Origin of the sequence: Mycolicibacter minnesotensis (assembly GCF_010731755.1) — a bacterium.
Lineage (GTDB): Bacteria > Actinomycetota > Actinomycetes > Mycobacteriales > Mycobacteriaceae > Mycobacterium > Mycobacterium minnesotense.
The window spans coordinates 1483624-1539878 of sequence record NZ_AP022589.1; the positions used below are offsets into that span (position 1 = coordinate 1483624).

53 protein-coding genes, 2 tRNA genes, 1 other RNA gene and 1 pseudogene (2 of these 57 only partly in view) are annotated in these 56255 nt (G+C 67.8%); 25 read left to right on the forward strand and 32 right to left on the reverse strand.

The features are described from left to right. Positions 1–332: the 5' portion of an aspartate kinase gene (locus G6N09_RS07085; RefSeq protein WP_083025468.1), read on the reverse strand. It extends 934 nt beyond the left edge of the window; the window shows 332 of its 1266 coding nt (coding positions 1–332); the start codon lies at positions 330–332; the stop codon falls past the left edge of the window. 288 nt (positions 333–620) lie between these two features. Here G6N09_RS07085 and leuA point away from each other — a divergent pair, with 288 nt between their 5' ends. Both leuA and G6N09_RS07095 read left to right on the forward strand, forming a co-directional pair. Next, the gene (leuA, locus tag G6N09_RS07090; protein ID WP_083025465.1) at positions 621–2444 is read left to right on the forward strand and encodes a 2-isopropylmalate synthase; all 1824 of its coding nucleotides are present in this window, start codon (positions 621–623) and stop codon (positions 2442–2444) included. 33 nt (positions 2445–2477) lie between these two features. Continuing rightward, positions 2478–4298: a sigma-54-dependent Fis family transcriptional regulator gene (locus G6N09_RS07095; protein ID WP_083025463.1), complete on the forward strand. Its 1821-nt coding sequence runs from the start codon at positions 2478–2480 to the stop codon at positions 4296–4298. Here the strand turns inward: G6N09_RS07095 and G6N09_RS07100 are convergent. Both G6N09_RS07100 and G6N09_RS07105 read right to left on the reverse strand, forming a co-directional pair. Beyond that, positions 4280–5281 carry an alpha/beta hydrolase fold domain-containing protein gene (locus G6N09_RS07100; protein ID WP_234806998.1) on the reverse strand — a complete coding sequence of 334 codons (1002 nt, stop codon included), beginning with the start codon at positions 5279–5281 and terminating at the stop codon, positions 4280–4282. The two genes, G6N09_RS07095 and G6N09_RS07100, sit on opposite strands and share 19 nt — an antisense overlap. 212 nt (positions 5282–5493) lie before the next feature. Continuing rightward, entirely contained in the window at positions 5494–6492 is a 999-nt protein-coding gene (locus tag G6N09_RS07105) for a DEDDh family exonuclease (RefSeq protein WP_083025459.1), read from the reverse strand. A gap of 143 nt (positions 6493–6635) precedes the next feature. Here G6N09_RS07105 and G6N09_RS07110 point away from each other — a divergent pair, with 143 nt between their 5' ends. The 7 genes from G6N09_RS07110 to G6N09_RS07140 all read left to right on the forward strand — a co-directional run bounded on the left by G6N09_RS07110 (position 6636) and on the right by G6N09_RS07140 (position 12702). Continuing rightward, entirely contained in the window at positions 6636–7862 is a 1227-nt protein-coding gene (locus G6N09_RS07110) for a Mur ligase family protein (RefSeq protein WP_083025457.1), read from the forward strand. Then, a complete protein-coding gene (locus tag G6N09_RS07115) occupies positions 7855–8568 on the forward strand; it encodes a type 1 glutamine amidotransferase (RefSeq protein WP_083025455.1) in 714 nt (237 codons plus the stop codon). The genes G6N09_RS07110 and G6N09_RS07115 overlap by 8 nt, the downstream gene beginning before the upstream one ends. A 13-nt stretch (positions 8569–8581) precedes the next feature. Next, positions 8582–9850 (forward strand): PucR family transcriptional regulator, encoded by a 1269-nt coding sequence (locus tag G6N09_RS07120; protein WP_083025453.1) that lies wholly within the window; start codon positions 8582–8584, stop codon positions 9848–9850. A gap of 107 nt (positions 9851–9957) precedes the next feature. After that, positions 9958–11181 (forward strand): alkane 1-monooxygenase, encoded by a 1224-nt coding sequence (locus G6N09_RS07125; protein ID WP_083025450.1) that lies wholly within the window; start codon positions 9958–9960, stop codon positions 11179–11181. Then, the gene (locus G6N09_RS07130) at positions 11181–11351 is read left to right on the forward strand and encodes a rubredoxin (RefSeq protein ID WP_083025448.1); all 171 of its coding nucleotides are present in this window, start codon (positions 11181–11183) and stop codon (positions 11349–11351) included. The genes G6N09_RS07125 and G6N09_RS07130 overlap by 1 nt, the downstream gene beginning before the upstream one ends. Then, positions 11351–11533, forward strand: a complete 183-nt coding sequence (locus G6N09_RS07135) for a rubredoxin (protein ID WP_083025445.1) — start codon at positions 11351–11353, stop codon at positions 11531–11533. The genes G6N09_RS07130 and G6N09_RS07135 overlap by 1 nt, the downstream gene beginning before the upstream one ends. Next, positions 11530–12702: an NAD(P)/FAD-dependent oxidoreductase gene (locus tag G6N09_RS07140; protein WP_083025442.1), complete on the forward strand. Its 1173-nt coding sequence runs from the start codon at positions 11530–11532 to the stop codon at positions 12700–12702. Before G6N09_RS07135 ends, G6N09_RS07140 begins: the two co-directional genes overlap by 4 nt. Positions 12703–12717: 15 nt before the next feature. Here the strand turns inward: G6N09_RS07140 and G6N09_RS07145 are convergent. From G6N09_RS07145 to G6N09_RS07155, 3 genes and pseudogenes are all read right to left on the reverse strand, one after another. Next, a pseudogene (locus tag G6N09_RS07145) lies at positions 12718–13563 on the reverse strand (hypothetical protein); the annotation flags it as partial. 99 nt (positions 13564–13662) lie between these two features. Then, a complete protein-coding gene (gene recR, locus G6N09_RS07150; RefSeq protein WP_083025440.1) occupies positions 13663–14274 on the reverse strand; it encodes a recombination mediator RecR in 612 nt (203 codons plus the stop codon). Further along, positions 14275–14610, reverse strand: coding sequence for a YbaB/EbfC family nucleoid-associated protein (locus G6N09_RS07155; protein WP_083025437.1), 336 nt, complete (start codon positions 14608–14610; stop codon positions 14275–14277). 172 nt (positions 14611–14782) lie between these two features. Between G6N09_RS07155 and G6N09_RS07160 the strand changes: the two genes are divergently transcribed. The 3 genes from G6N09_RS07160 (at position 14783) to G6N09_RS07170 (ending at position 18262) form a co-directional block, all read left to right on the forward strand. Beyond that, the gene (locus G6N09_RS07160; RefSeq protein WP_083025609.1) at positions 14783–15490 is read left to right on the forward strand and encodes an Rv3717 family N-acetylmuramoyl-L-alanine amidase; all 708 of its coding nucleotides are present in this window, start codon (positions 14783–14785) and stop codon (positions 15488–15490) included. 94 nt (positions 15491–15584) lie between these two features. After that, positions 15585–16964 carry an FAD-binding oxidoreductase gene (locus tag G6N09_RS07165; RefSeq protein WP_083025435.1) on the forward strand — a complete coding sequence of 460 codons (1380 nt, stop codon included), beginning with the start codon at positions 15585–15587 and terminating at the stop codon, positions 16962–16964. Then, a complete protein-coding gene (locus G6N09_RS07170; protein WP_083025433.1) occupies positions 16961–18262 on the forward strand; it encodes a class I SAM-dependent methyltransferase in 1302 nt (433 codons plus the stop codon). The genes G6N09_RS07165 and G6N09_RS07170 overlap by 4 nt, the downstream gene beginning before the upstream one ends. A 3-nt stretch (positions 18263–18265) precedes the next feature. On the opposite strand, the gene G6N09_RS07175 is transcribed toward G6N09_RS07170, so the two are convergent. Next, positions 18266–19483, reverse strand: a complete 1218-nt coding sequence (locus G6N09_RS07175; RefSeq protein WP_083025607.1) for an FAD-dependent oxidoreductase — start codon at positions 19481–19483, stop codon at positions 18266–18268. Positions 19484–19564: 81 nt separating this feature from the next. Between G6N09_RS07175 and G6N09_RS07180 the strand changes: the two genes are divergently transcribed. Then, positions 19565–20881, forward strand: a complete 1317-nt coding sequence (locus tag G6N09_RS07180) for a class I SAM-dependent methyltransferase (protein WP_083025430.1) — start codon at positions 19565–19567, stop codon at positions 20879–20881. A 14-nt stretch (positions 20882–20895) separates the two neighbouring features. Here the strand turns inward: G6N09_RS07180 and G6N09_RS07185 are convergent, their stop codons facing one another. From G6N09_RS07185 to ffs, 4 genes are all read right to left on the reverse strand, one after another. Next, a complete protein-coding gene (locus G6N09_RS07185) occupies positions 20896–22830 on the reverse strand; it encodes a DNA polymerase III subunits gamma/tau (protein ID WP_083025428.1) in 1935 nt (644 codons plus the stop codon). A 55-nt stretch (positions 22831–22885) separates the two neighbouring features. Then, on the reverse strand, positions 22886–23491 hold the full coding sequence (locus G6N09_RS07190) for a CHAP domain-containing protein (RefSeq protein WP_083025425.1): 606 nt from the start codon (positions 23489–23491) through the stop codon (positions 22886–22888). A gap of 2 nt (positions 23492–23493) precedes the next feature. Beyond that, positions 23494–24768: an aspartate aminotransferase type Ic gene (locus G6N09_RS07195; RefSeq protein WP_083025423.1), complete on the reverse strand. Its 1275-nt coding sequence runs from the start codon at positions 24766–24768 to the stop codon at positions 23494–23496. Between the two features lie 32 nt (positions 24769–24800). After that, positions 24801–24895: signal recognition particle sRNA small type (ffs, locus tag G6N09_RS07200), an RNA gene on the reverse strand. 147 nt (positions 24896–25042) lie between these two features. On the opposite strand from ffs, the gene G6N09_RS07205 reads away from it, so the two are divergent. The 3 genes from G6N09_RS07205 (at position 25043) to G6N09_RS07215 (ending at position 27286) form a co-directional block, all read left to right on the forward strand. After that, a tRNA-Ser gene (locus G6N09_RS07205) sits at positions 25043–25128 on the forward strand. Between the two features lie 81 nt (positions 25129–25209). Then, positions 25210–25926: a lipid uptake coordinator LucA gene (locus G6N09_RS07210; RefSeq protein WP_083025604.1), complete on the forward strand. Its 717-nt coding sequence runs from the start codon at positions 25210–25212 to the stop codon at positions 25924–25926. Between the two features lie 28 nt (positions 25927–25954). Beyond that, positions 25955–27286 (forward strand): DUF4226 domain-containing protein, encoded by a 1332-nt coding sequence (locus tag G6N09_RS07215; RefSeq protein WP_083025421.1) that lies wholly within the window; start codon positions 25955–25957, stop codon positions 27284–27286. Between the two features lie 14 nt (positions 27287–27300). On the opposite strand, the gene G6N09_RS07220 is transcribed toward G6N09_RS07215, so the two are convergent. From G6N09_RS07220 to G6N09_RS07235, 4 genes are all read right to left on the reverse strand, one after another. Beyond that, the gene (locus G6N09_RS07220; RefSeq protein WP_083025418.1) at positions 27301–27864 is read right to left on the reverse strand and encodes a hypothetical protein; all 564 of its coding nucleotides are present in this window, start codon (positions 27862–27864) and stop codon (positions 27301–27303) included. 10 nt (positions 27865–27874) lie between these two features. After that, positions 27875–28348, reverse strand: a complete 474-nt coding sequence (locus tag G6N09_RS07225; protein ID WP_407662674.1) for a DUF5078 domain-containing protein — start codon at positions 28346–28348, stop codon at positions 27875–27877. A gap of 218 nt (positions 28349–28566) precedes the next feature. Further along, on the reverse strand, positions 28567–31476 hold the full coding sequence (locus tag G6N09_RS07230; protein WP_083025413.1) for an MMPL/RND family transporter: 2910 nt from the start codon (positions 31474–31476) through the stop codon (positions 28567–28569). Continuing rightward, positions 31473–31922, reverse strand: a complete 450-nt coding sequence (locus G6N09_RS07235) for an MmpS family transport accessory protein (RefSeq protein WP_234806994.1) — start codon at positions 31920–31922, stop codon at positions 31473–31475. The genes G6N09_RS07230 and G6N09_RS07235 overlap by 4 nt, the downstream gene beginning before the upstream one ends. Before the next feature lie 101 nt (positions 31923–32023). Between G6N09_RS07235 and G6N09_RS07240 the strand changes: the two genes are divergently transcribed. Beyond that, positions 32024–32707, forward strand: coding sequence for a TetR/AcrR family transcriptional regulator (locus tag G6N09_RS07240; protein ID WP_083025409.1), 684 nt, complete (start codon positions 32024–32026; stop codon positions 32705–32707). Here G6N09_RS07240 and G6N09_RS07245 read toward each other — a convergent pair. The 3 genes from G6N09_RS07245 to G6N09_RS07255 form a co-directional block, all read right to left on the reverse strand. Then, positions 32699–33718 carry a DNA polymerase domain-containing protein gene (locus G6N09_RS07245; protein ID WP_083025408.1) on the reverse strand — a complete coding sequence of 340 codons (1020 nt, stop codon included), beginning with the start codon at positions 33716–33718 and terminating at the stop codon, positions 32699–32701. The two genes, G6N09_RS07240 and G6N09_RS07245, sit on opposite strands and share 9 nt — an antisense overlap. Position 33719: 1 nt before the next feature. Further along, positions 33720–34760, reverse strand: a complete 1041-nt coding sequence (locus tag G6N09_RS07250) for an ATP-dependent DNA ligase (RefSeq protein WP_083025599.1) — start codon at positions 34758–34760, stop codon at positions 33720–33722. Positions 34761–34919: 159 nt separating this feature from the next. Beyond that, positions 34920–35825, reverse strand: a complete 906-nt coding sequence (locus tag G6N09_RS07255; RefSeq protein WP_083025407.1) for a haloalkane dehalogenase — start codon at positions 35823–35825, stop codon at positions 34920–34922. Between the two features lie 77 nt (positions 35826–35902). On the opposite strand from G6N09_RS07255, the gene G6N09_RS07260 reads away from it, so the two are divergent. From G6N09_RS07260 to G6N09_RS07265, 3 genes are read left to right on the forward strand one after another with little or no spacing between them, the layout of a single operon-like run. After that, positions 35903–36319, forward strand: a complete 417-nt coding sequence (locus tag G6N09_RS07260; RefSeq protein ID WP_083025406.1) for a DUF302 domain-containing protein — start codon at positions 35903–35905, stop codon at positions 36317–36319. 12 nt (positions 36320–36331) lie between these two features. Continuing rightward, the gene (locus G6N09_RS20260; protein WP_264073433.1) at positions 36332–36466 is read left to right on the forward strand and encodes a DUF8730 family Cys-rich protein; all 135 of its coding nucleotides are present in this window, start codon (positions 36332–36334) and stop codon (positions 36464–36466) included. 34 nt (positions 36467–36500) lie between these two features. Then, a complete protein-coding gene (locus G6N09_RS07265) occupies positions 36501–38366 on the forward strand; it encodes a fatty acyl-AMP ligase (protein WP_234806993.1) in 1866 nt (621 codons plus the stop codon). Here the strand turns inward: G6N09_RS07265 and G6N09_RS07270 are convergent. Together G6N09_RS07270 and G6N09_RS07275 are read right to left on the reverse strand one after the other, a co-directional pair. Next, entirely contained in the window at positions 38363–38836 is a 474-nt protein-coding gene (locus G6N09_RS07270; RefSeq protein WP_083025405.1) for an NUDIX hydrolase, read from the reverse strand. The two genes, G6N09_RS07265 and G6N09_RS07270, sit on opposite strands and share 4 nt — an antisense overlap. 3 nt (positions 38837–38839) lie before the next feature. Next, complete coding sequence (locus tag G6N09_RS07275; RefSeq protein WP_083025404.1) at positions 38840–40198, reverse strand: WS/DGAT/MGAT family O-acyltransferase; 1359 nt, start codon at positions 40196–40198, stop codon at positions 38840–38842. 50 nt (positions 40199–40248) lie between these two features. Between G6N09_RS07275 and G6N09_RS07280 the strand changes: the two genes are divergently transcribed. The 3 genes from G6N09_RS07280 to G6N09_RS19660 are packed head-to-tail and all read left to right on the forward strand — an operon-like array spanning position 40249 to position 43107. Next, positions 40249–40989 carry an Rv3717 family N-acetylmuramoyl-L-alanine amidase gene (locus G6N09_RS07280; RefSeq protein WP_083025401.1) on the forward strand — a complete coding sequence of 247 codons (741 nt, stop codon included), beginning with the start codon at positions 40249–40251 and terminating at the stop codon, positions 40987–40989. Positions 40990–40991: 2 nt separating this feature from the next. Beyond that, entirely contained in the window at positions 40992–42455 is a 1464-nt protein-coding gene (locus G6N09_RS07285) for a neutral zinc metallopeptidase (RefSeq protein ID WP_083025399.1), read from the forward strand. Positions 42456–42468: 13 nt separating this feature from the next. Further along, positions 42469–43107 (forward strand): DUF4333 domain-containing protein, encoded by a 639-nt coding sequence (locus tag G6N09_RS19660; RefSeq protein WP_197745911.1) that lies wholly within the window; start codon positions 42469–42471, stop codon positions 43105–43107. Between the two features lie 75 nt (positions 43108–43182). Here the strand turns inward: G6N09_RS19660 and G6N09_RS07295 are convergent. The 3 genes from G6N09_RS07295 to G6N09_RS07305 form a co-directional block, all read right to left on the reverse strand. Continuing rightward, a tRNA-Ser gene (locus tag G6N09_RS07295) sits at positions 43183–43273 on the reverse strand. Between the two features lie 29 nt (positions 43274–43302). Next, entirely contained in the window at positions 43303–43770 is a 468-nt protein-coding gene (locus tag G6N09_RS07300) for a nucleoside deaminase (protein ID WP_083025396.1), read from the reverse strand. Further along, positions 43767–44288, reverse strand: coding sequence for a tRNA adenosine deaminase-associated protein (locus tag G6N09_RS07305; RefSeq protein WP_083025394.1), 522 nt, complete (start codon positions 44286–44288; stop codon positions 43767–43769). The genes G6N09_RS07300 and G6N09_RS07305 overlap by 4 nt, the downstream gene beginning before the upstream one ends. Before the next feature lie 84 nt (positions 44289–44372). Between G6N09_RS07305 and G6N09_RS07310 the strand changes: the two genes are divergently transcribed. Further along, complete coding sequence (locus G6N09_RS07310; RefSeq protein WP_234806997.1) at positions 44373–45314, forward strand: prephenate dehydrogenase; 942 nt, start codon at positions 44373–44375, stop codon at positions 45312–45314. Here the strand turns inward: G6N09_RS07310 and G6N09_RS07315 are convergent. Next, positions 45280–45810 carry a putative glycolipid-binding domain-containing protein gene (locus G6N09_RS07315; RefSeq protein WP_275985193.1) on the reverse strand — a complete coding sequence of 177 codons (531 nt, stop codon included), beginning with the start codon at positions 45808–45810 and terminating at the stop codon, positions 45280–45282. The genes G6N09_RS07310 and G6N09_RS07315 overlap by 35 nt on opposite strands. Before the next feature lie 169 nt (positions 45811–45979). Between G6N09_RS07315 and G6N09_RS07320 the strand changes: the two genes are divergently transcribed. Beyond that, on the forward strand, positions 45980–46312 hold the full coding sequence (locus G6N09_RS07320; RefSeq protein ID WP_083025385.1) for a LapA family protein: 333 nt from the start codon (positions 45980–45982) through the stop codon (positions 46310–46312). Between the two features lies 1 nt (position 46313). Here G6N09_RS07320 and G6N09_RS07325 read toward each other — a convergent pair whose 3' ends face one another. The 8 genes from G6N09_RS07325 to G6N09_RS07360 form a co-directional block, all read right to left on the reverse strand. Beyond that, on the reverse strand, positions 46314–46925 hold the full coding sequence (locus G6N09_RS07325; protein WP_083025383.1) for a histidine phosphatase family protein: 612 nt from the start codon (positions 46923–46925) through the stop codon (positions 46314–46316). A gap of 33 nt (positions 46926–46958) precedes the next feature. Continuing rightward, a complete protein-coding gene (locus G6N09_RS07330; RefSeq protein WP_083025381.1) occupies positions 46959–48833 on the reverse strand; it encodes an alkyl/aryl-sulfatase in 1875 nt (624 codons plus the stop codon). A gap of 74 nt (positions 48834–48907) precedes the next feature. After that, positions 48908–49093 (reverse strand): hypothetical protein, encoded by a 186-nt coding sequence (locus G6N09_RS07335; protein WP_083025379.1) that lies wholly within the window; start codon positions 49091–49093, stop codon positions 48908–48910. 45 nt (positions 49094–49138) lie between these two features. After that, a complete protein-coding gene (locus G6N09_RS07340) occupies positions 49139–51055 on the reverse strand; it encodes an ArnT family glycosyltransferase (RefSeq protein ID WP_083025593.1) in 1917 nt (638 codons plus the stop codon). A gap of 5 nt (positions 51056–51060) precedes the next feature. Next, complete coding sequence (locus G6N09_RS07345) at positions 51061–52314, reverse strand: bifunctional glycosyltransferase family 2/GtrA family protein (RefSeq protein WP_083025376.1); 1254 nt, start codon at positions 52312–52314, stop codon at positions 51061–51063. 44 nt (positions 52315–52358) lie between these two features. Then, complete coding sequence (locus G6N09_RS07350) at positions 52359–54197, reverse strand: ArnT family glycosyltransferase (RefSeq protein ID WP_234806992.1); 1839 nt, start codon at positions 54195–54197, stop codon at positions 52359–52361. Positions 54198–54241: 44 nt separating this feature from the next. After that, positions 54242–55777, reverse strand: a complete 1536-nt coding sequence (locus tag G6N09_RS07355) for a sensor histidine kinase (protein ID WP_083025372.1) — start codon at positions 55775–55777, stop codon at positions 54242–54244. Then, a protein-coding gene (locus tag G6N09_RS07360) for a response regulator transcription factor (protein ID WP_170309976.1) crosses the window boundary here: on the reverse strand, positions 55755–56255 show its 3' portion. 204 nt of this gene lie beyond the right edge of the window; only the last 501 of its 705 coding nucleotides appear in the window; its start codon lies beyond the right edge, outside the window — the gene reads right to left on this strand; its stop codon occupies positions 55755–55757. The genes G6N09_RS07355 and G6N09_RS07360 overlap by 23 nt, the downstream gene beginning before the upstream one ends.

The window sequence follows — 56255 nt, forward strand, 5'->3', positions numbered from 1 at the left end:
GCCTTGCCGTGCGCACCCGTGGTGATCACGCCGGCCTGCGAACCGGTGAAGGATCGCGCGTTGCAGCCCAGTTCCTCCACGGCCATGGCCACCAGCGCGTTGGAGATCCGCTCACCGGCGGTCAGCAACATGTCCAGCTCACGGGCCGGCGGCGCCGAACAGACCTGCTGCGCGAGGTCTAGGAGGTCATCGGTGGTGTCGCCCATCGCCGAGCAGACCACTACGACCTCGTTACCGGCTCTTTTGGTCTCGACGATGCGCTCGGCCACCCGGCGGACCCGGTCGGCGTCGGCCACCGACGATCCGCCGTATTTCTGCACGACGAGCGCCACGGTCGTCCTTTCCGCCGATCTGACTGATCGGGCCTCTATAAGAACCTCAACAAGGATAGGGGACGACGTTCACCCGCTCACTCTGCGTCCAGGGCGGCAACGTGCCAGTACGTCGCGCCGTGGGCACAGAGTCAACGTGTAAGCTCTGCTACGTGCTGCGCGTGCTCCTGCTCGGACGCCGCGACGGGGTCTGACCAGGACCGGCTTCCCGTCGCGGGTTTCGCCGATGCGCCGGTCTGAGTCCCTTTGACAAAACCTGTCAAGCCCTGACAAGCCGGAGCGAAAATCGTGACTACCTATTCCAGTACTTCCAGCCCGGACGCCTTCACGTCCAGCCGCGCCATCACCAAACCCGCGGGACCGCGTGGCCCCGGCCAGCCCGACTGGAACCCCCAGCGCGGCTCGGCGATGCCGGTCAACCGGTACCGCAGCTTCACCGACGAGGTGCCGGGCGGCAGCCCGGTCCCGTTTGACCGGACCTGGCCGGACCGTGTCATCGAGCGCGCGCCCCTGTGGTGCGCAGTCGACCTGCGCGACGGCAACCAGGCTCTGATCGACCCGATGAGCCCGGCCCGCAAACGCCGGATGTTCGACCTGCTGGTGGCCATGGGCTACAAGGAGATCGAGGTCGGTTTCCCGTCGGCCAGCCAGACCGACTTCGACTTCGTTCGCGAAATCATCACCGACGGTGCGGTTCCCGACGACGTCACCCTGCAGGTGCTGACCCAGTGCCGTGACGAGCTGATCGAGCGCACCTTCGAAGCCTGCGCAGGCGCGAAGAACGTGATCGTGCACTTCTACAACTCGACATCGGTGCTGCAACGCCGCGTGGTGTTCCGCGCCGACCGGGAGGCGGTGCAGGCCATCGCGGTCGCCGGTGCCCGCAAGTGCCTGGAAGAGCAGGCCAAGTATCCGGGCACCCGGTGGCGCTACGAGTACTCGCCGGAGTCCTACACCGGAACCGAACTGGAGTACGCCAAGGCGGTGTGCGACGCCGTCGGTGACGTGATCGAGCCCACGCCGGACAACCCGATCATCTTCAACCTGCCGGCGACCGTCGAGATGGCCACGCCCAACGTCTACGCCGACTCGATCGAGTGGATGAGTCGCAACCTCAAGCGACGCGACTCGGTGATCCTGAGCCTGCACCCGCACAATGACCGTGGCACCGCGGTGGCCGCCGCCGAGCTGGGATACCAGGCCGGGGCCGATCGCATCGAAGGCTGCCTGTTCGGCAACGGCGAACGCACCGGAAACGTGTGCCTGGTGACGCTGGGCCTGAACCTGTTCTCGCGCGGGGTGGACCCCCAGATCGACTTCTCCAACATCGACGAGATCCGCCGCACCGTCGAGTACTGCAACCAGCTGGGCGTTCCCGAGCGGCACCCCTACGGCGGCGACCTGGTCTACACCGCGTTCTCCGGCAGCCATCAGGACGCCATCAACAAGGGCCTGGACCAGATGAAGGCCGACGCCGACGCCGCCGACAGCGACGTCGACGACATGCTCTGGCAGGTGCCCTACCTGCCGATCGACCCCCGTGACGTCGGCCGCACCTACGAGGCGGTGATCCGGGTCAACTCGCAGTCCGGCAAGGGCGGCGTGGCTTACGTGATGAAGACCGATCATGGCCTGGTGCTGCCGCGCCGGCTGCAGATCGAGTTCTCCAAGGTGATTCAGCAGCTGACCGACGGAGAAGGCGGCGAGGTCACCCCCAAGGAGATGTGGGACGCGTTCGCCGACGAATACCTGAACCCGATCCGGCCCCTGGAGCGCATGCACCAGAAGCTGATCGCGGCCGAGACCGACGACGGCACCGACCGCATCGAGGCCACCGTGTTGGTCGACGGAGTGGAGACCCAGATCGCGGGGTCCGGCAATGGACCGCTGGCCGCGTTCGTCGACGCACTGAGCAGTGTGGGTGTTCAGGTGAACGTTCTGGACTACTCCGAGCACGCGATGAGCGCCGGCGAGGAGGCCAAGGCCGCAGCGTATGTGGAGGCGCAGATCGGCCACCATGTCGTCTGGGGCGTCGGGATAGCACCGTCGATCACCACCGCCTCGCTGCGCGCGGTGGTTTCTGCGGTGAACCGGGCGGCCCGGCTCGGCTAGACCCACGGGGGCGATGATGACGCGAGTGACGCGATGGCCGGGGATGACAACCCCCTGCTGAGGGTGGGCGCCGACCGGGTGGCCTCCCCGGAACCCGGCGGTCCCATCGCAGCAGGCGTCTCGGAGGTGATCATCGCTTCGTGGGAGCGCAGCCGGGACGCCGGCGTCGACGTCGTCCGCCCCATCAGCACCTACAGCGATGAGATCGACACCGATTCGCTGCTGGCGCGCTGCGCGCGGCCGGTTATGGACCAGCTCAGAGATGACATCTCCACTTCCGAGCTGCCCTTGGCGGTGGGCCTGACCGACCGCAGGGTGCGTGTCGTTGCGCGAGTCGACTCCTGCGCGGCGGCCACTCCCCTGTTCGACCGCGTCCAATACGCGCCCGGATTCGACTTTTCCGAGTCGGCCGTGGGCACCAACGGCGCCGGGACCGTCTTCGAGTCGGGCCAAGCCGTCAGCATCGTCGGCCCTGAGCATTACAGCGAAAGCCTGACGTCCTTCGCAGCCGGTGGTGCCCCGATCCTCGACCCGGTCACCGGACGCGTCGAGGGCGTGGTCGCCATCGCCACCCTCGCCGACGCCTGGAGTCCGGCGATGCAGGCCCTGGTCAAGACGGCCGCCCGGGAGATCGGCCGCAATCTGCTGCTCGACCGCGGCCAGGCCCAACAGGCAGTCTTCGAGGCCTATCTGCGCGTCACCGCCCGCTCGGCACGGGCGGCGGTCTTCGCGTTCGGGGCGGCCCTGCAGATCGCCAACCCGGCCGCCCAACAGATGTTCGACGCCGGCGAGCAACAGGTGCTCCGCGACCACGCGACCTTCCTGTTAGCCCACAAAGAACGTGCCAGCGACACCCTGCTCCTGCCGGGAAGTCAACGCCTGGTGCGCATTCGCGGCGTCCGCGTCTTCGCCGGCGCCCAGATCGCCGGGATGCTGGTGATCGCCGAACCGGCGACGTCGCGGCGGGCCGGGGCCGCTGGAGAACCCGCCGGGTCCGGCCTGCTGCCACTTGGTGTGCCCACGCTGTTCGGCTCGCTGGAGCCCCTGGCCGGGGGCCGCTCGCCGGCCTGGGTGCGGGCCTGTGGCGAACTGCGCGAAGCACTCGATCGCCAGACACCTGTGCTACTGATCGGCGAGGCCGGGGTGGGCAAGTTCACCCTGGCCACACAGCTTTTCCGGTCCGTCTACCCCGGCGCACGCATCGTGACGGTGGACGCCGGACAGGGCGCGACCGACGGCCCGGACAGCCCCCTGCCCGACGAGTCGGACCAGCCCACCCTGTACGTCGCGCGCAACATCGACCAGGCAGACGCGGAGGGAATCGGCACGCTGGACGAGTACTTCGCGCAGGTCGAATCACTCGACTCGCCCAGCTGGAGGGTCGCCACCGTGTCGCACGACCCGGCCGGTTCGCCGCCGGCACTCGGCGCACTCCTGGGTCATTTCGACGCAGCGATCACGGTGCCCCCACTGCGCTACCGCACCGACGACCTGCCGGGCATCACCGCCGCACTGCTGCGCGGGATCGCGGCCGAACGCCGGGTGCGACTGAGCCCGGCAGCGCACCGGCTCATCGGCCGCTATTCGTGGCCGGGCAACATCTCGCAGCTGCGGGACGCCCTGGAGCATGCCCTGCGCCAACGCCAGGTCGGCGAACTCACCGACACAGATCTGCCCGGCTACTGCCAGAGCGTGTCCCGCCGCGCCCTGACTCAGCTCGAAGCGATCGAACGCGACGCCATCGTCGCGGCCCTGCGGCAGGCCGGCGGCAACCGGGTCGCTGCCGCAGCGCAGCTGGGTATGTCACGGTCAAGCCTGTACCGCAAGCTGAAGACCTACGGGATCACCACGTAGTCGTCGACACCCTCCGGGACCGCCATCCAATCGGTCACTTCACGGATGTAGGCGCCGATCTGACGCAGCGAGCGGTTGGCCTCCGGAACTATCGGCGCGATCTGGAACACGTGCATCTGACCGGGCCACACCCGCAGCTGAACCGGAACGCCGACCCCGGCCAGGCTGCGCGCCACCAGCGTCGCGTCGTGCAGCATGGCCTCGGAACCGGACACGTGGATCAGGGTGGGGCACAACCCTGACTCGATGTGGTCGAGCGGTTCGAAGATCTCCTCGCGCGTGCCGTCGGCGCCCCTGCGCCTGGCGGCATGGGCGATCAGGTCGACCAACGCGTCGAAGGCCTTGGCGGGGAACATCGCATCGGTGGCACTGTTGGGGTGCTCGCGCCGCGACGCCTTGGCGATCTGGGTCAACGGCGACAAGCAGACCACGGCAGCGGGCTGTTCCGCCTCATCGAGCAGCCGTACCGCCAGTGCCAACGCCAGGTAACCGCCCGCGGAATCGCCGGCCACCACAATCTGATCAGGCGCGTATCCCTGACTCCGCAGCCACTGGTAGCCGTCATAGCAGTCGTCGATCGCCGCGCCGATGGAGTGCTTGGGGATCATCCGGTAACCGACCACCAACGCCGGGCTGTCCGCATACTTCGACAGCGTGGTGACCATCCGGTCGTGGGTGTTCACACCGCACGTCAAGAAGGCGCCGCCGTGCAGATACAGCACCACGCGGCCCCTACCGTCGGCTGGCCTGACCCCGGCGGCACGGACCAGTCGTGCCGTGCACTTCGGCAGCCGAACCGTGCGTCGAACGCTGCCCGGGGCGGAGGGGACGACCCGGGCAGCGTGGTCCAACAGGCCCCATGGCCATGGCGCGTTCGGCAGTTGGGCACCGACGGCAAGGATGGGTCGAATGCTGAGCCGGGCGGCCAGCCCGACCAGCTGACCGGCAAGGCTGGGTCCGTTCTCCACAACCTCGTCCAGCATCGAGTGATCCCGGTGGTGAGCGGGGTTCGACGTGCTCCGACTGGCCCACCCTGCCAGCGGTGTCACGTCTGCGGGGGTCCGGTCGTCGCGGACGGCGGCGGTCATCGCTGTCCTGCGGGGCGCCGCAATTGTTTCGTCACGGTTAACAGCATGGCGGCAACTGTTCATCTGCCGATGTCCCAAATTGGGACATTTCGCGTCGCGGCGACGCGTTAAAACAGCGAGATCTGCTCGCCCGCCGCCCCGGCATCGACAAATTCCTCGATGCCGGTGCCCGTGACGACCCCGCCGACGCGGTCGACGCACGCCATGAAGTCGCGGTCGGAGACCGTCGGAACACCGAGTTCGTGCGCCAGGTAGCCCTTGCCCTGTTCGGGCCGCTCGTCGTTGCAGATCACCAGCGAGGTGTGCGTGTCGACGACATCGCTGTACGCCAGCCCGGCATACAAGATGCGCTCAACGAGTTCCTCGTGGGTGCGGGTGCACTCCGCCGACAACGCCACCCGCATGCCCTGCACCAATGGTCGTCCCCGCACGTAGCGGCCGGGATTCAGATAGGCACAGGGCATCCGCGACGCCAGCGACTTCAGCGGCCGCAACTCCTCGTGGGTGATCCGGCCGTTGGGCCAGCGCCGCCGGGTCACCGGTCGCACCGGGAGCCACACGTCACGCTCACGCGCCCGTCGCAGCGCAGGTTCCAGCACGCCGGCCAGCACCCGCGCATCATCGAGCGCATCGTGCGCACGGGTCTGGACCACACCCCAGTGCGCGGCCAACGTCTGCAACCGCAGGTTCGGCAGACCCAGGTCCAGCCGTCGAGTGAGTTCCAACGTGCACATCACCGAGTCGACGGGCAGCGCGACGCCGGCCATCTCCGCCTCGGCCGCCAGGAAGGTGTAGTCAAACGCCACATTGTGGGCCACCAGCGTGCGCCCGGTCAGCAGCGCCGCAACCTCATCGACCACATCGGCGAACTGCGGCTGGCCGACCAGCATCTCGGCGGTAAGCCCATGCACATGCGTGGGTCCGGGGTCGGTGCCGGGATTGAGCAGGTGCGACACCGCCTGCTCCACGCGGCCATCGGCGTCGAGCGCCAGCGCGGCGACGCTGAGCACCCGAGCCTGCCCCGGCCGAAACCCCGACGTCTCCACGTCGACAACGACCCAGCCGTCGCCGGTTTCGTGGGCCGGGCGGCCCCACCGCGCACTCATCTCACGAGGATGGCATGCCGGGGTGACCGATCCTGGTGCGCACCGCCCGTGTCGCTGCTCTAACTGGCCACCCTCAACCTCCGCGGGCGACCCACTTCCCCCGGCGCAAGCGCCGCGGTCGCGATCGCCCTAAACTCACCGCAATGATCACCGCCCGCGGACGCCTGGCGCTGGCCGCCGGCGCCAGCGCCCGGTGGGCATCGCGCATGACCGGCCGCGGGGCAGGAGCAATGATCGGCGGTCTGATCGCGATGAACCTCGATCGCTCGATCCTGCGCCAGCTCGCCACCGGGCGGCGCACCGCTATCGTCACCGGCACCAACGGCAAGTCCACCACCACCCGGATGCTCGCCGCCGCACTGCGCGACCTGGGCCCGGTGGCCACCAACTCCGAAGGCGCCAACATGGACGCCGGCCTGGTATCGGCGCTGGCCGCCGACCGGACCGCACAGCTGGCGGCGCTCGAGGTCGACGAGATGCACGTACCGCATGTCGCCGACGCGGTGTCACCGGCCGTGGTGGTGCTGCTCAACCTGTCGCGGGATCAGCTGGACCGGGTCGGTGAGATCAACGCCGTGGAGCGTGCCCTGCGGGGCGGCCTGGCCCGGCATCCCGAGACCGTGGTGGTCGCCAACTGCGACGACGTGCTGATGGCATCGGCGGCCTACGACTGCCCCAACGTGGTGTGGGTCGCCGCCCGAGCGGGGTGGGCGGGCGACTCGGTCAGCTGCCCGCGCAGTGGCGAGGTGATCGACCGCCACGACGGTCATTGGCACTCCACCGGAAGCGAGTTCAGCCGCCCCACCCCCCAGTGGTGGTTCGACGACGACGCGCTCTACGGACCCGACGGGCTGGTACTGCCGATGCGACTGGCACTGCCCGGCACCGTCAACCGCGGAAACGCCGCCCAGGCCGTCGCCGCCGCGGTAGCTCTCGGTGCTGATCCGGCCACCGCGGTAGCCGCGGTCTCGGCGGTCGACGAAGTGGCCGGCCGCTACCGCAGCGTGCGGGTCGGCGAGCACACAGTGCGGATGCTGCTGGCCAAGAATCCGGCCGGCTGGCAGGAAGCGCTGTCGATGGTGGACAAGCACGCCGCCGGGGTGGTGATCGCGGTCAACGGCCAGGTGCCCGACGGCGAAGACTTGTCCTGGCTGTGGGATGTGCGCTTCGAACACTTCGACGACACGACCGTGGTGGCGGCCGGCGAGCGCGGCACCGATCTGGCCGTGCGGTTGGGCTACGCCGGGGTACAGCACACCCTGGTGCACGACACCCTGGCGGCGATCGCATCCTGCCCGCCCGGGCCGGTGGAGGTGGTCGCCAACTACACGGCCTTCCTGGCGCTGCAGCGGAGGTTGGGTGATGGCTGATCCGGTTCGGATCGGGCTGGTGCTGCCCGACGTGATGGGGACCTACGGTGACGGCGGCAACGCGGTGGTGCTGCGGCAGCGCCTGCTGCTGCGCGGGATCGCCGCGGAGATCGTCGAGATCACGCTGGCCGAACCGGTGCCGGAGTCCTTGGACCTCTACACCCTGGGCGGCGCCGAGGACTACGCGCAGCGCCTGGCCACCCGGCATCTGATCACCCACCCGGGGCTACAGCGCGCGGCGGCGCGTGGCGCGCCGGTGCTGGCGATCTGTGCGGCCATTCAGGTGCTCGGGCACTGGTATGAGACCTCGGCCGGAGAACGCGTCGACGGGGTCGGGCTACTGGATGTGACCACCTCTCCGCAGGAGTCGCGCACCATCGGCGAGGTGGTCGCCACGCCGCTGCTGGCGGGATTGTCGGCACCCCTGACCGGCTTCGAAAACCACCGCGGCGGCACCGTGCTGGGGCCGGACGCCGCGCCGCTGAGTGCGGTCACCAAGGGCGCCGGAAACCGGGCCGGCGATGGCTTCGACGGCGCGGTGCAGGGCAGCGTGGTCGCCACCTACCTGCACGGGCCGTGCCTGGCCCGCAACCCCGAACTGGCCGACCTGCTGCTGTCGAAGGTGGTCGGCGAGCTGACACCTCTGGAGCTGCCGGAAGTCGACGTGCTGCGCCGCGAAAGGCTCGCCGCACCCCGCCGAGTCTGACTACGGTCACACCATGACCGATCAGAGCGACGTTGCCGAGGCCGCGATCGGCATTTCGCAGCGGCTCTACGACCGGCTGTCCGAGACCATCGCCGTCATCGAGGACATGGTCGCCAGGGAATCCCCGGACCTGACCACTGATTCGTCACTGCTGCAGCTCCTGCACGAGACGGTGTCGGCGAACGTCGACGCGTACTTCTCGGCGATCCGCCACAACATTCCGGTAGCCGACATCGCGGCGCCGCCGGTGGCTTTGGAGCACGCGCGACGGCTGGCGCAGCGCGGAGTTCCGGTCAACGCCCTGGTGCGCGGCTATCGGCTGGGCCATTCCGTGGCGTTGCAGCTGGTACTGACCGAGATTCGTTCTGCAGAACTGGAACCCGACCTGAGCCTGAGCGTGCTCGGTGCCATGTCAGCGCTCATGTTCGGCTACATCGATGAGATGTCACAGCAGGTGTCCGCCGTCTATCAGGCTGAGCGGGAACGCTGGCTGGAGAGCCGAAATGCGGTGCGCGCATTGCGGGTCCGCGAGATCCTCGCCGACGACAGCCGAGACGTCGATGCCATGACGACCGCGATCCGCTATCCGCTGCGCCGCACCCACGCCGCCGTTGTGGTGTGGTATCCCGACCCCGGCGTCGACAGATTGGCGGCCGCGGAGGCCTTCGTCAAACACCTGGCGGACGCACTGCCGGTGCAGGGTTCGCCGTTGTTCGTCCCGGCCGACAGCACCACCGGGTGGGCCTGGCTTCCACTGCAGTCGGCGGCCGGAGCGGCTGTGGTGGAACAGATTCGAACCTTCGCGCAGAACGCCGACGGCGAACCCTGGGTGGCCATCGGTGAACCCTTGCCCGGAATAGAGGGTTTCCGCCGATCGCATCAGCAGGCGCTGGCGGCGCACACCCTGGCGGTGGCCTCCGGCTCCAGCATGAATCGGGTCAGTGCCGCCAGTGACCCCGGGCTGGGCGCAGCGGCCCTGCTCGGAGCCGACAACGTGGCTGCCGCGCGGGCCTGGGTCGCCGAGGTCCTGGGCCCGCTGGCCTGCGATACCGAAGCCGACGGTCGACTGCGCGAGACCCTGCGCGTGTTTCTGCGAACCGGATCCAGCTTCAAGGCTGCCGGCGAGCAACTCCACCTCCATGTCAACACCGTCAAGTACCGGGTCCAGCGGGCGGGCGAGCGGCGCGGGCGCCCGATCACCGAGGATCGGCTGGATGTGGAGATCGCCCTGCTGCTGTGTCAGTGGTACGGGGCTGCGGTGTTGTCTTCACAGGACGAATAGCCGCCCGAATTCCAGCCTCGCGGGACGAGCGGCGAGGTCACAGCGCTACCTAATGTCAGGCACATCCAAGAAAACCGTGGTGTGAACCGGCGAGAGGTTGAAATGCGATGAGCACCGAGATGGCCAGCGAACCGAAGCTCTGGCAGGACAAGAAACGTCACCTATGGCTGTTAGGCCTGGTCGCGCCCACCATGCTGTTTCTGGTGCTGCCGCTCATCTGGGCGATGAACCAGGCCGGCTGGCAGACCGCGTCACAGGCGGCGTTGTGGGTCGGGCCGTTCCTGATCTACCTGCTGCTTCCGACGCTGGACCTCTGGATCGGCGCCGACGGGCAGAATCCGCCAGATGAGGTGATGGCGACCCTGGAGAACGACAAGTACTACCGCTACGCCACCTACGCCTACATCCCCTTCCAGTACGCCACCGCCATCTTCGGCGCCTACCTGTTCACCGCCTCGGATCTGGGCTGGCTGGGATACGACGGGTCACTGGGCTGGCTGGGCAAGATCGGGGTGGCGCTCTCCGCGGCGACCGTGGCCGGGGTCGGTATCAACACCGCCCACGAGCTGGGCCACAAGCGGGAGTCGCTGGAGCGCTGGCTGGCCAAGATCACGCTGGCCCAGGTCTGCTACGGCCACTTCTACGTCGAGCACAACCGCGGCCATCACGTCCGGGTGGCAACCCCGGAGGACCCGGCGTCGGCCCGCTTCGGTGAGACGTTCTGGGAGTTCCTGCCGCGCAGCGTGGTCGGCGGCATCCGCTCGGCGTGGGAGCTGGAAGCCCAACGGGTCCGCCGGACCGGTAAGAGCCCGTGGAACCCGCGGACCTGGGCGGACAACGACGTACTCAACGCCCTGGCGATGTCGGTGCTGTTCTGGGGCGTGCTGATCGCGGTGTTCGGGGTCGCGCTGGTGCCCTACGTGCTGATCAACGCCATCTACGGGTCGTCGCTGCTGGAGTCGGTGAACTACCTGGAGCACTACGGACTGGTGCGCCAGAAGCAGGCCAGCGGCCGCTACGAGCGCTGCACACCGCAGCACAGCTGGAACTCCGACCACATGGTCACCAACCTGTTCCTCTACCACCTGCAGCGGCACAGCGACCACCACGCCAACCCCACTCGGCGCTACCAGACCCTGCGCAGCTTCGACGACTCGCCGAACCTGCCGGCCGGCTATGGCGCACTCATCGGGGTCACCTACTTCCCGCCGGTGTGGCGCAAGCTGATGGACCACCGGGTGCTCGCGCACTACAACGGCGACATCACCCGAGCAAACATCTCGCCGCGCCGCCGCGAGAAGATCCTGGCCCGCTACCAGGTACCGGCCTGATGGCCGGGTACGCATGCCCGGGCTGCGGCTACGTCTACCACGAGGCAACCGGAGAACCCCGTGAAGGGTTTCCGGCCGGCACACCCTGGCAGCAGATCCCCGAAGACTGGGCCTGCCCCGACTGCGCGGTACGCGAGAAGCTGGATTTCCAACCGACCGGAGCGAACTGATGAGCGACTACAAACTGTTTCGGTGCCTGCAGTGCGGTTTCGAGTACGACGAGGCGCTGGGCTGGCTCGAGGACGGTATCGAGCCCGGCACGCGGTGGGCTGAGATCCCTGAGGACTGGAGCTGCCCGGACTGCGGCGCCGCGAAGGCCGACTTCGAGATGGTGGAAGTGGTCCGGCCGTGAGCGGAGTGCTCATCGTCGGGGCAGGCCTGGCAGCGGTCCGCACCACAGAACAGCTCCGCCGCAATGGCTTTGATGGCCCAATCACCGTCGTCGGCGCCGAAGACCACCCTCCCTATGACCGCCCGCCACTGTCGAAGCAGATGCTGCGGGGCGAGATCCACGACGTGGCCCTCAAACCGGCAGAGTTCTACGGGCAGCATCAGATCACCTTGCGCCTCGGGGTCCCGGCTCTTGGTATCGACGCCGCGGCGCACACCGTGGCTCTGGCCGACGGTGAGACCCTCGGCTACGACCAGCTGGTGATCGCCACCGGCCTTGTTCCCCAACGCATTGCGGCGTTCGAAGACCTGGACGGCAGCTACGTGCTGCGCTCGCTCGACGACTGCGCCGCGCTGCGCAGCCACGCTGCGAGTGCGCGCCGGGCGGTGGTGATCGGTGCAGGGTTCATCGGCTGCGAGGTGGCGGCCAGTCTGCGTGGCCTGGGTGTGCAGGTGGTGCTGGTGGAACCTCAGGCCGCACCCCTGGCGGGTGTGCTCGGCGACCAGGCTGGGGCGTTGATCGCCCGGTTGCACCGCGACGAGGGCGTCGACGTGCGCACCGGCGTGACCGTGGATGCGGTCGCCGGCGGCGAGGCTGTCGAGTCGGTGACACTGTCCGACGGTTCGGTGATCGAGGCTGACCTCGTGGTGGTCGGGATCGGGTCACGACCAGCCACCGAATGGCTGCGCAGCAGCGGTATCGACGTGGCCGACGGTGTTGTCTGCGACGCGGTCGGGCGGACCAGCGCCCCGGACGTGTGGGCGATCGGCGACGTGGCGTGCTGGCGGGCCGCCGACGGGGCTCAGGTCCGCGTCGAGCACTGGAGCAATGTCGCCGAGCAGGCGAAGATCCTGGTGGCGGCGATGCTGGACCTCGACTCGGCACCCAGCCCGGGGGTGCCCTACTTCTGGAGCGACCAGTACGACGTCAAGATCCAGTGCCTAGGCCATCCGCGGGCCGGCGACACCGTGCATCTGGTCGAAGACGACTGCCGCCGATTCGTGGCCTACTACGAGCGCGACGGTGTGCTGGTGGCAGTCGTGGCAGCCGGCGTCCCGGAGAAGATCCGAACCGCGCGCGCGGGGATCGCCGCCGGAGTGGCCATCTCCGAGGTGCTGCAGCCTGCTTAGCGGCTCAGGGACTCGGGGCCGCCAGCCGCGCGACCGCAGGGCGTCGGTCACCCGCCCGACGACGTCGGCCGGTTTGTCCTCGCTGATCACCCGGATGTTGATCCAGCCCAGGGACTCCAGCCTGCGCTGACGACGCTGGTCCTTGACGTACTGCGGACGGTCGGTGCGGTGTTGGTCGCCGTCGTACTCTGCGGCCACCCGATATCTGTCCCAGCCCATGTCCAGATAGGCAAACGGCGCATAGCTGCGGTCACACACCGGGATTTGGGTGGCCGGAGTCGGCAGGCCGGCATCGATGAGCAGCAGCCGCAGCCAGGTCTCCCTGGGCGAGGCCGCCCCGGCGTCCACGAGTGGCAGCACCGCGCGCAGCCGGCGTAAACCCCGTGCACCGCGGTGATGCTTGGCGATCAGCAGGACATCCTCGATGCTGAACGGAGTGGCCCGGGCCAGGGCGTCGAGCCGGGCCAGGGCCTTGTCGCGGGGTAGGTGACGGGCCAGGTCGTAAGCGGTGCGGGCCGAGGTGGTGACCGGCAGGCCGGCGACTTTGGTTGTTTCGCCTTCCGCCAAGGTTTCGTCGCGAGTGATCAGGCCCCGTTGTGAACGTGCATCGGTCGCGATGAGCTCGACAACGACGTTGCGGTCGACCCATTGGGCCCCATGCAGGGCGGAGGCCGCGACCCCGGCGATCACTCCTTTACGCCCGCCGCTCAGCCAAGCCGCCCTCGTGCGGTCACGCAGCGTGGGAGTCGCGTCTTTGCTCAGGTAGATACCGCGGTAGAGACGGCGATACCAACGCTGCAATTCGTGGCGCGTCAGCCGGCCTGCAGCGATCGCCTCGCTGCCGATGAAAACCCCGTCCATGACGGAATGATGCCAATCCCGACTGACATCGCCCGAGACCGACGTTTTGCAGAGAAAATGCGAGAACGCGCCTGCAAAACGTCGGTTTCGAGGGAAAGATCAGGCCATGGCGCGCCGGCCGGTGAAGGCCCGGCCCAGGGTCAGCTCGTCAGCGAACTCCAGATCACCACCCATCGGCAACCCGGACGCCAGACGCGTCACGCTCAATCCGGGGATGTCACGCAGCACCCGCACGAGGTAGGTGGCAGTGGCCTCGCCCTCGGTGTTGGGGTCGGTGGCGATGATCACCTCACTGACGTCGACCCCGTCGATGCGCTCCCCGACCCGATTCAGCAGCTCACGCACCCGCAGCTGCTCCGGCCCGATCCCCGACAAGGGATCCAGCGCACCACCGAGCACGTGATAGCGACCCCGGAACTCCCGGGTGCGCTCGATGGCCGCCACATCCTTGGGCTCTTCGACGACGCAGATCTGGGCGACGTCGCGGCGCGCGTCCCCGCAGATCCGGCAGCGCTGCGCGTCGGCGACGTTGCCGCAGACCTCACAGAACTGCACCCCATCGCGGACCTTGGTCAAAACGGCGGTAAGTCGGTCGATCTCCGGCGGCTCCACCGACAGCAGATGAAACGCGATCCGCTGGGCACTCTTGGGGCCGATGCCCGGCAGCTTGCCCAGCTCGTCGATCAGGTCCTGAACCGGACCCTCAAACACCTAGGCTCCCGGCATGCCGAGCGCGCCACCCATGCCACCGGCCAGCGGTGACAACCGCTGCTGGGCCAGCGTGTGCGCCTTCTTCGAGGCGTCTGCAAGCGCTCCCACGATCAAGTCCTGCAAGGTCTCGACGTCCTCGGGGTCGACGACCTTCGGGTCGATGTGCACAGCGAGCACCTCGCCACTGCCGTTGGAGGTGACCTTGACCAGGCCTCCGCCGGCCTCACCGTGCACCTCGGTGACCGCCAACTCCTGCTGTGCCTGCAGCAGTCGCTGCTGCATCTGCTGGGCCTGGGCCAGCAGCGCCGACATGTCGGGCGGGCCTCCTGGTTGCATGACACTCCCTTTGCATTCGATCGTGTGCGCGGTCTCGACCGGATTGCGGCTTGGTTACAGCTGAAGAGACCCGGCGCGCGTGAGAACTCCAGCGTAGTCGGCCCCGGCCTACCTTGGCGGTGTGCGCGTACCAGTTCTTGTCCGTGTCGGCACCGCGATCACCACCGGCCTGATGGTGGCCGCCGTCGTGCCGAACCCACCGCTGTCCTCGGCTGCCCCCGTGGCCGGCATGATCGTCTTCCTCGACCCCGGGCACAGCGGTGCCGGCGACCCGGCTGCCCTGAGCCGTCAGGTGCCCAACGGCCGGGGCGGCACCAAGAACTGCCAGACCAGCGGCACCGCCACCAATTCCGGCTATCCCGAGCACAGCTTCACCTGGGACACCACCCTGCGGATCCGCCAAGCCCTCACTGCCGCGGGCGTCCGCACGGCAATGTCGCGAGGCGACGACACCGGGCCTGCTCCATGCGTCGACGCCCGCGCCGCCGCCGCCAACACGCTGCACCCCAATGCCATCGTCTCCATCCATGCTGACGGCGGACCTGCCAACGGCCACGGTTTCCACGTCAACTACTCCGCGCCACCGCTGAACCCGGCCCAAGAAGGTCCGGCGGTGCGATTAGCCCAGGTCATGCGCGGACAGCTGCAGGCCGCGGGCATTCCGCCGGCCAACTACATCGGCACCGACGGCCTGAAGGGACGGGCCGATCTGGCCGGCCTGAACCTGGCCGAATATCCGTCGGTCCTGGTCGAGCTGGGCAACATGAAGAACGCGAGCGATGCGGCCCTGATGGAGAGCCCCGCGGGCCGCCAGCGCTACGCCGACGCAGTGGCTCGTGGCGTCGTCGGATTTCTGAGCGGTCAATCGCAACTGCCCTGAACCTGCCCCGGCGGCGCTACCGAAACTGGAACCGCCGCATCGCACCGGCGGCGCTGCGTGCGCATCGGCCGATCCGCCACTAGCGTGGAGGGCGATGTCCGTTCGGCCGGCCGATACACCGACATCCCACACAGGGGGGGTGCAGCGGCTGCTGGCCAGCTACCGCAACATTCCCGTCGACGCGTCGGTCCGGCTGGCCAAGCCCACTTCCAATCTGTTCCGGGCCCGCAGGAAGCGGCAGGCGCCCGGCCTGGACACCTCGGGTCTGGTGCGTGTCCTCGCCGTCGACCCGCAGAATCGCACCGCCGACGTCGAAGGCATGTGCACCTACGAGGACGTGATCGCCGCCACCCTGCCCTACGGGCTGACCCCGTTGGTGGTCCCGCAACTGAAAACGATCACGGTGGGGGGCGCGGTCAGCGGCCTGGGTATCGAGTCGGCGTCATTCCGCAACGGGTTGCCCCACGAGTCGGTGTTGGAGATGGACGTGCTCACCGGCAGCGGCGACCTGCTGACCGTGTCGCGGGATCAGCATGAAGACCTGTTCCACGCGTTTCCGAACTCCTATGGAACCTTGGGATACGCGACCCGACTGCGGATCGAGCTTGAGGACGTCAAGCCCTTCGTCGCGTTGCGGCACATCCGTTTCAATTCGCTGTCCGAATTGGTCGCCACGATGGACCGCATCATCGACACCGGCGGCTTCGAGGGAGTCCCGGTGGACTACCTCGATGGAGTGGTGTTCTCGCCGCGGGAGAGCTATCTGTGCGTCGGGATAGCGACCGACTCCCCCGGCGCGGTCAGCGACTACACCGGCCAGCGGATCTACTACCGCTCGATCCGCCACCCACACGGAATCAAAGACGACCGGCTGACCATCCACGACTACCTGTGGCGCTGGGACACCGACTGGTTCTGGTGCTCACGGGCCTTCGGTGCCCAGCGCCCGCTGGTGCGGCGCTGGTGGCCGCGCCGCTACCGGCGCAGCAGCGTCTACTCGAAGCTGATCGCCTATGACCGACGGTTCGCCATCGCCGACCGGATCGAAAAACGCAACCATCGCCCGCCGCGCGAGCGAGTGGTGCAGGACGTTGAGGTTCCGCTGGAACACTGCCGGGAATTTCTGGACTGGTTCTTCGCCAACGTGCCGATCGAGCCGGTGTGGTTGTGTCCGTTGCGGCTGCGCGGCGACGAGGAGTGGCCGCTCTACCCGATCCGGTCTAACCACACCTACGTCAACATCGGGTTCTGGTCATCGGTGCCAGCCGGGGCCATCGAGGGAGCCACCAATCGTCTGATCGAGTCCAAAGTGAGCGAGCTCGACGGCCACAAGTCGCTGTACTCCGACGCCTACTACACCCCCGGGGAGTTCGACGAGCTCTACGGCGGAGCGACCTACCGAATGTTGAAGAAGACCTACGACCCCGACTCGCGGCTGTTGGATCTGTATGCCAAGGCGGTGCGACGGCAATGACCGTCCGCAGCGAGCAGGTGCGCATTCCGACGGGCCGATTGAGCCTCGCCCAGGTCTTGCAGACCCTGGCCACCGACGGACACCTGCCGCTGCGATTCACCGCCTACGACGGCAGTAGCGCCGGCCCCGACGACACACCCCTCGGCCTGGAGCTGTTGACTCCGCGGGGCACCACCTATCTGGTCACGGCTCCAGGCGACCTGGGTATGGCCCGCGCCTACATCGCCGGTGACCTACGACTGCACGGTGTGCATCCCGGCGACCCGTACCTGCTGCTCAAGGCGCTCGCCGATGAGGTGCACTTCAGGCGACCCTCGCCACGTGCCCTGGCCGCCATCGTGCGCTCGATCGGGATCGAGCACCTGGTGCCGATCCCGCCGCCACCCCAAGAAGCACTGCCCCGGTGGCGACGCATCGCAGAAGGACTGCGGCACAGCAAATCTCGTGACGCCGGGGCCATTCACCATCACTACGACGTGTCCAATGACTTCTACGAGTGGGTGCTGGGGCCGTCGATGACCTACACCTGCGCGGTCTACCCACATCCGGACGCGACCTTGGAGCAGGCGCAGGAGAACAAATACCGGTTGATCTTCGACAAGCTACGACTGCAGCCCGGAGACCGCCTGCTTGACGTCGGCTGCGGCTGGGGCGGCATGGTGCGCTACGCCGCGCGCCACGGGGTGCACGCCATCGGTGCGACGCTGTCGGCCGAACAAGCCCGGTGGGCCCAGTGCGCGATCGCCGAGGCCGGCTTGTCCGAGCTCGCGGAGGTGCGGCACTGCGACTACCGCGACGTGGTCGAATCCGGATTCGACGCGGTCTCCTCGATCGGGATGACCGAGCACATCGGTGTCGCCCACTACCCCGCTTACTTCGGCTTTCTCAAGTCCAGGCTGCGCCCAGGCGGACTACTGCTCAACCACTGCATCACCCGGGCGGACAACAGATCTGGAGCGGCCGCGGGTGATTTCATCGACCGTTACGTGTTCCCCGATGGGGAGCTGGCCGGATCTGGCCGGATCACCAGCGAGATCCAGGATGCGGGCCTGGAAGTGCTGCACTGCGAAAACCTGCGCAATCACTACGAACTGACCCTGAGGGACTGGTGCGCCAACCTGGTGGCGCATTGGGATGCGGCCATCCGTGAGGTCGGGCTGGCCACGGCAAAGGTGTGGGGGCTGTATATGGCCGGCTCCCGGTTGGGGTTTGAGCACAACGCGATTCAGCTTCATCACGTGTTGGCGGCCAACGGGGGCGGCGCCGGACTGCCGCTGCGACCGTGGTGGCAGCCCTGACCGTCAGCCTCGCCGCGCGAATGCGGGTGCCCGCTCGGGGCGCACCCCCACCCCGACGAGGTAGGCGGGTAGTGCCGACAGCCAGGGCAATGCGGCAAACAGGGTTGCCACCCCAGCAGGCGGGCTGACCGCCTTTCCGCGCAAGATCGGTTCCAGCGTCCGGTGCGCCACCCGCTGCACCGATTGGGTGACGACAGTGGGCAGCTCACGGCGCCGCTGCACCGCCGCCAGATCACGCCTGCTCACCCGGCCTTGCCGGAGCGGGTCAGCCAGGATGGTCGCGGCGGCCACCGCGTCCTGCACCGCCAGATTGATGCCGACACCACCCATCGGCGACATGGCGTGCGCCGCGTCCCCGATGCAGAGCAGCCCATCAATGCTCCAGCGCCGCAACCTGTTCAATCGCACATCCAGATGTTTGATGTCGTCCATGGTGCGCAGGGCCGACACGGTCTCGGCGGCCTCGGGGATGAGCTCGACCACGTCACGGCGGAAGGATTCGATACCGCGGGCCCGCACCTGGGCATCAGTGCCTTTGCGACCCAGGAATGCCACCTGGAAATAGCCGTCCCGCGGAATCATGATCGCGGCCCGCCCCCGCCCCAGGCGCGGCAGCAGCGTGGGCTCGGTGGCGGCGTTTGTCGGCAGCCTGAACCACCACACGTCGAAGTTCACCGGAAACTCGCGTAGGCCCAGCCCAGCGACCTGCCGCGCGATCGACCACCGGCCATCACAGGCCACCGTGAGGTCGGCGCGCAGTTCACCGGGCCCGTCGCAATCCTTGTAGCGCACCCCGACGACCCGCCCGTGCTGGTAGATCAGGTCGGTGACCTCGGACTGCATACGCAAGGTGAACGTCGGCTCGGTCTGTGCGGATTCGGCAAGCAGGTTGAGCAGGTCCCACTGCGGCACCATCGCGACGTAGGGGTGCGGCTGGCCACGGATCCGGCCGAAGTCGACCACCGTGACGTCGCGCCCGGCCACATCAAGGCTGATCTGGTGGATCTGACTGTGCGCCAAAGCCGTGAAGCGCTCCCAGAGCCCCAGCTCGTCGAGCAGCCGCAGTGTGGTCGGGTGCACGGTGTCGCCACGGAAGTCGCGCAGAAAGTCGGCGTGCTTCTCCAACAATGTCACCTGCACGCCGGCCCGAGCCAGTAACAGGCCGAGAACCATGCCTGCAGGGCCACCACCGACGATCGCGCAGGTGGTGGTTCCGGTCATGTCGCCCATGAAGAGGAGACGTTACGCGTGATTGAGGTGGTGTCCGGGCGGTTATCCGCATCTGGACAAGGAGGGAAAGCCATGACAGCGAAAACGCTGACGAGAGATGCCGCGACCGCCACGAACGGCAAGCTGGGGCTGGCCGAGATTCTGGTGCTACTGGCCGGCGGGGGGCAGCCGCCGCTGAAGATCTCCGCCTACGACGGCAGCAGCGCCGGACCCAGTGACGCGGAACTGGGTGTGGACCTGCTGAATCCGCGGGCCACCAATTACCTGGCCACTTCGCTCGGCCAACTCGGGATAGCCCGCGCCTACGTTGCGGGCGACCTGGAACTGCACGGTGTGCATCCGGGCAATCCCTATGACGTGCTCAACGCCATGGCGGATCTCGAATTCAAACACCCGTCGCCGCGCGATCTGGCCAACATCGTCCGCTCCATCGGGCTGAGAAACCTCAAGCCGATCGCGCCTCCCCCGGAAGAGGCGCCACCGAAGTGGCGGCGCAACGCCAGCGGACTGCGACACAGCAAGTCACGCGACGCCGACGCGATCCATCACCACTACGACGTGTCGAACACCTTCTACGAGTGGGTGCTGGGCCCGTCGATGACCTACACCTGCGCGATCTACCCGCACCCCCAGGCGACGCTGGAAGAGGCCCAGGAGAACAAGTACCGGCTGATCTTCGACAAGCTGCGCCTGCAGCCCGGAGATCGCCTGCTTGACGTCGGCTGCGGCTGGGGCGGCATGGTGCGCTACGCCGCGCGACGCGGTGTGCATGCACTCGGTGCCACGCTGGCTGCAGAGCAGGTCGCCTGGGCGCAGCAGGCGATCGCCGATGAAGGGCTCACCGAGTTCGCTGAAGTCCGGCATTGCGACTACCGCGACGTGCCAGAGACCGAGTTCGACGGCGTCTCGTCGATCGGCATGACGGAGCACATCGGGGTGAAGAACTACCCGGCTTATTTCGGTTTCCTCAAATCGAAACTGCGCACGGGTGGCTTGCTGCTCAACCACTGCATCACCACGGCGGACAATTCCGTCTACAAGGGCGACCCCTTCACCGACCGGTACGTCTTTCCCGACGGCGAGATCACTGGCGTGGGAAACATCACCGCCGAGATCCAGCAGACCGGCCTCGAGGTTCTGCACGAGGAGGACTTCCGGCTCCACTACGCCAAGACGCTGCGCGCCTGGTGCCAGAACCTGGTGGACCACTGGGACGAGGCCGTCGCCGAAGTCGGGCTGGGCCGGGCCAAGGTGTGGGGCCTGTACATGGCGGCGGCGGTAATCGGCTTCGAGCGCAACCAATGCCAGCTACACCATGTGCTGGCCGGCAACGTCGACGAGCAAGGTGGGGATGGGGGCCTGCCGTTGCGCCCTTGGTGGACCCCCTAGGAAAGCCTGTCGCGTCAGTCGCCGCTGATCCGGCGAGCGCCCAGTTCGCTCTGCAACAGCTCCAGCGCCACTTCCTCGGGGTCGCGGCGGGGCGGCGCGTCAGAGCCGGCGTCCACGGCAGCCTCGGCCAGCATGGCCTCCTCGTCGGCGCGCCGTGCCGATTCCACATCGACCGGGGCGGGGGCAGGAGCGCCCGACGCCTCCGGGGGCGGCCCACCGGCGTCGCAACGCACCCGCCAATTCACCCCGAGAGCGTCCTTGAGCGCCTCGGTGATGACGTCGGTGTTGCGCGGTTCGGAGAGTCGCCTGGCCAGCGAGGCCGTTTCGTGGGTCAACACCAGCGTGTTGCCGTCCACGGTGCGCACCGTGGCGCCGGCCAGCATCGCCTCGGTGGAGCGGCTGCGCTGACGTACCTTGTCGCGCACCGTGGTCCACATCGCGCGAACGGCGGCGGCGTCCGGTTCGGCCGGAGTGGGCGCCGGTGCGGGCGTGGGTGCCGCCGGAGCGGCAGGTTCAGGTGCGGATTCGGGTTCGGGCGCAGGTGCGGGTTCGGCCACGACCACCGGTGTGGGAGGCGCGGCGGGGACGGGCGGCGGCGCCGACGCAACCTGGGGTGTGGCCTCCGGTTGCGGCGCGGGTTCGGCGGCCCGCGACGAGCGGCGGGTGAACTGCTTGGCAGCAGCGGCTGCCGGAGCGGCCGCGGTGGCAGTGGCCGCGGGCGAGGCAGCATCCGACGGCGCGACACCGGTCCGCACTGATCCCGCCGGTATCGACATGTCCAGCCGGCCCTCGATGCGCTCGATGCGTTGCAGCAGTGCGGCTTCGGTGTCGGCGGCCGAGGGCAACAGCAGCCGGGCGCACACCACTTCCAGCAGCAGCCGGGGAGCGGTGGCGCCACGCATCTCACCGAGGCCTGCATGCACCACCTCGGCATAGCGGGCCAGGGTGGCGGGGCCGAGCCGAGCGGCCTGGTCATGCATCCGTTCCAGCATGTCCTCCGGCGCGTCGACCACCCCCTTGGCCACCGCGTCGGGAACCGCCTGCAGCACGATCAGGTCGCGGAACCGCTCCAGCAGGTCGATGGCGAACCGGCGCGGGTCATGGCCGGCGTCGACAACCGCCTCCACCGCGCCGAACAGAGACGCGGCGTCCCCGGCGGCCAATGCGTCGACTGCCTCGTCGATCAGGGCGACGTCGGTGGCCCCCAACAGACCCAAGGCCCGCTGGTAGCGAACGTGGTTGATCTCGGGGCTGCCAGGCATGGGCTCGGAGCCGGCCAGCAGCTGGTCGAGGACCGAGAGGGTGTCACGGGGTGATCCCCCGCCGGCACGGATCACCAGCGGATATACCGCGTCGTCGACGGCGACGTTTTCCTGCTCGCAGATCCGGCCGATCAGCTCACGCATGGTGCGCGGCGCCAGTAGCCGGAACGGATAGTGGTGCGTGCGGCTGCGGATGGTCGGCAGCACCTTCTCGGGCTCGGTGGTGGCGAACACGAAGATCAGGTGATCAGGTGGCTCCTCGACGATCTTGAGCAGCGCGTTGAATCCCGCGGTCGTGACCATGTGCGCTTCGTCGATGATGAAGATCCGGTAGCGCGACTGGGCCGGCGCATAGAACGCGCGGTCCCGCAGATCACGCGTGTCGTCGACACCGCCATGGCTGGCCGCGTCCAGTTCCACGACGTCGATGCTGCCCGGCCCGTTGGGAGCCAGCGCCACACAGGAGTCGCACGTGCCGCACGGTGTCGGGGTGGGGCCCGCCGCGCAGTTCAGCGATCGGGCCAGGATGCGGGCCGACGACGTCTTGCCGCAGCCCCGGGGGCCGGAGAACAGGTAGGCGTGGTTGATCCGGCCCGCCGACAAGGCGGTGCACAGCGGGTCGGTGACGTGTTCCTGCCCCACCACTTCGGCGAAGGTTGCCGGCCGGTATTTGCGGTAGAGCGCCACGCAAGGGAGGTTACTTGCTCGGGCCGACGGCGGTGCACGCCCGGCAGTACCGGCGCTACACCTTCGGGCGCAGGTACCCCAGCGTGTTCCACATCGGAGTGACGTCACGCCAGTTCAGCGTCACGAACAGCCGTCCCCCGGAATTCTGTTCGGCGACCTCGTAGCCCATCAGGCTGCCGCTGCCGCGCACCGCCGTGACAACTCCGGCATGTCCGTGTTCGCTGACGAACCCACCGGGACCGTAGACGACGATGTCGCCGACACGCGGCTCATTGAGGCCACCGTCGAAGGGCACCTGATCGAAGTACTGAGCCAGACCATTGGTGGGGAAATGGTGGTAGAGATCGAAGGCGTTGCCGCTGGGGTCTGTGTTGTGCCAGGAACCCAGAGCCTGGATGTAGTGCTGCACCAGGGGATAGCACTGGCCGTCGCCGTACATCACGGGATTTCCCAGCGCCGCGTCGGCGGCATCGCGGCGGAACGCATCGAGTTCCTCCAACGCCCGGGGCGGCAAGGTGTCGACGGCCGGTTCGGCCACCGCATCGGAGGCCTGCACCGACGGCGGCTCGACCGGCCACTCGGGCGCCGCGTAGGCCGCCGGAGCCAGGCCCAGCGCACCACAGGCCGCCACCAGAACCGTGTACTCCCGGATGCGCACCATGATCAGCCCAGCAAGTGCTCAGCGGCGGCCAGCAGCGCGCAGGTGGCCAGTCCGTCGACGGCGTCGCGCAGGTCCCCGCTGGACGGGAACGACGGGGCGATCCGGATGTTCTTGTCGTCGGGATCCTTGCGGTAGGGGAACGACGCCCCGGCTTCGGTGACCGCGATGCCGGCGTCCTTGGCCAGCGCGACGGTGCGACGCGCAGTGCCCGGCCAGACATCCAGGCTGATGAAGTAGCCGCCCTTGGGGTCGGTCCACGACGCGATCTTGGCGTCATCGAGCCGGCGCTGCAGGATCTCGGCGGCCAGCTCGAATTTGGGCGCCAGGATCTCCTGGTGGCGGCGCATGTGCCGGCGCACGCCATCGGCGTCACCGAAGAACCGCAGGTGCCGCAGCTGGTTCACCTTGTCCGGACCGATCGAGCGCTTGCCGGCGTATTGCAGATACCAGGCGATGTTGCCCAGCGAACCGCCGAAGAAACTGACGCCGGCGCCGGCGAAGGTGATCTTGGAGGTGGAGGCGAACACATACGGCCGGTTGGGGTTGCCTGCGGCGGCAGCCAGTCCGAGCACATCGATCTGGTGGGGAAACTCGGCGGTCAGGGTGTGCACCGCATACGCGTTGTCCCAGAACAGCCGGAAGTCGGGCGCGGCGGTCTTCATCTGCACCAGGCGGCGCACCGTCTCCCAGGAGTAGGTGATACCGGTCGGGTTTCCGAACACCGGCACGATCCACATGCCTTTGATCGCAGGGTCGGCGGCCACCAGTTCTTCGATCAGGTCGACGTCGGGACCGTCCTCGCGCATGGGGACCGGGATCATCTCGATGCCCATGGTCTCGGTGATCGCGAAGTGCCGGTCATAGCCCGGGACCGGGCACAAGAACTTGACGACCGGCTCCTGGCCCCACGGACGCGGCGAGTCCACGCCGCCGTGCAGCATCGAGAAGACGATGGCGTCGTGCATGAACTCAAGGCTGGCGTTGTTGCCGGCGATCAGGTTGGGCACCGCGATGCCGAGCAGCTCGCCGAAGATGGCACGCAGTTCAGGCAGGCCCTGCAGGCCGCCATAGTTGCGAGTGTCGGTGCCGTCGTCGCTGCGGTAGTCGTCTGGACCGGGCAGGCCCAGCAGCCCGTTGGCCAGGTCGAGCTGCTCGGGCGCCGGCTTGCCGCGGGTGAGATCCAGGGAGAGCTTCTTGGCCTGCAGATCGGCGTAGTCCCGCTGGAAGCGCTCATATTGCGCGGTCAGGTCGGCACGGTTGAGGGATTGCAGCGACACGGGTGCGCCTTTCAGCGTCGAAGGCCCGACATATGAGGGGACCCCGCGCACCCGCCAGAGCCCATTGACCCTTGCTGCCTTCCGGCCCTGGGGGAGTTCACAGGATGGACGCCGCGCGGGGTCCGCAGACGAGTCTAGCGGTGAATGCCCGCGCGGCGACGATGCGGTCGGCCAAGCAGACGGCGCAGGAGTCGGGCAGTCCGGCGGGGTGCTCGAAGCCGGGCAGGACGAGCGGCGCGCGAAGCCCGCGATGGACTCAGCTACCATTGCCGACGGAGGATTCGCCTAGTGGCCTATGGCGCTCGCCTGGAACGCGGGTTGGGTTAATAGCCCTCAGGGGTTCAAATCCCCTATCCTCCGCACCCGATTCAGGTGCGGCCGGACTGAAGGATCATGGTCCGGTCGCACCTGAATCACTAGCTGACGAGCATGGGAGGTGGCGTGAGTCGTACCGTCGCCACGGTTTGGCACGCGTCTCTCGCGACCCTCGCCACCCTGCTGTATTTCCTCTTCGTCCTGCCGCGATGGTGGGAGCTGACCGGCTTCACCCCGCACGTGCTGGGGACGGTGATGCGTGTCGGACTCGGGTTGCTGGTGGGGGCGATGGCCCTGCCGGTGGCAGCCGTGTTGAAGCAGGCCCGCAAGCCCGAGTACGGCACCCCGCAGCTGGCGCTGTCCCTGCGGTCCGGCTCGATCGTGGCGCACCTGGTGGCCGGAGCGCTGATCGCCGGCACCGCAATCAGTGAGATCTGGTTGTCGCTGGACAGCTTCGGAACGTGGCTGTTCGGGATCTACGGCGCCGCGGCCGCGATCGCCCTGTTGGGGATCGGCGCGTTCTACCTGGCGGTCGTCGCCGAAATGCCGCCGCCGCCGCCCAAACCGATCAAACCCAAGGCCGAGAAGCAGCCCAAACAGGGGCGGCGCCGGGGCAAGAAGTCCGGCGACGAGGCGGCCCCGGATACTGCCGAGACCGACGCCGAGGACGAGACCGACGCCGAGGACGAGTCCGACACGGAAGCTGAGTCCGACACCGAAGACGCCGAATCGGAAGCCACCGAGATCGTCGAGTCGACCGGGGACGAGACTCCCGAGCCTGCGACTGCTGACGGCGGCGCACTGCGCCCGTCGGGGAAGCGCCGGGCGCGAAAGACCCAGTAGGCCTGATCCGGCCGACTACCCTGGCGCTATGGCCGAGAACCTCGGTAGGTTCGCCGATGCTGCGCGGGCCCGTGAAGACGCGCTCGCGAACCGCCTGGCCGCATCAGTGGCAGCCGACAAAGAGTTCCTGACGATGCTGCAGCAGGTCGTGCGCACCAACGCCAGTTCCCGGCAGCGCCTCAATGCCATCGAAGCCGAGATCCGCGAATCGGCCGCCACCTGGCCGGGCCTGGACACCCCCGCGGGTTCGCGTCAGTTCCAGCGATTCCTGACCGCCAAGACCCGCGAGATCCGCCAAGTGGTCTCCGCCGCGTCCGACGACGACGAGCGCCGTGCCCACCTGGCGCAGGCCCTGACCAACCACTACAGACTGGGTGGCGGCGAGGGCGGGGACCCGCATATTCGGCTGGTGGACAACACGATTCTCGCTGACGGCCAGCAGCCGCACGATCCCACCATCAACGGCGTGGGCAGCCCCCCGATGCCGGAGAAGCAGGACGGCTCGCCCTATGACCTGGGCGCGACGATCCCGGGCACCGGCATCGTCATCACCGGCGACCCCGAAACCGGCCACCCCCGTCTGCGGATCCCCGGACAACCCGACATGGACAACCCGTTTCCTGTCGATGACGGTTTCCGGGCGCTGCCGACCGGCACCGCCGTCGGCCCCGAAGGACAGCACTATGCGTTCTACAGCGTGCGTCCCTACGGGCCGGGCACCTCACCGGACAACTACATCGCAGCGGAATCACGAGTTCAGGATCTGGCCGATCCGGCTAGTGATCTGGGGCCGCTGCTGGGCACCCCGCTGGGCGCCGACACCAAGGTAGGCATCTCCCAGGCCAGCGGCGTCTACGACCCCGCGTCAGCAACGATGGTGATCGTCGGCAACGCCGGCCAGGACGGTCAGCGCGCCCTCTGGCAGTCGGCCCCGGTCGCCGCCGGGGATCCACCCCACGCCTGGATGAACAGCCTGCACGAGGTCGGGACGTTCACCAATCTGGGTCCCGGCGACCGGGAGAATCAGATTGTCTCGCTGCCCCAGGGCGGGTATCTGATGACCAGCGCGAGCGACGGCGGCCAGATCGTGGGCGTTGCCGCGGGCAGCCCCCAGGGCTTGCTGCAAGCGCCCGCACAGGAGCTCACCGGCCCGGGGTTCATTCCAAGTCCCGGCAATCAGCCGGCCGTGCCGTACGGACCGAGCATCGTCAACGTCGAGACTCTTCCCAATGGGCAGGAGCAGGTCACGATGCGCGTCAGCACCTGGCCGACACCGCAGGACTGGCCGGTCGGGCCGGATTCCCCACCGCCGCCCTACCACCCGCGGACCTACACGACTACGTTCACCGTCAGTCCGTAGCGCCCGGGAGTACCTCAGAACGCGGTGCTGCCCGAGGGGCTCAGCACGAATCCGTGCTGCCCCAGCGAGGTGTCCAGGCAGGCGACGAGCTGGTCGCTGCCCACCGCGCAGGTGACGTTGCCATAGGCCAGTTTCTGCCCGACGCCCAAGAACGCACCGTTGGAGAATTGGCGCCCGCAATCGGTCGATTCGCGGTTCAGCCGTAGACCCGCCGCGCCCTGGGAGCGTACGGTCCCGATCACACAGCCACCGGGCACCGGGGCGCCCGAGCCGAGCGGCGCATTGGCCAATCCGGGCATGTCACCGTCACACATGATGGCCTGCGTCGTTCCCGCCGGCGGCGCTATGGCGTCGAATTGACAGGCGACGTTGTAAGGCGTGGAGAAGTTCACCCATCGCCCCGGCCCCTTGGGGCCCGTCGAGATGTAGTTGTCCACCGGGACAGCGGCGAAGTCGTCGAAGTTGGGAAACCCCGCGGGCTGGGCCTGCGCAGGTGATCCCGGCGCCACCAGGAGCAGACCGCCGGCCGCAACAGCGCCGACCAGAAGCTGCATGATGCGACCCTTGGATCCGCTCATCGGTCTCCCGTTAGGGCTTGGGGGCCCAGTCCCACACCGACATGTCGTCGCGGGGGTACTGACTGCAGGCCTCGGTCGACTTGGCGACGACGCCCTTGTTGTTGAAGAAGATCTTCGCGTGGTTGGGCCACGACACCGTCAGCGGGTCGGCGAAGTTGGTCGCCAACTCCTCGGAGTAGGCCCGACGCTGCTCGGGGCTGAGCGAGAAGAACCAGTGCATCTTGTCGATGGCAGCCTGCTGCACCTGCACCGGCTTGTTGTGCATGTCGATCATGTAGCGCTCGTAGTAGATCGGCGACAGGTCGCGGCTGGCGGCCAGCATCTGCTCGGCACTGCAGTCGGTGTGAATCACTCGCCGCGGGATCGGGAAATCGTCGGTCGCGTCAGCGGAGGCGGCGGCGGGCAGCAACACGGCGGCCATAGCTGCGCTTGCGGCTGCAGCGGCCACGACGATGCCCCGCAGAAACGGGCGGTGCGTACGCATGGAATCCACTGTAGCCATTCCCCCGGTCCTTTCACTGTGTCAGTTATCTCGACGCCAAACCCGCCGGTGAGACGGCTGAGCCGGGTGTAGCGGGTGAGACGAAAGCGGCGATAGATGGCACAACCAGCCCGCCGAACTCACTTCGCAATGCTACATAACTTTAGTCATGCTACCTAATTGTTTTTCGGTCCGCCGACCATGGAATCGCTCACAGCCGGCTAATGCCTGTGGGCCAGCTCCTGGGTGTCCTCAGCGTCCCCACCGCGCGCTACGGCGGCGGCCTCGCGGTGCCGGGCGGCCTTCCCGCCCACGTGCGGCAACACGTTGATCGGCCACCAGAACCAGCGCCCCAGCAGGGCCGCGATGGACGGCGTCATGAACGACCGAACGATCAACGTGTCGAACAGCAGGCCCAGGCCGATCGTGGTACCGATCTGCCCGATGATCCGTAGGTCACTGACCGCCATCGAGGTCATGGTGAGGGCGAACACCAGGCCCGCAGAGGTCACCACCTTCCCGGTGCCGCCCATCGCCCGGATGATGCCGGTATGCAGGCCGGCGTGGATCTCTTCCTTGAATCGGGCGACCAGCAGCAGGTTGTAGTCGGATCCCACCGCCAGCAGGATGATCACCGACATCACCAGCACCAGCCAGTGCAACTGGATGCCGATGAGGTACTGCCAGAACAACACCGACAGACCGAAAGATGCCCCCAGCGACAGTGCCACGGTTCCGACGATCACCAGGGCCGCGATCAGGGCCCGGGTGATCAGCAGCATGATGATGAAAATCAGGCACAGCGAAGCGATTCCGGCGATCAGCAGGTCATAGTTGGAGCCGTCGTGCATGTCCTTGAACAGCGATGCGGTCCCGCCCAGGTAGATCTTGGCGTCTTCGAGCGGCGTGCCCTTCAGGGCTTCCTCGGCTGCGGTGCGGATCTTGTCGATGTGCGAAATGCCTTCGGCGGTAGCCGGATTGCCGCGGTGCGAGATCATCATGCGGACGGCCTTGCCGTCCGGCGAGATGAACATGTTCATCGCGCGTTTGAAGTCCGGGTTCTCGAACACCTCTGGCGGCAGGTAGAACGAGTCGTCGTTCTTGGACTCGTCGAACGCCTTGCCCATGGCCGTGGCGTTGTCGCTCATCTCGTCCATTTGGTCGAAGATGCCGGACATGGTGCTGTGCATCGTCAGCATCATGGTCCGCATGGTCTCCATGGTGTCGATCATGGGCGGGAAGGTGGTCAGCATCTGCGGCAGTAGTGCGTCCATGTCGCCCATGTGCGCGATCATCTTGTCCATGCTCTGACTCATCGGGTCCACACTGTCGACCATGTCGAACGCCGAGCGCAGCGAGAAGCAGATCGGGATGTCGTAGCAGTGCGGTTCCCAGTAGAAGTAGTTGCGGATCGGCCGCCAGAAGTCCTCGAAATCGGCGATGTGGTCCCGGATGTCGTAGATCTGCTGCTGCAGGTCGTCCATGTCGAGGACCATCTCGTGGGTGATGCCCGTCATCTGGCTCATGTAGCCGTACATCTGGCGCATGGTGGCGATGGTCTGCTCCATCGCCTCGGCCTGAGTCAGCATGTCGTCCATGCGCTTCTTCTGGAACTGCATGGTCTGTAGCTGGCCGGCGTTCTGCATGCTGATCTGGAACGGGATCGAGGTGTGCTCCAGGGGGGTGCCCTGCGGGCGGGTGATCGCCTGGACACGGGATATCCCGACGACCTTGAACACCGATTTGGCCAGCTTGTCGATGATCAGGAAGTCCGACGGGTTGCGCAGATCGTGGTCGGACTCGATCAGCAGTACCTCGGGCATCATCCGAGACTGCGAGAAGTGCCGGTCGGCCGCGGCAAAGCCCTCATTGGCGGGGATATCGGTGGGGATGTACTTCCGGTCGTCGTAGGCCTGCTGATAGCCCGGCAGGGCCAGCAACCCGACGGCAGCGATCGCCAGCGAGGCAACCAGAACCGGCCCGGGCCAGCGCACGATCACCGTAGCCACCCGCCGCCACCCGCGGGTGCTGGTGGCGCGCTTGGGGTCGAACAGGCCGAACCGGCTGCCGACGGTGATGACCGCCGGGCCCAGCGTCAGCGCCGCGGTGACCGAGACGAGCATGCCCACCGCACACGGGATACCGAGGGTGACGAAGTAGGGCATCCGGGTGAAGTGCAGGCAGAAGACCGCTCCGGCGATGGTCAAGCCCGACCCGAGGATGACGTGCGCGACACCTCCGAATGCGGTGTAGTAGGCCGATTCCCGGTCTTCGCCGGCTTGCCGCGCCTCGTGATAGCGGCCGATCAGGAAGATCGCGTAGTCGGTGCCGGCGGCAATCGCCAGCGAGACGAGCAGGTTCACCGCAAACGTGGTCAACCCGACCCAATGGTGGTGTCCCATGAACGCCACCACGCCGCTGGCGGCGTTCAGTTCGATGTAGACCATGCCCAGCAGCAGTGCCACCGTGACGACGGAGCGGTAGACGAGCAGCAGCATGGTCAGGATCACCAGAATGGTGACCACCATCATCCTGAACATCGACTTGTCGCCGGCGTGGTTCATGTCGGCGGCCAGGGCCGCGGTTCCGGTGACGTAGACGGTCAGGCCCGGCGGGGTCTGGACCGAGTCCACGATGTCGCGAACCGCTGCGATGGACTCGTTGGCCGCGGCCTGGCCGATATTGCCGACCAAGTTCAACTGCACGTACGTTGCTCTGCCGTCGGCACTTTGGGCGCCGACAGCGGTCATCGGGTCGCCCCAGAAGTCCTGGACGTGCTGCACGTGGGCGGTGTCGGCCTTGAGCTTGCCGACCACTTCGGCGTAGTACTCGTGCTCGGCGTCGCCCAGCTCGTGATCGGCCTCCAGCACGATCATCGCGGTGCTGTCGGAGTCCGATTCCTTGAAGACCTTGCCCATCTCGGTCATGGCCTGCATGGAGGGGGCGTCGGTGGGGCTCGCCGAGACGGCGTTCTGCTTGCCGACCTCTTCGAGCGGCGGGACCGTGGCGACCAGCACGGCGATCAGCGCGAGCCACGCCAGGATGATGGGCACCGCGAACTTGCGGATGGTCCGTGCGATGAACGGTCGCGGGGGATGGTCGCCGGCGCCGTGCTGCGGGGGCCGGCTCATGCCGCCTTCAGCAGACAGAACGTGTAGGCGTTCACCTCGTTGGAGATCCGTTCGGCTTTGACCTCACCGTCGACGGTGATCCGGCAACCGATGCTGTTGCTGTTGCCCTGCGCCATGATGCTTCCCACCACGGCGGGCAGCGTGGTGACGATCTCGAGCTGCCACGGCAGTGTCACGTCCTGAACTCGCTGCGGTTCGGAGTTGACGTCGAAATAGCTGATGTCGGCCACTGTTCCGGGCGGACCGAAGATCTCATAGGTCAATCGCTTGGGATTGAACGGCTTGGTCTCGTCGTTCTGGCCGTCGGAATAGGACGGGCGCTTCTCGGAGCCGAACAGGCCGTGGATACGCGTCACCGTGAATGCGGCGACACACACCACGACCACGATGACCAGGGGTATCCACACCCGGCTCAGCACCTTGAAAATCGGAGTCCCCTTCACCATGTCATCTTTGGGTACCCTAACCCAAGTCAACGTGCGTAAACGCACGCTACAGCACGCGCACGGACCGTCGCAACGCACATCGTGTGCGTTATCCTCCCCCTGTGTCTCCGGCGACCTTCCAACGCGCCCGCAGCGACGAGAAGAAGCGTCAGCGGGCCGAAGCACTGATGGAGGCGGCGCGTGCGGTGGCCACCGAGACCGGGGTCGCCTCGGTCACGCTGACCGCGGTCGCCAGCCGGGCCGGGGTTCACCACTCCGCGGTGCGGCGCTACTTCAGCTCCCACAAGGAAGTGCTGCTCCGGCTGGCCGCCGAGAGCTGGCAACGTTGGGAATCGACCGTCTGCACGGCATTGAGCGAGCCCGGGCCGATGTCGCCGGCACGTGTCGCGACCACCCTGACCAGCGGATTGATCGCAGACCCGCTGTTCTGCGACATGCTGGCCAACCTGCACCTGCACCTCGAGCATGAAGTGGACGCCGACGTTGTCGTCGAGGTCCGGCGGAAGAGCACCACGGCGGGGCTGGCCATGGCCGACGCCATCGAGCGGGCCCTGCCCGGCCTCGGCAAAGAGGGGGCACTGGACCTGCTGCTGGCCTCGTATTCGCTGGCGGCGCCGCTGTGGCAGATCGCCCATCCGCCGGCGGACCTGACCGAGGCCTACGAAAACGCAGCGGTGGAATCTCAGGTTCCGCCGGATTGGAACCTGGACTTCACCACCGCATTGACCCGGCTGCTCACCGCCACCTGCGTCGGACTTCTGGAGCCGCGCGCCGAATCAGTCTGATCTCTCCCGGCTGGGCTGCACCCGCTTGGGTTCGCCCGGCATCTTGGGGTAGTTCGGCGGATAAGGCATGTCGCCCAGCCCGCGCGCTTCGTCGGCGGCCGCCAGCTCGAACAGCGGCTCCAACGATTGCTCGTGTTCGTCGAGGGTGCTCCACGGGTCACCGCGCCGTGCGATCAGATCCGGCACGGTGCTGATGGTGTAGTCGTCCGGATCGGCGCCGTCGGCCAGTTCGTCCCACGTCAACGGCGTGGACACCGTGGCGATGGGTGTCGCCCGCGCCGAATAGGCCGAAGCCATGGTGCGGTCGCGGGCATTCTGATTGAAGTCGACGAAGATCCGCTCGCCGCGTTCTTCCTTCCACCACGAGGCTGTGACCGCATCGGGGGCGCGTCGCTCCAGCTCCCGGGCTAGGGCGATACCGGCCCGGCGGACCTCGATGAAGTCCCAGTCGGTCTTGATCCGCAGGTAGACGTGCACGCCGCGGCCGCCCGAGGTCTTGACGTAGCCGACCAGGCCGAGCTCGTCGAGCAGGGGCCGCAGCACATCCAGGGCGACCGCGCGAGCCTCCGCGAAGCCGGTACCGGGCTGGGGGTCCAGGTCGATGCGCAGTTCATCGGGGTGGTCGGTGTCACCGCAACGCACCGGCCAGGGGTGAAATGTCACGGTGCTCATCTGCACCGCCCACAGGATGTCGGCGGGTCCGGTGACCTTGAGGACGTCGGCGGTACGCCCGGACGGAAACGTCACCTGGCAGCTCTGCAGATAATCCGGATGCCCGCGGGGCAACCGCTTCTGGTAAACCTCGTCACCCTCGATACCGTCGGGAAATCGCTGTAGGTGGCTGGGCCTGTCGGCCAGCGCGTGCAGTAGCGGTCCGCTCGCCACCGCCAGGTAGTAGTCGGCCAGCGCCCGCTTGGTGCCACCGGCGCCCAGCGCGGGAAAATACACCTTGTCGCCACTTGTGAATCGAACGGCGGTGCCGTCCACGTCCAATTCCTCTGCGCCGCCCACCTCAGGCCTCCAGCACGTCGGCGAGGTCGTAGTTCAACGGCACCTCGAGCTGATCGAAGGTGCAGCTGGTCGGGTCGCGGTCGGGACGCCAACGCAGCAGCTTCACGGTATGCCGGAAACGATCCCCCTCCATCTGGTCATAGGCGACCTCGGCGACCCGCTCGGGACGGATCGGGATCCACTGCTTGTCTGCAGCGGAGTTCCACCGGCTCGCTTCGCCGTCGCGGACCTCGCCCAGGCGCAGGGGTTCCAGCTCGGCCAAGAGCGCGAGCCGGTCGGCGTCGCTGAAGGCCGCCGAACCGCCCACCATCGCCAGCTCGCCGTCGGGGCGATACAGGCCCAGCAACAGCGAACCGATGCCGGCACCACTCTTGTGGATGCGGTAGCCCATCACCACACAGTCGGCGTCCCGGTGATGTTTGACCTTGACCATCTCTCGCTTGCCGGGCAGATACGGCCCGTCATTGCGTTTGGCGATCACTCCGTCCAGCCCGGCCCCTTCGAAGGTGGTGAGCCAGCGCACGGCCTGCTCGCGGTCCGCCGTGGCGCGGGTGACGTGGCAGCTGGCGCCACCGGCGACCAGGTCGGCGAGCGCGTCGCGTCGGACCCGGAACGGCTCGTCGAGCAACGACTCCTGGCCCGTCGCCAACGCGTCGAACGCAATGAACTGCGCCGGGGTCTGTTCGGCCAGCAACCGCACCCGGCTCTGCGCGGGGTGGATCCGCTGGCTCAGCGAATCCCAGTCCAGCCGGGTCCGACCACCGATCCGGCGGGGCACCACCACTTCCCCGTCGAGTACGCAGCGCGGGGCGACCTCAGTGCGCAGCGCATCAAGCAGTTCCGGGAAGTAGCGGCCCAACGGCTTACCGGTCCGGGATTGCAGCATCACGTCGTCGCCATCGCGAAACACGATGGCACGAAAGCCGTCCCATTTGGGTTCGTAGGACCACAGGTCCGTTTCCGCGGCTGCTGGGACGGCCGTGGCCGCCTTAGCGAGCATCGGGGCTACCGGCGGCGCCACGGGCAGATCCATGGTGTCCATCATGGGTGCTGGCGCCACATCTGTCACTGAAGACCCGGCCGGTAGACCGTATGCCTGTTGCCCGCCTCTGAGCGACAACTCGGGCTCGCAAGGCCAACCGGGCGACGTTGTCGCGCAAAGGCGGGCGACGGCGCCTGTCCTTCCGCCGGCGCCGGAAGCTCAGCGCCGCAGGAACTCCACGACGTGGCGGGCGAGTTCCTCGCCGGCATCCTCCTGCAAGAAATGCCCGGCATCGTGAATCACCGGATGAGCCCGGCCGTGTGCGCCGACCATCTCACGCTCGAAGATGGGTGCCATGGCCCCGGTGATCGGGTCGCCGTCACTGAACGCGACCAGCATCGGGGTCTGTGAGGCGCACAGCGCGGACCATGCGGCCCGGTTGGCGGGCGCGGCGACGTCCTCGGGAGTGGTCGGGATCAGGGTTGGCATGGTGCGGGGGCCGACGCAGTAGCTGTCATCGGGGAAGGGTGCGTCGTAGCCGGCCCGGACCTCATCGCTCATCGGCCTGCGGCATCCGGACTGCACGAACCATCCGACGTTGATCGTCGGCGCGGTCTGGATCGACTCCCGGAAGCGCCACCAGATCTCCGGCATGGGGATGTCGCCGGTTGGCAGGCCGGTGTTGGCCACGACGACACCGGCGAACCGATCCGGGTTCTCGGCGAGCATCCGCAACCCGATCAGACCGCCCCAGTCCTGACACACCAGGGTCACGTTGCGCAGGTCCAGGGCGTCGAATGCCAGCGCGCGCATCCACTCGACGTGGCGTGCATAGGTGTGGTCTTCCGCGCGGGTGGGCTTGTCGGAGCGACCGAATCCGACCAGGTCGGGGCAGATCACCCGGTATCCCGCCTCGGCCAGGATCGGCATCATCTTGCGGTAGAGATACGACCACGACGGTTCGCCGTGCAGCATCAGGATGGGTTCCCCATCCTCGGGACCGTCCTGCACCCACGCCACCCGCAGCGTTCCGCCGTCATCGTCGTCGAGGTCGCAGTACTGCGGCGAATAGGCGAAATCCGGCAGACCGGCGAACCGGTCATCGGGGGTGCGCAGGGTTTGCATGAGGCGACGATACCGTGTCGGTATATACCCCCCGGGGTGTTTGATACACTGGCGTCACCACAACCAAGGAGGCCGCAATGTCGGTGGCAATGAGCACAGCGGTGACCGGTGCCGATTTCGACACCGTTGCACAAAAGACCCGGGACGTTCTGAAAGACAACGGTTTCGGCGTGCTGACCGAGATCGACATGCAGGCGACACTCAAGGCCAAGCTCGGCGAAGACATGGAGCGCTACCTGATCCTGGGCGCCTGCAACCCGCCACTGGCGCACCGCGCCGTGACGGCCGAGAAGCGCATCGGAGTGCTGCTGCCGTGCAACGTGGTGATCCGCGAAGACACCGAGCACCCGGGCACCGTGCTGGTCGAGGCCATGAACCCGGGGCTGATGGCCCAGGTCGTCGACAATCCGGCATTGGTACCGATCGCCGACGAGGTGAGCGAGAAGATCCGCACCGTCATCGATACGCTGGCGGTTGCGTTGCACCCCGCCTGAAAGGAACCGCCGATGTGCTACCCCGTGCCGTGTCGGGTCTGTGGCAAGACCACCTGGGACGGCTGCGGTGACCACATCGCAGAGGTGAAGGCCCAGGTGCCACCGGAGCAGTGGTGCGAGGGCCACCGGGAGAACACCCGCTCCTAGCAGCACCGCTGGCCGCACGGATTATGGTGTCTGGATGCCCGAGCAGTTTATGCCAAACGCCCATACCCTGGTGGATCTGCTGCGGATACAAGCCGATCGGTACGGCGACAAAGTCGCCTTCCGCTTCGCCCCCGACGGCAACAACGTCACGGCCAGCCTGACGTATGGGGAACTCGACGCCCAGGCCCGGGCAGTGGGTTACGAATTGCAGCGCCAAGGCGCTGCCGGGCAACGCGTGCTGGCGATCTGCCGACCCGGCCTGGACAGCATCATCAGCATTTTCGGCTGCTTCTACGCTGGGGCGATCGCGGTGCCGGTCGACACTCCGCTGGCCCGTCTGAAGCTGGTCGCGCCCGATGCGCAGGCCACCTTCGCGGTCGCGACCTCCACCACCCAAAACCAACTTCAGATGGCGGCCGCCGATGTGCCCGGCATGACGTCGCTGCGCTGGTGCGCCATCGACCACGCCGGCACGCCCGAAGCGTGGCAGGCGCCCGAGATCGACCCGAGCACCACCGCGATGATCCAGTACACCTCCGGGTCGACCAAGTCACCCAAGGGTGTGGTGGTGACGCACGGCAACCTCATGCACAACTTGGAGTCCATCCGGCGGGCCTACCACGGCCACGAGCAGGAGACGAGCGTCTACTTCCTGCCGCAGCAGCACGACATGGGCCTGATCGGTGGGGTCCTGGAGATGATCTACGTCGGCTGCACCACCGTCTTGATGTCACCGATCGTCTTCTTCCAGCGGCCGATGGCGTGGCTGGAAGCCATGTCGCGGTTTGGCGCCCACACGACCGCGGCGCCCAACAGCGCCTACCGGTTGTGCGTCAAACAGAGCACCCCCGAACAGCGGGCGGCACTGGATCTGTCGAACTGGACCACCGCCGCGAGCAGTTCCGAGCCGATCCACGCGTCGACCATTCAGGAGTTCGCCGACGCGTTCGCTCCGGCGGGATTCCGCATTGAGGCGTTTCTGCCGTGCTACGGCCTGGCCGAGGCCACCCTGCTGGTCGCCGCCGACCCCACTCCTGAAGTCGCCGGCGTTCGCTACGTCGACAGCAAGGCACTGAGCGAGAACCGCACCGTCGACGTCGACGCCACCACCGACGCCGTCGCAGTGGTCAGCTGCGGCCCACCGGTGTACGGCCAACGGGTCGTGATCGCCGATCCGGAGACCCGGCGCAGCCTGGGACCGGACGAGGTCGGCGAGATCTGGGTTTCCGGGCCCAGCGTTGCGCAGGGGTACTGGGCGCGGCCGATAGAGAATGCGCACAGCTTCGCCGGATTCCTGTCGGACACCGGCGAAGGCCCCTTCCTGCGCACCGGCGACATGGGATTCCTCTGCCAGGGCGAGGTATTCGTCACCGGACGGTGGAAGGACCTCGTCACCATCGGCGACAGCAACTACTTCCCGAACAACATCGAGCCGACGGTGCAAGACAGCCATCCGGCGTTGCTGGCTGATCGCGGCGCGGTCTTCTCGGTGCAACCCAAACCGCATGACGACGCCCGACTGGTGATCGTGCAGGAACTGGACTATCGGCAGCCGGTCGATGAGAGCGAATATCCGGCAATCATGGAGTCCATCCGCGCGGCAGTCAGCCAGCAGCACGGACTGGACGCCCACGCCGTATTGCTGGTGCCGGCGATGCGGGTGCCCACCACCTCGAGCGGCAAGATTCAGCGGGGCGAGTGCCGGCGACAGTTCCTGGCCGGCGAGCTGCATCCGCTGGCGCAGTGGCATGCTCCGGCGGCGCCGGCCGTTCGGTCCCCGCAGGCAGCCGGGGCTACCGGGGCGCCCGGAGCGAACACGCTGGCCCGGATGATCGTGTCCAGCTTGGCGCAGCGGCGTCAGCAGCAACAGGGAACACCACCGCCCCCCACCGGTGGCTAGGGCTCACGCCCCAAGTGGCTGGTCAACCAGTCCAGGGCGGGACGCTGGCCCGCCAGCAGTTTGACGCGCGCCCGGTCCAACGGGAACCAGCCGACCCGGTCGACCTCGGGAAACTCGCACAGTTTCCCGGATCGCGGCGGCCACTCCAGCTCGAACGTATTGCTGCGGGCGTCGGTGACGTCGAGCTCGCCACGCACCGCGAACACCGTGACCAGTTTGCCGCCGGCCTGCCGCACCACGCCGAGCTCGGTCCGTTCGCCGTCGGGCGGCGCTAGGCCGATCTCCTCGACGAATTCGCGTCGCGCGGCGTCCCACGGGTCCGCACCCGCGGGATGCTCCCCCTTGGGAATCGACCACGCGCCGTCGTCCCTGCGCGCCCAGAACGGCCCACCGGGGTGGACGATCAGCACTTCGACATCACCGTCGGCGCTCGCGCGGTACAGCAGCAGTCCCGCGCTGTGCTTGGCCACGCCTTAGATCCCTACGGCGTGTTCCAGGTCTTCCAGCGCGGTGTCGAGGTGACCGAGCAGTCGTTGCAGGTGCGGCACCGAGCGGCGACACCCGACCAGCCCGAAGTCGAGGTTGCCGGCGTTGCTGACGACGGTCATATTCAACGCCTGCCCGTCCAGCGCGATCGACATCGGATAGTTACCGTCCAGGCGAGCACCGCGCCAATACATCGGTTCGGCCGGCCCGGGCACGTTGGAGATGACGATGTTGAACGGCGGCTTGGCCGCCGAGACGAATCCGGGAATGGCCGCCAGCGCCAACGGCGCCATATTGGCCGCCGACAAGGCCAGCGCCTGAGTGCGCGGCAACTCACTGAACACCTTCTTGTTACGGCGCATCGACTCGCTGATGGTCGCCAGCCGCTGCGCCGGGTCCTTGAGATCGGTGGCCAGATTGCACAAGATCGCGCCCACCATGTTGCCCCCGGAATCGGCTTCGGCCTCGGTGCGCAGGCTCACCGGGACCATCGCCACCAGGGGATGGTCCGGCAGGGCGTGCTGCTCGTCGAGGTAGGCCCGCAGCGCTCCTGCGCACATCGCCAGCACCACATCGTTGAGGGTGACTCCCGCCGCCCGCTTGACGGCGATGATCCGCTCCACCGGCCAAGACTGCGCCGCGCACCGGCGCGCACCTCCGATCTTGACGTTGAGCATGGTGCGCGGGGCTTCGAAGGGCAGCGTCAGTTGCTGTTCCAGCAGCGCGGCACGCGCGAGCTTGAGTGTCGACGGCCCCAGGGCGGCAACGCCTTTGACCATCTGCGTCAGCTCACCCAATGGGGAGGAAGATTCGGTGCGGGGCCGCGACGACAGCCGCACGGACCACGGGGTGCGTAGTTCCAGCTCGCGCGGATCGGCCGACAGGGTGCGTCGCATCAGTCGCAACAGTGAGACACCATCGATCAGCGAGTGGTGGACCTTGACGTACACGGCGAACCGGCCGTCGGCCAGGCCCTCCACCACGTGGGCCTCCCACAGCGGGCGGTGCCGGTCGAGCAGGCTGCCGTGCAGCCTCGATGTCAGCTCCAGCAGTTCACGCACCCGCCCCGGCACCGGCAGCGCCGAGCGCCGCACGTGGTATTCGAGATCGACATCGTCGTCGAAGGCCCAGCCCACACTGGAGATTCCGCCGAGCAACTTCGCCGGGCGTTTCCGGAAGTCCGGCTGCAGGTCGCTGGCCCCCAACAGTCCCCGGTAGATCTCGCCGGCGAACTCCGGCCCGGCGCCGTCTGGCGGCTCCAACAACATCAGCCCGCCGACGTGCATGGGGTGCTCGCGCGTTTCGGTCAGCAGGAAGACCGAATCGAGCGGTGACATCAGCTGCATCGATCCATTAGACCCCTTAAGACCCCGTGACCGCTTGCTACTCTTGCCCGGTGCGTCGCCGGACCGTGAGTGGTGTCGTCTCGGCCGCGTTCCTCCTGGCGGCCGGGGCCGTGCTGCCCGCAGCCGCCGCAGATCCTGGCGGCCCAGCCGTGGCCGGCAAAACCGTCTTTCTGGATCCGGGCCACAGCGGCGCCAACGATGCCTCGATCGGCCGGCAAGTGCCCAACGGCCGGGGCGGCACCAAGCCCTGCCAGACCAGTGGCACCGCCGCCGACGACGGCTACCCCGAACACGCCCTGACCTGGGACGTGACCAACCGGGTTCGGGCCGCGCTCGATCAGTTGGGCGTACACACCGAACTCTCCCGCGGCGACGACACCTCGGTGGGCCCATGTATCGACGCGCGAGCAGCGGCGGCCAACGCCACACACCCGGACGCGATCGTGTCCATCCACGCCGACGGCGCACCGGCCTCAGGCCGCGGCTTCCACGTCAACTACTCCAGCCCGGCACTCAACGATGCCCAGGCCGGCCCGGCGCTGGCGCTGGCGGGTGACATCCGGGACTCGCTGGTGGCCGCGGGTATTCCCCCATCGAGTTATCTCGGCGCGGACGGACTGTACGGCCGGGCGGATCTGGCCGGGTTGAACCTGGCTGAGTATCCGGCTGTGCTGGTCGAGCTGGGCAACATGCGCAACCCGCAGGACGCGACACTTCTCGAGAGCACCGACGGGCGAGCGCAGTACGCCGCGGCCGTCGCCAACGGGATCGTTGCGTACCTGAGCAGGTGACGATGCCGCGATACCGATTCCATCGCACCGCCAGAACACTTTTCGGGGTAGCCGCCGTGATCCTGGCACTGTCGGGCTGCGCGCAGCCCACCGCGCCCACCGTGGTCGCGGGTAACCCGAAATCCATGCTGTATGACCCCGGGCGGGTCGGCGGATTGCCCACCACCGAGGGCCCCAGCGGCCCCCGCGGTGACGTCGGCCCCGTCACCGCCCGCGTGCGGGGCAGCGACGGTGGTGAGGTCGATCGGCTCTCCCTGCTGGCGATCGACGACATCGAGGACTTCTGGACGCAGCACTACGACCAGGCATTGCGTGGACGTTTCCAGCCCGTCTCGACGCTGATGTCCTATGACTCCACCGATCCCGACGGCCCGGCGGTGTGCGGCGGCGACGTCTACCACCTGCCCAACGCCATGTACTGCCGCCGGCTGGACACCATGGCCTGGGATCGGGCCAAATTCCTGCCCACCGCGCGAAAGTATTTCGGCGACATGGCGATCAACGGGACGCTGGCCCACGAATACGGGCATGCGCTGCAGAACATGGCCGGTACCGTCAACCCGCTGACACGCACCCTGGTCCGCGAACAGCAGGCGGACTGTTTCGCCGGCGTGTATCTGCAGTGGGTCGCCGCCGGGAGTTCGCCGCGGGTGCAGGTGAGCACCGGCGATGGCCTCAACCACGTGCTGGCCGGCCTGATCGTGATCCGCGATCCGGTGTCGACGCCGGACAATCCGGTGTCGGTCTCCGACGAGCACGGCACGGCACTGGACCGGGTCAGCGCTTTCCAGACCGGCTTCGACGGCGGCGCGGAGATGTGCAGCGAGATCACCACAGACGAGATCGCCAAACGTCGGGGCAACCTGCCGAACGCGCTGTTCGATTCGGAGACCCCGCAAAGCGATCTCACGATCGACGACGCGGTGCTGGCAACCCTGATGGAACAGCTGGATCAGATCTTCGGTCTGACGCGCCCACCGGAGCTGTCTACGTCGGGCAAATGTCCCAGCGGCCACCAGCCCGACCCGGTGGCCTACTGCCCCGAGTCCAACCTCATCGTCGTCGACCTGCCTGCGCTGCAGGAGATGAGCGCGCCGACGGACCAGTCGACGCTGGGCCTGCCCCAGGGCGACAACACCGGGTTGTCCGCGGTGACGTCGCGGTATGCGCTTGCCGTGCAGCGGGAACGCGAGGTCGATCTGGAATCCGCGGTCGCGGCGCTGCGCACCGCCTGCCTGACCGGAGTGGCGCAACGCCGGATGGCCGAGCCCATGACGTTGTCGTCCGGGCCGGGTCTGACCCTGGCCGGCGGCGATCTGGACGAAGCGGTCACCGGGCTGCTGATGAACGGAATCGTCGCCAGTGACGCCAACGACGACACCGTGCCCGCGGGTTTCACCCGCATCCTGGCGTTTCGCTCCGGGTTGCTCGGCGACGCCGACGGTTGCCTGAAACGGTTCGGGTGAGGGGCCAGGTGCCATGAGCCATCCCGAAGATCCGCGTAGGCCGCCGGAGCGCCGGACCCACCCGATACCGCGGCCGCCGCAGCAGCCGTCCCGGCCGCGAGGCCCGCTACCGCCGCAGGCGCGGCGCCCCCGGCCACCCGAGCAGCCCTGGTACCTCGAGGCGCACCGGCCCCCGGCACCGCCGCCGCAGGCTCCCCCGCCACCGCGGGTACACCGGCCCACAGCGCCGAGTCCGCGGCCTGCGGCGCCGCGGGAACGCCCGCAGCCGAATGCCGTCGCCGAGCGCCCTCCACAACCCACGGCTACCCGATCTCGACCGAGCCGGGCGCTGCTGATCGCCACGGCCATCGCCGGTCTGCTCGCCCTTGCCGTGCTGTTGACGTTGCTGCTGCGCGGCGCCGTGAGCAGTTCTGGCCCCGTCGAGCTGGACGTGTTGCGAGCCCAGGACGGGGTGCGCCAGGTACTCACCGACCCGATTGACGGCTACGGACGCGAGGGCGTGACGAATGTCCGCTGCAACAACGGAGTCAACCCGACGGTGCGCAACGGCACCAGCTTCATCTGCTCGGTCACCGTGGACGGAGCGCAACGCCAGGTACGGGTGGAATTCACCGACGACGCCGGGACCTATGCGGTGGACCGGCCGCGCTGATCAGCGGGCCGATGGATCAGATGTCGCGAGGTGGCGATCACCCCGGCAGAAGCCGGGGTGATCGACAACCTCACGTGGCGGTGGCGGAGGGATTTGAACCCTCGGTGGGGGGTTACCCCACACACGCTTTCGAGGCGTGCTCCTTAGGCCGCTCGGACACGCCACCGCGGGACAGCGTACCCAACGAAGTGCCCCTCAGCCCAATCGCTGTCGGGCGAAGAACTCTTCCAGCGGCGCAGCGCACTCGGCGGCCAGCACTCCGCCGCGCACCTGCGGGCGGTGATTGAGGCGCCGATCCCGCACCACGTCCCACAGCGAGCCGACCGCGCCGGTCTTGGGTTCATAAGCGCCGAACACCAGACGGTCCACCCGCGCGGCCACCAGGGCGCCGGCGCACATGGTGCACGGCTCCAGGGTGACGGCCAGCGTCGCGCCGGTCAGTCGCCAACCGTCGCCCAGGACGGCCGCCGCGGCGCGGATCGCCAAGACTTCGGCATGGGCGGTGGGGTCGCCCAGGGCTTCGCGGGCGTTGGCCGCCTGCGCCAACACGGTGCCGTCCGGAGCCACGATCACCGCGCCCACGGGCACGTCACGGGGCCCCGCCTGCCCGGCAGCCACCAGCGCCGCGCGGATCAGGTCCTCATCGGCGGGCGCGCCGGTCACCGCCCGCGTTGCGGCAGCGCCGCGGTGAGCTGCTCGTCGAAGCCCATCTCGTCGGCGATCCGGTGCAGTTGCTCTTCGACGCTCAGGTCGGACTCGTCCAGGATGACGCTGAGCACCGCGGCGGGCAGCCCGATGTCGGACAACACCCCCAGGTCGCCCTCCTCGAACGGTTCGGCGTCTTCCAGGTCGTCAGCGTCGATGTCGGCGTCGATCTCCTCCAGCACCTCGTCGGCAAGGTCGTAGTCCAGCGCGGCCGTGGCGTCTGAGAGCAGCAGGCGGGTGCCGGCCGGGCCTGGTCGGATGATCACGAAGAACTCGTCATCGACGTCGATCAGCCCGAAAACGGCCCCGGCACTGCGCAACTCACGAAGCTCCGTCTCTGCTGTGGAAAGACTGGTGAGCGCTGCGGCGCGCATCGACGTGCAACGCCACTTGCCGTCTTCGCGCACAACAGCCACTCCGAAACCGTCCAGCGTGTCCGCTGGCCGGCCCTGTGCGGACGAGCTCTGTGCTCCCATGGGCGCCTACGGTAGTCGCCGTCTACGCCCTTTACCAGCGTGTGCCAACCTGGACAGGTGACGGCAAGCACAGTGAAAGCACCGGTGTGTGTATTGGGGCTGGGCCTGATCGGCGGCTCGGTGCTGCGTGCGGCAGCAGCGGCAGGCCGGGAGGCCTTCGGCTACAACAGGTCCGCCGACGGGGTCAACGCCGCGGTTGCCGACGGTTTCGATGCCACCACCGAGCTGGAAACGGCCCTGTCCCGCGCAGCGCAGACCGGCGCCCTGATCGTGATCGCCGTCCCGGTGCCGGCGCTGCCGATGCTGCTCGCCCCCATCGGCCGGCTGGCACCCGAATGCCCGCTGACCGACGTCACCAGCGTCAAGGGCGCGGTGCTTGAGGCGATCACCACCGCCGGACTACAGGCCCGCTTCGTCGGCGGCCACCCGATGGCCGGTACCGCACATTCCGGCTGGCCGGCCGGGCACGCCGAGCTGTTCCAGGGTGCGCCGTGGGTGATCAGTGTCGACGACCACGTCGATCCGCAGGTGTTTTCGACCGTGCTTCAGCTGATCCTGGACTGCGGTTCGGTGGCGGTTCCGGCCCGCTCCGAGGAGCACGACGCCGCCGCAGCCGCCATTTCGCATCTGCCGCACCTGCTGGCCGAGGCGCTGGCCGTGACCGCCGCCGACGTCCCGCTGGCGTTCGCGCTGGCGGCAGGATCCTTCCGGGACGGCACCCGGGTCGCCGGGACTGCCCCGGACCTGGTCCGGGCGATGTGCGAGGCCAACTGGCAGCGACTGCTGCCGGCGCTGGATCGCGCCATCGCGCTGCTGGCCGACGCACGCGACTCGCTGTCGGCCTCGGACTCGGTGGCCGAGTTGGTCAATCATGGGCACGCGGCACGCACGCGCTATGACAACTTTCCGCGCAGCGAGATCGTCACGGTCGTCGTGGGCGCCGACGATTGGCGCCGGGAACTGGCCGCCGCCGGCCGAGCCGGCGGGGTGATCAGATCCGCGTTGCCAACCCGGGATAGTCGATGACGAAACCGTCGGCGTCGACGGTGACGATGGTGCCACTCGCATCGGTGCCCGGCGTGATCACCTTGATGCCGTCACCGGTCCCCACGCTGCTGTAGCTGGCCGTTGCCGCCACCACCGTCATGTCGGGCAGGTTCAGGTACAGCGTGGGCAGGGTGATCGCGGCGGCCCGATCTTGCAACCGGGCGCGGCGGATCGGCAGGGTGTTGAAGAACGGGCTGAACAGCATGTCGATATCCAGCGCGCCGTCGTAGGCTGCGCGCGACTGCCCTCGGGCGTCGGTCACCAGCCACATGTTCTCTTCGTCGCGGGCGATCACCAGCTGACGTTCGCGTTCGGCCAGCGAGACGGTCAGGCCCAGCCGTTTGGTGGCGCCGGACTCATCGGTGTGCAGGTCGTAATAGACGCCGAACGCCGGGTGCTCGGCGGTGGCCCCGGACACGATCCGGCCGTTGGCCCTGATGCGGTTTCCGGACAACTGCACCCGCACCGACTCCATGCGGGGGGCGTCGGGCGCCCGCCAGGTCAGAATCGCCGGCCACGGGTTGGACGGGGCTGAGCTCACCAGCCCACCGTAGGCGACCCGCCGCCGGCCCGCAGTAGGGCCCCCGATGCACAAACTCACGAGAACCCGTTTATTTCCGCGTCTCAGGCGGCAAGATGTCCCCATGAGCAGCGATCCGAGCGTGCCACTCGACCCAGCGCAGGGCGACATCAGCACACCGCCGCCTCCCCCGGCGGGCATGCCGTTGACCCGTGCCGGCGCGCTGTGGACGGCGCTGATCGCCGGCTTCCTGGTTCTGATCGTGCTGTTGGTGTTCGTCACCCAGAACACCGCTCCGGTGGACTTGGCGTTCTTGGCCTGGACGTGGAGCCTGCCCACGGGAGTGGCGATCCTGCTCGCGGCCATCTGCGGCGGGTTGTTGACCGCCTTGGTCGGCACCGCGCGGATCTTCCAGCTGCGGCGCGCCGCCAAGAAGAGCCTCGCGGCTCAGCGGTAGATCAGAACCGGGCCTGATTGCGCGGGAGCAGGTCCCAGACATGCTCGGTGCCGTTGGTCGCTGCCACTGCGGCCTGGCCGGAGCGGGAGTACAGCAGCCGGGTGATCGACACGTAGTCGATCGGAAACGACAGCAGCCGCTGCGTACCCAGGATCTGGTGCAGCACCACGTTGATGACCCCGCCGTGGCTGAACACCGCGACCGTGTCGTCGGGATCGGCCTGAGCCGCCACATCGGCGAGGGCTTCGGAGACCCGGGCACAGAACGCGGCTTCGTCGACGCCACTGGGCAGGTGGCCCTGGGCCATCCGGGCCCAGTCCTGCGGCCGCTCAGCACGCAGCTGCTCGACCGGCAGATACCCAGCCAGCTCCCGGTCGTATTCGGCGAACCGCTCATCGATGTCGACGCTGCGACCGAGGTGGGCGGCGAGCGGCTCGGCGGTCTGGATGGCCCGACGCTGCGGGCTGCTGACCAGCCGGGTGATCGGGAACCGCGCCAACGCGTCCGGCAGGCGCTGCGCCTGGGCGATGCCGGTTTCGGACAGTTCAGGGTCTGAGCCCTGGCCGTACTCGCTGCGCAGCGGAAGCGCGTGGCGGATCAACAGCAACTGCACGCTGCCACCCTAGAGGGCCAGCGCGGACCGTCGTCACGGGGTGACGATGTTGAAGTTCGGGTCGGGAAGGTCGAGAACGCCCAACAGCCGTGGCAGTGCGGACTGGTCACCTGAGATCTGCAGGCCGGCCGACTGCAGGTCCCCCAGCGCCGCGGCCAGCAGCCGCATCTTGGTGCTCACCGACACCGTGGCATCGGCAGCGCCGTCACCGCCCACCAGGCGGCGCTGCACCAGTACACCGTTGCGCAGCGTCAGCCGGTAGTCGCTGTCGTCGGCGATCACCACGTCCAGGGTGAGGTCGAGCTCCCATGCCCGTGGCCCGTTGATGCGGACTGCCAGGGCGTCGAATATCTGTTCCACCGCGAGCTGGCTGAGCATCGATGTCGAAGTGGTGTTCACCGCCGTACCCAGCACACCGCCGCGCAGTTCGGCGGCTCCGGTGAGGAAGAAGTTGCGCCAGGTCGCGTTCTCCGCACCGTAGCCGAGTTGTTCGAGGGTGTCCGCATAGAGTCTTCGGGCGTCAGCATGTTCGGCGTCGGTGAACATCACGTGGTCGAGCAGTGTTGCCGCCCAACGGAAATCACCACTATCGAACGCCTGCTTGGCCAGGTCCACCACACGGTCTGCGCCACCCATCGCGGCCACGTAGCGGGGGCCGGCCGCCTCGGGCGGGTGTGGCCAGAGCCGGGCCGGGTTGCCGTCGAACCAGCCCAGATAGCGCTGGTAGATCGCTTTGACGTTGTGGCTGACCGACCCGTAGTAGCCACGCGCATGCCAAGCTCGCTCGAGGGCGGGGGGCAGGCGGAAGTCTTCGGCGATCTCGATGCCGGTGTAGCCCTGATTGAGCAGGCGCAACGTCTGATCGTGCAGGTAGGCATACAGATCGCGCTGCAGCGAAAGATATTCCGTGATTCGCTCGCCACCCCACGTTGGCCAGTGATGCGACGCGAACACGACGTCAGCGCGCCCGGCAAAGGTGTCGATGGCCTCGGTCAGATAGTTGGCCCAGGCGTGCGGGTCTCGCACCACCGCTCCGCGCAGGGTCACCAGATTGTGCAGGTTGTGGGTGGCGTTTTCGGCCATGCACAGCGCCCGGAACTGCGTGAAGTAGAAATGCATCTCGGCGGGCGCCTCGGTGCCGGGCGCCATCTGGAATTCGATCTGCACGCCGTCGACGGTGTGCGTCTGGCCGGTGTCGGTGATCGTCACGGTCGGGACGATGATGCTGACCTCTCCCGTCGACAGGTCCTGCCCCAGGCCGCAGCCCACCTGTCCGAGCGGGCCGCGAGGCAACAGGCTGCCGTACATGTAGCCGGCCCGGCGGCCCATCGCGGTTCCCGCGTAGACGTTTTCGGCGACCGCGTGCTCAACCAGTCCTTCCGGTGCGATCACCGCAACCAAGCCGGCATCGACGTCGGCTTGGGAGGTGACGCCCAGAACGCCGCCGAAATGGTCGGCGTGACTGTGGGTGTAGATGACGGCGCGAACGGCGCGGTTCCCGCGGTGTTGCCGGTAGAGCGCCAGCGCTGCGGCGGCGACCTCGGTGGAGATCAGCGGATCTATGACGATGACCCCGGAGTCGCCTTCGACGAAGGTGATGTTGGAGATGTCGAAGCCCCGCACCTGGTAGATGCCGTCGACCACCTCATAGAGCCCTTGCTTGACGGTCAGCTGGGACTGGCGCCACAGCGACGGGTGCACCGACGTGGGCGCGTCAGCGGCGAGGAAGTCGTAACTGTCGTTGTTCCAGACCACCCGCCCATCGGCGGCGGTGATGACGCAGGGTTTCAGCGCGGCGATGAATCCGCGGTCGGCGTCGGCGAAATCTGTTGTGTCGCCGAAAGGAAGCTTTTTACGGTGTTCGGCGTGGGCGGCCGCGATCGGGGCGCTGACCGGCTGGTTTTCCATGACCTACAGCTTGCCACCGATCCGGTGCCGCGGCGCGGTTTGCCGCCTCAGCGGCGGTGCCTGGCACGCATGGATCACTGCCCCGGCGAACCGTCGGGCACGGCCGGCGGATCTTCGGGAGCGAGCCGTTCGGGCACTTCTGCTGGCGCCAGCCGTTCCGGCGGGTCGTCGGGAACCAGACGCTCAGGTGTCTCCTCGGGGACACGGCTGTACCGCGGCGCTGCCGGCCGGCCCGGCTCTGGGGGCATGTCGGGATTCATCCGCCTCGCCTACCCCTGAGTCGGCGGGCATAAACCCCCGCCCGCTCAGGGAGCGACGTCATAGACGGTGACGTCACCCACCTGCTCGGCGGTGAATGTTGTCTTCACCCACGCGGTGATCTGGTCCGCGACGCTGTCAACGGACCCGGAGCGACCAGCGGGCATGGCGGGGGCGGCCGGACCGCCTGGACCGCCGGGGCCGTGGCCTTCGATGAAGTACCGGATCTGGTGGTCGGCGACGTAACGCTGGAACTGTGCCAGGGTCGGAGAGCCGTCACCGCCACTGAACCCGCCGATCGCCATGACGGACTTAGTGGTGCGCAACTCCAAACTGCTCGCCAGATGCGAGCCGACAGTCGCTGCAGCCCAACGATTGTCGGTCCCAGAAAGCAAAGCGTCCAGCGCGGGGTTGTCGGCCGGCGTGAACGGACCGGGCGGGAGGCCAGGTGGTCTGTCGCCGTCTGGCCGGGCCGGACCCGAGGTCGGAATTGGGCCGCCGTGGTCAACCGAGATTGTTTCGAGTGTGTAGGCCGCGGTGCCACCCACCCCGATCAACAACCCGGCCGTCGCCGTGATCACGGCGACGCGACCCGTGCGATAACCACCGCAGGCCAGCGCCAGAGCCACCAGAACAGCGCCGACCAACAACAGCCAACGCAGCCACGGTATCCACTCAGGAGTGCGATCCAGTAGCACGAAACTCCACACTCCGGTGCCGGCCAGCATCGCTGCCAGCGCTGCGCGTGCTGCTCCAAACCGTCTGCGCCGCCACAATTCGCGTACCGCGATCGCGGTCACGGCGGCGACCGCCGGTGCCAATGCCACCGTGTAGTAGGGGTGGATGATCCCACGCATGAAACTGAACACTCCCGCTGTCACCAGCCCCCAGCCACCCCACAGCAGTAAGGCGGCCCGTGTCCGGTCGCTGCGGGGCGCCGACCGTGTCATCCACAGCCCAGCGATCAGCCCGACCAGCGCCGCCGGTAGCAGCCAGGAGATCTCGGTGCCCATTGATTCAGAGAACATCCGCGTGAAGCCGGCGTCACCACCGAACATCGGCGACCCGCCCGGGCCTCCTGGACCGCCTGGACCGGCGCCGGGCGGAGGCCCGACCGGATTGCCGTCCCCGCCGAGGACCCGGCCCACCCCGTTGTAGCCCAGGGCCAGCTGCAGCAGGCTGTTATCGGTGGATCCCCCGATATAGGGCCGAGAATCCTCGGGCCACAAGGCGACCAGCGCGATGAACCAGCTGGCTGAAATGGTCAGGGCCAACCCGCCGACGGCCACGGCCCGCAATCGCGCCCATACACCGCCCGGCACGGCCACCAGCACCACAAGTGCCAGGGCTGGGGCCACCAAGAACGCCTGTAGCAGCTTGGTCAAGAACGCCAACCCGAGCGCTGCACCGGATGCCGCCAGCCACAGGTTCGGGGATCCGTCCAATGCTCGCACCACGCAATACGCCGCGACTACCAACAGCAGGACCAGCAGCGCGTCGGGATTGTTGAAGCGAAACATCACCGCCGCCACGGGGGTCAACGCCAACGCCGCACCGGCAAGCAGCCCGGCGCCGGCACCGTTGGTACGGCGCACCGTCGCGCACAGCAGCGCCACCGAGGCGACACCCATCAACGCCTGCGGCACGAGCATCGACCAGGCATTGAATCCGAACAGCCGGCCCGAGAGTGCCATCACCCAGATCGCCGCGGGCGGCTTGTCGACGGTGATCGCGTTGCCGGGGTCCAGCGACCCGAACAGCAGCGCCTTCCAGTTCTGCGTGCCGGCCTGCACAGCGGCGGCATAGAACTCGTTGGCGTAGCCGGCCGAGCCGAGACCCCACAGGTACATCACGGCCGTCGCCGCCAACAGAGTCCACAGCGCGGGAAGCGACCATCGCGGCTGCGGCCTGGCACCCGTCACACCCGTTGACGCCGAAATCGCTTCCTTCGCAGTGGCTGTCATCGCCTTCACGCTCCCACCGTCACGGTAACCACCCCGGTCCGCCTCGGGTGAAACACCCAGCAGCGCAACAACACAAACCGAACCACGGTGGCCGCCAAGTTGGCCAGTACCAGTACTGCTAGCTCACCCGCTCGGGACGGATCGCTGACCGAGTGCAGCGCCCACAGCGAGCCGCTGGTCAGCGCCAGGCCGATAATGAACACCAACAGCCCCTGGAACTGGTGGCGGACCGCGTTCGCGCTGCCGCGCACCCCGAACGTGAACCTGCGGTTGGCCGCGGTATTGCCGACCGCGGTCACCAGCAGCGCAATCAGGTTGGCGACCTGGGCGCCCAGCGGACGCAACAGGACGAACAATGCCAGGTAGGCCAGGGTGCTGCAGATCCCGATGGTGGCAAAGTGCACGCTTTGGCTCAGCAGCGATCGGGGCGCCCCAGCCCGCGAGCCGAACTGTGCGCGGATCGCCTGCACCGGTATCTCACCACTGGCAAAACCCCGCAGCATCCTGGCGATTCCCTTCAGATCGGCAACTGCGGTGGCGACGATGTCGACCCGGCTGTCCGGATCGTCGACCCAATCCACCGGTACCTCATGGATCCGCAGCCCAGCGCGCTCGGCGAGCACCAGCAGCTCGGTGTCGAAGAACCAACCGGTGTCGGCTACGTGCGGCAACAGTGGCCCCGCGACGTCGGCGCGGATCGCCTTGAACCCGCACTGTGCGTCGGTAAACCGCGCCGCCAACGTCGAGCGCAGTATCAGGTTGTAGCAGCGGGATATCACCTCACGTTTGAGGCCTCGCACCACCCGTGACCCCCGGCCGAGGCGCGTCCCGATCGCCAGATCGGAATGCCCGGAGATCAGCGGCGCCACCAGCGGCGCCAATGCGGCCAGGTCGGTCGACAGGTCAACGTCCATGTAGGCCAGCACCGGGGCGTCGGACGCCGACCACACCGCATGCAGGGCGCGACCGCGGCCCTTCTGTTCCAGTCGGATCACCCGCACTTCGGCGAACTCCTCGGCGAGGGTTTCGGCGATCACCGGGGTAGCGTCCACGCTGGCGTTGTCGGCGATGGTGATTCGGAAGCTCAGCGGCAGCTCTTCGGCAAGGTAGCGGTGCAGGCGACGGATCGAATCGGCCAGGGCGGCCTGTTCGTTGTACACCGGCACCACCACGTCGAGCACCGGAACGCCGCGCGCGGCGGCGGCCAGCGCCGCATTGGGTCGGACGGCGAAGTCGGTATCGGCGGCGATTGTGCTCATGTCCTGAGCCTGGAGGACCGGGATGGGCCTCACATTGGTGGTTGCTATGTCCCCGCTATGAGCGATTGCGTCAGGTCGTAGACAGCCACTCCGTCAATGGTCTGCACCGGGAAGTTCGTTGCGACCCACGCCGCGATGCGATTGGCCTGGTCGCTGCCGCTCGGCGTTGTAGTCGTGCCCGGCCACATCATGGCGCCACCGACGAAATAATGGATTCGACGCTGCTCGACGTAGTGCCGGAACTGCGCGAGCGTTGGCGAGGGGTCGGTGCCGTTGTACCCGCCGACAGCCATCACCGGCGCCCCGGCGGCCAACTGGTATCCGGCCGCATTGTTCGACCCGACCGCAGCGGCGGTCCAGGTGTAGCGCCCAGCGTCGACGCGCAGCAGCGAGGTCAGCGTCGGACCAGGCTTGGGGGTGAAGAGCAGCGCGCCCGGTCCGCCGGGCAATAGCCCAGGCGGCGGCCCGGGCGGAAGGTTGCGGCTCGGCCCAGCCGACGGGATGGCACCGTCATGCGACGTGGCGATGGTCGCCAGGGTGTACGCCGCCGGGCCGGTGAGCGATACCGAGATGGCGGTGACTGCCACCATTCGCAGCACCACAGCCGTGAGCCGTCCGGCCGCGAGGAGCGCCCCCGCAACGGCCAGACCGGCGACCAGGACACCGACTCGCAGCCATGGCAGCCACGATGAATTCCGTTCGAGCAGAAGATAACTCCACACCGCGGTCACCGCGACCATGCCCCCGAGAGTGCCGGTCGCGCGGATGTCGTCACGGCGCCGCCACAACAGGCTGGTGCCGATCGCCAGGCCGCCGGCGATCGCCGGCGCCAGTGCCACGGTGTAATAGGAGTGCAGGATGCCGTTGGCGAAGCTGAACACCACACCGGTCACGACCAGCCACCCGCCCCACAGCAACAGTGCTCCGCGCACCGTGTCCGTGCGCGGTGCGCGGCGGGTGATCCACAACCCGGCGGCGATCGCAACCACCGCAGCGGGCAACAGCCAGCTGACCTGCCCACCCATGTCCGGCCCGAACAGGCGACCGGCGCCGACGTCGAAGTTGGTGTTGCCCAGCCCACCGGTCTCGTCGCCGGTCAAGCGGCCCAAGCCGTTGTAGCCCAAGGCGAGTTCGAGGATCGAATTGCCTTGCGAACCACCGATATAGGGACGTGACGATTTGGGCCAGAGCTCGACCAGCAGCAGATACCAACCGGCGCAGAACAGCATCGCCAGTGCCGCGCCCAGCAGAAGTCGTACCCGGGTTCGGCGCGGCGCCTCCGCGGCGTACAAGTACACCAGCGCAAACACCGGTAGCACCACAAATGCCTGCATCATTTTGGCCAGGAAAGCGAACCCAACCGCGACACCGGCCAACGGCAGCCACCAGGTGCCGCCGGCAGCCGCCAGTGCGCGCTGGACACAGTAGGCCGCCACCACCAGCAGGAGCACCAGCAGCGCGTCGGGATTGTTGTAACGGAACATCAACGCAGCCACGGGCGTCAACGCCAGCACCGCGCCGGCGAGCAGTCCGGCGGACACACCGGCGACCCGACTTACCGCTGCGTACAGTACGCCGACCGCAGCCACCCCTTCGAGCGCCTGCGGGACCAGCAGGCTCCATGAGTTAAGCCCGAAGAGCCACACCGAGGCGCTCATCACCCAGAGCGCTCCCGGCGCCTTGTCCACGGTGATCGAGTTGGCGGCGTCACTGGAACCAAAGAGGAAGGCGGTCGGATTCTGCGCACCGGCCTGGGCAGCGGCTGCGTAGAACCCGTTGGCCCATCCGTTGACCGACAGGTTCCACAGGTACAACAACGCGGTGCAGGCCAACAGCGTGATCACCGCGGCGCGGGGATACCACTGAGGCGCGGTGAACGTCACTCCTCGATGCTTGCCGCCAACTGTGGGCGGGTCCTCTGTGGAGGCTATGCGTCAACTGTGAACGGCAGCCGAACCGTGAATTCGGTTAATCCGGGCGCGCTTCGCACACCGATAGTGCCCCGGTGGGCCTTGACCACCGCCGACACGATGGCCAGCCCTAACCCGGTACTGCCTTCCTTACGAGACCGGGACGTGTCGCCTCGGGCGAACCGTTCGAACACTTCCGACTGCAACTGCTCCGGAATGCCAGGGCCGTCGTCGATCACCTTGAGCACCGCGTAGGGCCCGTCGGCAGTCAGCTTCGTCGACACCACGGTGCCCGGACCGGTGTGGATGCGGGCGTTGGCGAGCAGGTTGGTCAGCACCTGGTGCAAACGCGCCGCGTCACCGGGCACGGTCACCGGCACGTCGGGCAGATCAAGGCGCCATTCGTGGTCCGGGCCGGCGACATGGGCGTCGCTGACCGCGTCAACCGCGAGGTGCGACAGATCGACCGGCTCATGCTCCAGCGGCCGCCCGGAATCCAGCCGGGCCAACAGCAGCAGGTCCTCGACCAGTTGCGTCATCCGTTCGGTTTCGGACCGCACCCGGCTCAGAGCATGCGCGACCGCCTCGGCGTCCTCGGAGTCGCCGCCAGTTGCGGAAGACTGAACTCGTTGCGCCAGTTCGGTGTAACCGCGGATGGCGGTGAGCGGGGTACGCAGCTCGTGGCTGGCGTCAGCGACAAACTGCCGCACCCGGGTTTCGCTGGCCTGCCGCGTCGACAGCGCGGCAGCGATGTGGTCGAGCATCCGATTGACCGCCAGGCCGAGCCGGCCCACCTCGGTCGACGGGTTCGCATCTGGTTCAGGCACCCGTACCGGCAACGCCACTTCCCCGCGGTCCAACGGCAGGTCGACGACCACCCCGGCGGTCTGGGCCACACGTGCCAGCGGTGCCAATGCGCGGCGGATGACCACGATGGCCGCCGTCGTTGCTGCGGCCAACGCGATGAGCGCGACCACCCCGAAGATCATCAGCACCCGGATCATCGTGTCGTCGACATCGGCCATCGGCAGGCCGGTGACGATGATGTCACCGGTGGCATCGTACCGGGCGGGGGTGGCGACAAGCCGGTAGCGTCCGAGCCCGTCGAGGTCGCGAGTCACCGGCACGCGGTCGGCGGCCCGCGCTGCCAGCTGTTGCGCCGCGGCGTCGGTCAGCGCCGCCCGCGCTCCGTTCCCCGTCAGATGCCCGGCGTTGATCGTCGTGCCGTCGTGGACCACGGCCGCCACCATGCCGACCCGCTGGCCCGGAACGTCGAGAAAGTCCGGCCCCGGGCCAGGCCTTGGATACGGGTGCCGCTGACGCCACCACGCCGGCGGAGGCGGGGGTGCCGGTTCGCCGTAGAAGGCCGCTGAACGGTGAGCAGCCTTGTGCAGCTCTTGATCGAGCTGGCCCACCAGATACTGATGTAGCGCCACTTCGGTCACCACGCCGATGCCAATACACGCAACTGCCAACACGATGACCTGGCCGAGCAGCAATCTGGCCCGCAGTGACCATGGCCGCCGGAGGTCAGAGAGCCGGCTTGAGCACATAGCCGGCGCCGCGCAGGGTGTGGATCATCGGTTCTCGACCGCTGTCGATCTTCTTACGCAGGTAGGAGATGTAGAGCTCGACAATGTTCGCTTTGCCACCGAAGTCGTAGTCCCACACCCGATCCAGGATCTGCGCCTTGGACAGCACCTTCTTGGCGTTGATCATTAGGTAGCGCAGCAACTCGAATTCGGTGGAGGTCAACGTGATCGGGTCACCGCCTCGTGTCACCTCGTGGGAGTCCTCGTCAAGAACCAAGTCTCCCACCACGATCTGGGCCCCGGCATCGGCGGTGCTTACCCCGGTGCGGCGCAGCAACGCTCGCAGCCGCAGCACTACCTCTTCGATGCTGAACGGCTTGGTGACATAGTCGTCACCGCCGGCGGTCAGCCCGGCGATCCGATCCTCCAGCGCGTCCTTGGCCGTCAGGAACAGCACCGGCATCCGCGGGTTGATCTCACGCAGTCTGGGCAGTACGTC

Bases quoted from the DNA above. Each gene is read 5' to 3' on its own strand.
- G6N09_RS07095 (WP_083025463.1), top strand. From the start codon at position 2,478: ATGGCCGGGGATGACAACCCCCTGCTGAGGGTGGGCGCCGACCGGGTG.
- G6N09_RS07100 (WP_234806998.1), bottom strand. From the start codon at position 5,281: ATGCTGGACGAGGTTGTGGAGAACGGACCCAGCCTTGCCGGTCAGCTG.
- G6N09_RS07105 (WP_083025459.1), bottom strand. From the start codon at position 6,492: ATGAGTGCGCGGTGGGGCCGCCCGGCCCACGAAACCGGCGACGGCTGG.
- G6N09_RS07110 (WP_083025457.1), top strand. From the start codon at position 6,636: ATGATCACCGCCCGCGGACGCCTGGCGCTGGCCGCCGGCGCCAGCGCC.
- G6N09_RS07115 (WP_083025455.1), top strand. From the start codon at position 7,855: ATGGCTGATCCGGTTCGGATCGGGCTGGTGCTGCCCGACGTGATGGGG.
- G6N09_RS07120 (WP_083025453.1), top strand. From the start codon at position 8,582: ATGACCGATCAGAGCGACGTTGCCGAGGCCGCGATCGGCATTTCGCAG.
- G6N09_RS07125 (WP_083025450.1), top strand. From the start codon at position 9,958: ATGAGCACCGAGATGGCCAGCGAACCGAAGCTCTGGCAGGACAAGAAA.
- G6N09_RS07130 (WP_083025448.1), top strand. From the start codon at position 11,181: ATGGCCGGGTACGCATGCCCGGGCTGCGGCTACGTCTACCACGAGGCA.
- G6N09_RS07135 (WP_083025445.1), top strand. From the start codon at position 11,351: ATGAGCGACTACAAACTGTTTCGGTGCCTGCAGTGCGGTTTCGAGTAC.
- G6N09_RS07155 (WP_083025437.1), bottom strand. From the start codon at position 14,610: ATGCAACCAGGAGGCCCGCCCGACATGTCGGCGCTGCTGGCCCAGGCC.
- G6N09_RS07160 (WP_083025609.1), top strand. From the start codon at position 14,783: ATGGTGGCCGCCGTCGTGCCGAACCCACCGCTGTCCTCGGCTGCCCCC.
- G6N09_RS07165 (WP_083025435.1), top strand. From the start codon at position 15,585: ATGTCCGTTCGGCCGGCCGATACACCGACATCCCACACAGGGGGGGTG.
- G6N09_RS07170 (WP_083025433.1), top strand. From the start codon at position 16,961: ATGACCGTCCGCAGCGAGCAGGTGCGCATTCCGACGGGCCGATTGAGC.
- G6N09_RS07175 (WP_083025607.1), bottom strand. From the start codon at position 19,483: ATGACCGGAACCACCACCTGCGCGATCGTCGGTGGTGGCCCTGCAGGC.
- G6N09_RS07180 (WP_083025430.1), top strand. From the start codon at position 19,565: ATGACAGCGAAAACGCTGACGAGAGATGCCGCGACCGCCACGAACGGC.
- G6N09_RS07190 (WP_083025425.1), bottom strand. From the start codon at position 23,491: ATGGTGCGCATCCGGGAGTACACGGTTCTGGTGGCGGCCTGTGGTGCG.
- G6N09_RS07215 (WP_083025421.1), top strand. From the start codon at position 25,955: ATGGCCGAGAACCTCGGTAGGTTCGCCGATGCTGCGCGGGCCCGTGAA.
- G6N09_RS07220 (WP_083025418.1), bottom strand. From the start codon at position 27,864: ATGAGCGGATCCAAGGGTCGCATCATGCAGCTTCTGGTCGGCGCTGTT.
- G6N09_RS07225 (WP_407662674.1), bottom strand. From the start codon at position 28,348: ATGCGTACGCACCGCCCGTTTCTGCGGGGCATCGTCGTGGCCGCTGCA.
- G6N09_RS07230 (WP_083025413.1), bottom strand. From the start codon at position 31,476: ATGAGCCGGCCCCCGCAGCACGGCGCCGGCGACCATCCCCCGCGACCG.
- G6N09_RS07235 (WP_234806994.1), bottom strand. From the start codon at position 31,922: ATGGTGAAGGGGACTCCGATTTTCAAGGTGCTGAGCCGGGTGTGGATA.
- G6N09_RS07250 (WP_083025599.1), bottom strand. From the start codon at position 34,760: ATGGACACCATGGATCTGCCCGTGGCGCCGCCGGTAGCCCCGATGCTC.
- G6N09_RS07255 (WP_083025407.1), bottom strand. From the start codon at position 35,825: ATGCAAACCCTGCGCACCCCCGATGACCGGTTCGCCGGTCTGCCGGAT.
- G6N09_RS07260 (WP_083025406.1), top strand. From the start codon at position 35,903: ATGTCGGTGGCAATGAGCACAGCGGTGACCGGTGCCGATTTCGACACC.
- G6N09_RS20260 (WP_264073433.1), top strand. From the start codon at position 36,332: ATGTGCTACCCCGTGCCGTGTCGGGTCTGTGGCAAGACCACCTGGGAC.
- G6N09_RS07265 (WP_234806993.1), top strand. From the start codon at position 36,501: ATGCCCGAGCAGTTTATGCCAAACGCCCATACCCTGGTGGATCTGCTG.
- G6N09_RS07275 (WP_083025404.1), bottom strand. From the start codon at position 40,198: ATGCAGCTGATGTCACCGCTCGATTCGGTCTTCCTGCTGACCGAAACG.
- G6N09_RS07285 (WP_083025399.1), top strand. From the start codon at position 40,992: ATGCCGCGATACCGATTCCATCGCACCGCCAGAACACTTTTCGGGGTA.
- G6N09_RS19660 (WP_197745911.1), top strand. From the start codon at position 42,469: ATGAGCCATCCCGAAGATCCGCGTAGGCCGCCGGAGCGCCGGACCCAC.
- G6N09_RS07305 (WP_083025394.1), bottom strand. From the start codon at position 44,288: ATGGGAGCACAGAGCTCGTCCGCACAGGGCCGGCCAGCGGACACGCTG.
- G6N09_RS07315 (WP_275985193.1), bottom strand. From the start codon at position 45,810: ATGGAGTCGGTGCGGGTGCAGTTGTCCGGAAACCGCATCAGGGCCAAC.
- G6N09_RS07320 (WP_083025385.1), top strand. From the start codon at position 45,980: ATGAGCAGCGATCCGAGCGTGCCACTCGACCCAGCGCAGGGCGACATC.
- G6N09_RS07330 (WP_083025381.1), bottom strand. From the start codon at position 48,833: ATGGAAAACCAGCCGGTCAGCGCCCCGATCGCGGCCGCCCACGCCGAA.
- G6N09_RS07335 (WP_083025379.1), bottom strand. From the start codon at position 49,093: ATGAATCCCGACATGCCCCCAGAGCCGGGCCGGCCGGCAGCGCCGCGG.
- G6N09_RS07340 (WP_083025593.1), bottom strand. From the start codon at position 51,055: ATGACAGCCACTGCGAAGGAAGCGATTTCGGCGTCAACGGGTGTGACG.
- G6N09_RS07345 (WP_083025376.1), bottom strand. From the start codon at position 52,314: ATGAGCACAATCGCCGCCGATACCGACTTCGCCGTCCGACCCAATGCG.
- G6N09_RS07355 (WP_083025372.1), bottom strand. From the start codon at position 55,777: ATGTGCTCAAGCCGGCTCTCTGACCTCCGGCGGCCATGGTCACTGCGG.